This window comes from Psychrobacter celer (assembly GCF_016107555.1).
In the GTDB taxonomy this organism is placed as follows: Bacteria; Pseudomonadota; Gammaproteobacteria; order Pseudomonadales; family Moraxellaceae; genus Psychrobacter; species Psychrobacter celer.
Genome location: NZ_JABASU010000003.1, coordinates 57,672 through 115,342 on the forward strand (window position 1 = coordinate 57,672; position 57,671 = coordinate 115,342).

The 57,671-nt window shown below is 48.5% G+C and carries 46 protein-coding genes and 2 tRNA genes (1 of these 48 only partly in view); 21 read left to right on the forward strand and 27 right to left on the reverse strand.

Annotated elements, in window-relative coordinates; genetic code table 11:
• From JFC05_RS02730 to JFC05_RS02760, 7 genes are all read right to left on the reverse strand, one after another.
• Positions 1–523, reverse strand: the 5' portion of a protein-coding gene (locus JFC05_RS02730; protein ID WP_198335669.1) for a 50S ribosomal protein L25/general stress protein Ctc. 152 nt of this gene lie to the left of the window's left edge; 523 of the gene's 675 nt are visible here — the first part of the coding sequence; it begins with the start codon at positions 521–523; its stop codon lies beyond the left edge, outside the window.
• A gap of 395 nt (positions 524–918) precedes the next feature.
• On the reverse strand, positions 919–1,866 hold the full coding sequence (locus JFC05_RS02735) for a ribose-phosphate pyrophosphokinase (protein ID WP_058367921.1): 948 nt from the start codon (positions 1,864–1,866) through the stop codon (positions 919–921).
• 110 nt (positions 1,867–1,976) lie between these two features.
• Positions 1,977–2,052, reverse strand: a tRNA-Gln gene (locus JFC05_RS02740).
• A gap of 163 nt (positions 2,053–2,215) precedes the next feature.
• Positions 2,216–2,291, reverse strand: a tRNA-Gln gene (locus tag JFC05_RS02745).
• Positions 2,292–2,592: 301 nt separating this feature from the next.
• Entirely contained in the window at positions 2,593–3,555 is a 963-nt protein-coding gene (gene ispE / locus JFC05_RS02750; RefSeq protein WP_198335670.1) for a 4-(cytidine 5'-diphospho)-2-C-methyl-D-erythritol kinase, read from the reverse strand.
• 104 nt (positions 3,556–3,659) lie between these two features.
• Entirely contained in the window at positions 3,660–4,358 is a 699-nt protein-coding gene (lolB, locus tag JFC05_RS02755; RefSeq protein ID WP_198335671.1) for a lipoprotein insertase outer membrane protein LolB, read from the reverse strand.
• A 149-nt stretch (positions 4,359–4,507) separates the two neighbouring features.
• Entirely contained in the window at positions 4,508–6,406 is a 1,899-nt protein-coding gene (locus JFC05_RS02760; RefSeq protein ID WP_198335672.1) for a tetratricopeptide repeat protein, read from the reverse strand.
• Positions 6,407–6,970: 564 nt separating this feature from the next.
• Here JFC05_RS02760 and hemA point away from each other — a divergent pair.
• The 4 genes from hemA (at position 6,971) to JFC05_RS02780 (ending at position 10,679) form a co-directional block, all read left to right on the forward strand.
• A complete protein-coding gene (hemA, locus tag JFC05_RS02765; protein WP_198335673.1) occupies positions 6,971–8,326 on the forward strand; it encodes a glutamyl-tRNA reductase in 1,356 nt (451 codons plus the stop codon).
• A 124-nt stretch (positions 8,327–8,450) separates the two neighbouring features.
• Positions 8,451–9,593 (forward strand): aminotransferase class V-fold PLP-dependent enzyme, encoded by a 1,143-nt coding sequence (locus tag JFC05_RS02770; RefSeq protein ID WP_198335674.1) that lies wholly within the window; start codon positions 8,451–8,453, stop codon positions 9,591–9,593.
• A 172-nt stretch (positions 9,594–9,765) separates the two neighbouring features.
• Complete coding sequence (locus JFC05_RS02775) at positions 9,766–10,203, forward strand: YeeE/YedE family protein (RefSeq protein ID WP_198335675.1); 438 nt, start codon at positions 9,766–9,768, stop codon at positions 10,201–10,203.
• Between the two features lie 56 nt (positions 10,204–10,259).
• The gene (locus JFC05_RS02780; protein WP_192995828.1) at positions 10,260–10,679 is read left to right on the forward strand and encodes a DUF6691 family protein; all 420 of its coding nucleotides are present in this window, start codon (positions 10,260–10,262) and stop codon (positions 10,677–10,679) included.
• 293 nt (positions 10,680–10,972) lie between these two features.
• Here JFC05_RS02780 and JFC05_RS02785 read toward each other — a convergent pair whose 3' ends face one another.
• Positions 10,973–12,637: an AMP-binding protein gene (locus JFC05_RS02785; protein WP_198335676.1), complete on the reverse strand. Its 1,665-nt coding sequence runs from the start codon at positions 12,635–12,637 to the stop codon at positions 10,973–10,975.
• Positions 12,638–12,961: 324 nt separating this feature from the next.
• Between JFC05_RS02785 and JFC05_RS02790 the strand changes: the two genes are divergently transcribed.
• Both JFC05_RS02790 and JFC05_RS02795 read left to right on the forward strand, forming a co-directional pair.
• Positions 12,962–15,118 (forward strand): NADPH-dependent 2,4-dienoyl-CoA reductase, encoded by a 2,157-nt coding sequence (locus JFC05_RS02790; protein WP_227697377.1) that lies wholly within the window; start codon positions 12,962–12,964, stop codon positions 15,116–15,118.
• A gap of 513 nt (positions 15,119–15,631) precedes the next feature.
• The gene (locus JFC05_RS02795) at positions 15,632–15,778 is read left to right on the forward strand and encodes a hypothetical protein (protein ID WP_227697378.1); all 147 of its coding nucleotides are present in this window, start codon (positions 15,632–15,634) and stop codon (positions 15,776–15,778) included.
• A 47-nt stretch (positions 15,779–15,825) separates the two neighbouring features.
• Here the strand turns inward: JFC05_RS02795 and JFC05_RS02800 are convergent, their stop codons facing one another.
• Complete coding sequence (locus tag JFC05_RS02800) at positions 15,826–16,845, reverse strand: lipoate--protein ligase (protein WP_198335677.1); 1,020 nt, start codon at positions 16,843–16,845, stop codon at positions 15,826–15,828.
• Between the two features lie 189 nt (positions 16,846–17,034).
• Here JFC05_RS02800 and JFC05_RS02805 point away from each other — a divergent pair, with 189 nt between their 5' ends.
• On the forward strand, positions 17,035–17,616 hold the full coding sequence (locus tag JFC05_RS02805) for a hypothetical protein (protein ID WP_198335678.1): 582 nt from the start codon (positions 17,035–17,037) through the stop codon (positions 17,614–17,616).
• Between the two features lie 72 nt (positions 17,617–17,688).
• Here JFC05_RS02805 and JFC05_RS02810 read toward each other — a convergent pair whose 3' ends face one another.
• Together JFC05_RS02810 and JFC05_RS02815 are read right to left on the reverse strand one after the other, a co-directional pair.
• Positions 17,689–18,102, reverse strand: coding sequence for a hypothetical protein (locus JFC05_RS02810; RefSeq protein ID WP_198335679.1), 414 nt, complete (start codon positions 18,100–18,102; stop codon positions 17,689–17,691).
• Positions 18,103–18,452: 350 nt separating this feature from the next.
• Positions 18,453–18,764 carry a Trp family transcriptional regulator gene (locus JFC05_RS02815; RefSeq protein WP_198335680.1) on the reverse strand — a complete coding sequence of 104 codons (312 nt, stop codon included), beginning with the start codon at positions 18,762–18,764 and terminating at the stop codon, positions 18,453–18,455.
• Between the two features lie 229 nt (positions 18,765–18,993).
• Here JFC05_RS02815 and trpB point away from each other — a divergent pair, with 229 nt between their 5' ends.
• Positions 18,994–20,232 (forward strand): tryptophan synthase subunit beta, encoded by a 1,239-nt coding sequence (trpB, locus tag JFC05_RS02820; RefSeq protein ID WP_198335681.1) that lies wholly within the window; start codon positions 18,994–18,996, stop codon positions 20,230–20,232.
• A gap of 133 nt (positions 20,233–20,365) precedes the next feature.
• On the forward strand, positions 20,366–21,268 hold the full coding sequence (locus JFC05_RS02825; protein ID WP_198335682.1) for a DMT family transporter: 903 nt from the start codon (positions 20,366–20,368) through the stop codon (positions 21,266–21,268).
• Positions 21,269–21,406: 138 nt separating this feature from the next.
• Here JFC05_RS02825 and JFC05_RS02830 read toward each other — a convergent pair whose 3' ends face one another.
• Positions 21,407–21,907, reverse strand: coding sequence for a hypothetical protein (locus JFC05_RS02830; protein WP_198335683.1), 501 nt, complete (start codon positions 21,905–21,907; stop codon positions 21,407–21,409).
• Between the two features lie 559 nt (positions 21,908–22,466).
• On the opposite strand from JFC05_RS02830, the gene nemA reads away from it, so the two are divergent.
• Positions 22,467–23,576 carry an alkene reductase gene (nemA, locus tag JFC05_RS02835; protein WP_198335684.1) on the forward strand — a complete coding sequence of 370 codons (1,110 nt, stop codon included), beginning with the start codon at positions 22,467–22,469 and terminating at the stop codon, positions 23,574–23,576.
• Between the two features lie 87 nt (positions 23,577–23,663).
• Here the strand turns inward: nemA and JFC05_RS02840 are convergent, their stop codons facing one another.
• The 3 genes from JFC05_RS02840 to JFC05_RS02850 form a co-directional block, all read right to left on the reverse strand.
• Entirely contained in the window at positions 23,664–25,286 is a 1,623-nt protein-coding gene (locus JFC05_RS02840; RefSeq protein WP_198335685.1) for a carboxypeptidase regulatory-like domain-containing protein, read from the reverse strand.
• Between the two features lie 371 nt (positions 25,287–25,657).
• Positions 25,658–26,665 (reverse strand): pirin family protein, encoded by a 1,008-nt coding sequence (locus JFC05_RS02845; protein ID WP_198335686.1) that lies wholly within the window; start codon positions 26,663–26,665, stop codon positions 25,658–25,660.
• A 203-nt stretch (positions 26,666–26,868) separates the two neighbouring features.
• Positions 26,869–28,170, reverse strand: a complete 1,302-nt coding sequence (locus JFC05_RS02850; protein WP_198335687.1) for a BaiN/RdsA family NAD(P)/FAD-dependent oxidoreductase — start codon at positions 28,168–28,170, stop codon at positions 26,869–26,871.
• Between the two features lie 407 nt (positions 28,171–28,577).
• On the opposite strand from JFC05_RS02850, the gene acs reads away from it, so the two are divergent.
• The 4 genes from acs to pgsA all read left to right on the forward strand — a co-directional run bounded on the left by acs (position 28,578) and on the right by pgsA (position 33,654).
• Positions 28,578–30,539, forward strand: coding sequence for an acetate--CoA ligase (acs, locus tag JFC05_RS02855; RefSeq protein ID WP_198335688.1), 1,962 nt, complete (start codon positions 28,578–28,580; stop codon positions 30,537–30,539).
• Positions 30,540–30,751: 212 nt separating this feature from the next.
• The gene (locus JFC05_RS02860; protein ID WP_198335689.1) at positions 30,752–31,936 is read left to right on the forward strand and encodes an NAD(P)/FAD-dependent oxidoreductase; all 1,185 of its coding nucleotides are present in this window, start codon (positions 30,752–30,754) and stop codon (positions 31,934–31,936) included.
• A 91-nt stretch (positions 31,937–32,027) separates the two neighbouring features.
• Complete coding sequence (locus JFC05_RS02865; RefSeq protein WP_105244671.1) at positions 32,028–32,468, forward strand: MgtC/SapB family protein; 441 nt, start codon at positions 32,028–32,030, stop codon at positions 32,466–32,468.
• A 505-nt stretch (positions 32,469–32,973) separates the two neighbouring features.
• Positions 32,974–33,654: a CDP-diacylglycerol--glycerol-3-phosphate 3-phosphatidyltransferase gene (gene pgsA, locus JFC05_RS02870; RefSeq protein ID WP_105246491.1), complete on the forward strand. Its 681-nt coding sequence runs from the start codon at positions 32,974–32,976 to the stop codon at positions 33,652–33,654.
• Positions 33,655–33,847: 193 nt separating this feature from the next.
• On the opposite strand, the gene JFC05_RS02875 is transcribed toward pgsA, so the two are convergent.
• Complete coding sequence (locus tag JFC05_RS02875; protein WP_075101845.1) at positions 33,848–34,342, reverse strand: pyridoxamine 5'-phosphate oxidase family protein; 495 nt, start codon at positions 34,340–34,342, stop codon at positions 33,848–33,850.
• Between the two features lie 682 nt (positions 34,343–35,024).
• Between JFC05_RS02875 and purL the strand changes: the two genes are divergently transcribed.
• The gene (gene purL, locus JFC05_RS02880; RefSeq protein WP_198335690.1) at positions 35,025–39,032 is read left to right on the forward strand and encodes a phosphoribosylformylglycinamidine synthase; all 4,008 of its coding nucleotides are present in this window, start codon (positions 35,025–35,027) and stop codon (positions 39,030–39,032) included.
• Between the two features lie 136 nt (positions 39,033–39,168).
• Here the strand turns inward: purL and JFC05_RS02885 are convergent, their stop codons facing one another.
• The 7 genes from JFC05_RS02885 to JFC05_RS02915 form a co-directional block, all read right to left on the reverse strand.
• Complete coding sequence (locus tag JFC05_RS02885; protein WP_198335691.1) at positions 39,169–39,378, reverse strand: hypothetical protein; 210 nt, start codon at positions 39,376–39,378, stop codon at positions 39,169–39,171.
• A 28-nt stretch (positions 39,379–39,406) separates the two neighbouring features.
• Positions 39,407–40,282 (reverse strand): N-acetylmuramoyl-L-alanine amidase, encoded by an 876-nt coding sequence (locus JFC05_RS02890; RefSeq protein WP_198335692.1) that lies wholly within the window; start codon positions 40,280–40,282, stop codon positions 39,407–39,409.
• A gap of 98 nt (positions 40,283–40,380) precedes the next feature.
• Complete coding sequence (locus JFC05_RS02895) at positions 40,381–41,136, reverse strand: MOSC domain-containing protein (protein WP_198335693.1); 756 nt, start codon at positions 41,134–41,136, stop codon at positions 40,381–40,383.
• Positions 41,137–41,319: 183 nt separating this feature from the next.
• Positions 41,320–41,721 (reverse strand): ribosome silencing factor, encoded by a 402-nt coding sequence (rsfS, locus tag JFC05_RS02900; RefSeq protein ID WP_198335694.1) that lies wholly within the window; start codon positions 41,719–41,721, stop codon positions 41,320–41,322.
• A gap of 201 nt (positions 41,722–41,922) precedes the next feature.
• The gene (locus JFC05_RS02905; RefSeq protein ID WP_198335695.1) at positions 41,923–42,831 is read right to left on the reverse strand and encodes a nicotinate-nicotinamide nucleotide adenylyltransferase; all 909 of its coding nucleotides are present in this window, start codon (positions 42,829–42,831) and stop codon (positions 41,923–41,925) included.
• 205 nt (positions 42,832–43,036) lie between these two features.
• Positions 43,037–45,184 (reverse strand): phosphate acetyltransferase, encoded by a 2,148-nt coding sequence (gene pta, locus JFC05_RS02910; protein WP_198335696.1) that lies wholly within the window; start codon positions 45,182–45,184, stop codon positions 43,037–43,039.
• Between the two features lie 153 nt (positions 45,185–45,337).
• Positions 45,338–46,570 carry an acetate/propionate family kinase gene (locus JFC05_RS02915; protein WP_198335697.1) on the reverse strand — a complete coding sequence of 411 codons (1,233 nt, stop codon included), beginning with the start codon at positions 46,568–46,570 and terminating at the stop codon, positions 45,338–45,340.
• 722 nt (positions 46,571–47,292) lie between these two features.
• Here JFC05_RS02915 and lptM point away from each other — a divergent pair.
• From lptM to JFC05_RS02935, 4 genes are all read left to right on the forward strand, one after another.
• Complete coding sequence (lptM, locus tag JFC05_RS02920; protein WP_227697379.1) at positions 47,293–47,607, forward strand: LPS translocon maturation chaperone LptM; 315 nt, start codon at positions 47,293–47,295, stop codon at positions 47,605–47,607.
• 274 nt (positions 47,608–47,881) lie between these two features.
• Positions 47,882–49,240, forward strand: coding sequence for a diaminopimelate decarboxylase (gene lysA / locus JFC05_RS02925; protein ID WP_198335698.1), 1,359 nt, complete (start codon positions 47,882–47,884; stop codon positions 49,238–49,240).
• A gap of 115 nt (positions 49,241–49,355) precedes the next feature.
• On the forward strand, positions 49,356–50,243 hold the full coding sequence (dapF, locus tag JFC05_RS02930; protein ID WP_198335699.1) for a diaminopimelate epimerase: 888 nt from the start codon (positions 49,356–49,358) through the stop codon (positions 50,241–50,243).
• 49 nt (positions 50,244–50,292) lie between these two features.
• Positions 50,293–51,387 carry a tyrosine recombinase XerC gene (locus tag JFC05_RS02935; RefSeq protein ID WP_198335700.1) on the forward strand — a complete coding sequence of 365 codons (1,095 nt, stop codon included), beginning with the start codon at positions 50,293–50,295 and terminating at the stop codon, positions 51,385–51,387.
• A 93-nt stretch (positions 51,388–51,480) separates the two neighbouring features.
• Here JFC05_RS02935 and JFC05_RS02940 read toward each other — a convergent pair whose 3' ends face one another.
• The gene (locus JFC05_RS02940; RefSeq protein ID WP_198335701.1) at positions 51,481–52,380 is read right to left on the reverse strand and encodes a nitrilase-related carbon-nitrogen hydrolase; all 900 of its coding nucleotides are present in this window, start codon (positions 52,378–52,380) and stop codon (positions 51,481–51,483) included.
• A 448-nt stretch (positions 52,381–52,828) separates the two neighbouring features.
• Here JFC05_RS02940 and rpoN point away from each other — a divergent pair, with 448 nt between their 5' ends.
• A complete protein-coding gene (rpoN, locus tag JFC05_RS02945) occupies positions 52,829–54,550 on the forward strand; it encodes an RNA polymerase factor sigma-54 (RefSeq protein WP_198335702.1) in 1,722 nt (573 codons plus the stop codon).
• 607 nt (positions 54,551–55,157) lie between these two features.
• Complete coding sequence (gene hpf, locus JFC05_RS02950) at positions 55,158–55,538, forward strand: ribosome hibernation-promoting factor, HPF/YfiA family (RefSeq protein ID WP_105244686.1); 381 nt, start codon at positions 55,158–55,160, stop codon at positions 55,536–55,538.
• 273 nt (positions 55,539–55,811) lie between these two features.
• Here the strand turns inward: hpf and thiS are convergent, their stop codons facing one another.
• The 3 genes from thiS to rpoH form a co-directional block, all read right to left on the reverse strand.
• The gene (gene thiS / locus JFC05_RS02955; protein WP_105244687.1) at positions 55,812–56,012 is read right to left on the reverse strand and encodes a sulfur carrier protein ThiS; all 201 of its coding nucleotides are present in this window, start codon (positions 56,010–56,012) and stop codon (positions 55,812–55,814) included.
• A 114-nt stretch (positions 56,013–56,126) separates the two neighbouring features.
• On the reverse strand, positions 56,127–56,504 hold the full coding sequence (locus JFC05_RS02960; protein ID WP_198335703.1) for a DUF423 domain-containing protein: 378 nt from the start codon (positions 56,502–56,504) through the stop codon (positions 56,127–56,129).
• An 82-nt stretch (positions 56,505–56,586) separates the two neighbouring features.
• The gene (rpoH, locus tag JFC05_RS02965; RefSeq protein WP_198335748.1) at positions 56,587–57,450 is read right to left on the reverse strand and encodes an RNA polymerase sigma factor RpoH; all 864 of its coding nucleotides are present in this window, start codon (positions 57,448–57,450) and stop codon (positions 56,587–56,589) included.
• Positions 57,451–57,671 lie beyond the last annotated feature (221 nt).

Consider the following 57,671-nt stretch of genomic DNA (forward strand, 5'->3'; position numbering starts at 1 on the left):
TGATAACGCCTTCTGGTAGTTTGATGTCTGATAGACGGAATAGATCGCCGATTTCCATGCCTGATACGTCAACTTCTAGGTATTCAGGTAGTTGTGATGGTAGGCAAACGATTTCGATGTCAGAGACTAGGGTAGACAAGATACCGCCAGCTTTTGTACCTGGTGCTTCTTCACGGCCAGTGAAATGCACAGGAACATTCATGTTGATCTTATGACCTTTTACAATGCGCTGGAAATCAGCATGCATTGGGAAGCCTTTCGCTGGATGGCGTTGTAGGTCTTTGATAACGACTTGATGCGCTTCGCCATCGACATTTAGCGTCAAGATGTGTGAGAAAAACGCTTCAAATTCAAGAGACTTAACCAGCTCATTGATTTTGATAGAAACCGCAGTTGGCTCTTCGTCACCACCATAGATGATAGCAGGTACTAGGTTCTGCTTACGTAGGCGGCGGCTCGCACCTTTACCTTGCTGTTCTGCAGAACGGGCAACTGCACTTAGTTCGAAATGATTAATACTCATGGATACAATCCTATAAAAAGATAAATGAAGTGTCTGGTCATAAAAAAGTGGATTTGCGACCAACCCACTAATACGTGATGAAAGCTCGATGACCGGTCATCAGTGACGCTGACAACCAAAAAACCGAGCAATATGTTTGCCGTCATCGTTTACTGATAAATATCAGCAAAAACCTATCTGGCAAACGTGATCAGCACTTTTAAAGATGCCAACCATCAAAGATCATACAAACGGTCGGCACAGGCGCGCATTATACGTGGTTTTGTAGCAATAATAAAGACCTACGCAAAATGCGAACATAAAAAACAGCGCCATATCATCAAATATGGCGCTGTTTTTTTTATATCAGGTGTCCGTGTAGCTGTATGTGCAAACCGCCACTGACACAGAAGTCGTTAGGCGTCAAACATGGCGCTGATAGACTCTTCGTTGTTGATGCGGCGTAAGCTCTCAGCGAGCATCGGTGCGATACTGACTTGGCGGATTTTGCTACAAGATTGAGCAGCAGGAGACAATGGAATGGTATCAGTCACGACCACTTCATCTAGGGCTGACTCAGAGATGTTTTTTAGCGCATTACCCGATAGTACAGGGTGGGTGATGTAAGCCAATACGCGGCGCGCGCCGTTTTCTTTTAATGCTTCAGCGGCTTTGCATAGGGTGCCTGCGGTATCGACCATATCATCAACGATGACGCAGTCACGATCACGCACATCACCGATGATGTGCATCACTTGCGACTCATTGGCGCGGGCACGGCGTTTATCGATAATCGCCATGTCGGTGTCGCCCAATTGTTTGGCCATCGCACGAGCACGTACCACACCACCAACGTCAGGAGATACCACCATGATGTTGTCGTAGTCTTGTTTTTGTAGGTCATTTAACAGGACAGGGGTGCCGTAGATGTTGTCGACAGGGATGTCAAAGAAACCCTGAATCTGATCTGAGTGCAAATCTACGGTCATGACGCGGTCGATACTGACGATATTTAGCATATCGGCGACGACTTTGGCTGAAATAGGGACGCGAGCTGAGCGTGGACGACGGTCTTGACGGGCATAACCAAAGTACGGCATCACTGCTGTGATACGGCCTGCACTAGAGCGACGGAGCGCATCCGCCATCATCATAATTTCCATCAAATTGTCGTTGGTCGGTGCACAAGTCGGCTGCATGATAAATACGTCTTTACCGCGCACGTGCTCTTTGATTTCCACGGCAATTTCGCCATCAGAAAAACGCGTGATGTCAGCTTTACCAAGAGGAATGTGTAGGTGGTCGGCGACGGTTTTCGCAAGTTCTGGATGGGCGTTGCCCGTAAAAATTGCCAAATAAGGCATGACTGAAGTCCTATTTATTGACTCAAGCAGCGACCACTAAGCAGTGTCTAACTGCCCAAATAAAGAAAAGAGTGGTGAAAGTAATTATAGACTACTAAGATAGTAAAAAATGGCAGGGGTAGCTGGACTCGAACCAACGGATGTCAGGATCAAAACCTGATGCCTTACCAACTTGGCTATACCCCTGTAATGTCTAGGCAGGACGAGCGCTGAATGCTAACAAAGTATTAGCTAGGCTTCGCTACCTATCAACCGTCTAAGACGGTGTTCCCTAGCGGTGCTCATTGCGAACTATACCGAAATTGGGAAGGTGTTGTCAATTGCTATCACTAGCAATCCAAACTAAAAATGGCAGGGGTAGCTGGACTCGAACCAACGGATGTCAGGATCAAAACCTGATGCCTTACCAACTTGGCTATACCCCTATTGTGGCGACCTATTATAAGTAAATTTTTAGACTTTGCAAGTCATTTGCGCTTTTTTATGGTATTTATTCAAAATTTTTGCATTCAATTTTTTATATAGTCGATTCCAAATAACACAGATACATTATATTTCAACGTGGAGCGGGTATAAATTTTTCTGACGTGCTGTTGTGATACTTTTTTTAAATACAGTTACGTAGTCTCCATCGGCGTAGCGCGCAAGGAGTATTTATATCAGCCGCCCTAGTGTGTATAGGAAAGCCGCCGCTTTTGGGACGTAGCCTGTACTCTGATAGCGCAATCATAAGTTATCCACCAAGTAAGCAGGACAAGGCGCATTTGCCAGCCATTTTTTTATCAATGCCTTATCAGAGGCAATACTTGCATCCAATGGCAAAAACACCGCACTACCAGAGCCGGTCATTCGTGCTATGCCCAGTGCTTGCGATTCTAACCCTTTTAAGTAATCTAAAGCCTCTGCAATAGCAGGAGCGAGGCTGGTGACGACAGGCGTAAAGACATTGTGATAAGGCGTATTCAAATTTTGAACATAATCATTGGATTGATTTTTAATCGTATCAATCGATAGAGGAGCGATATCTCGCTGTAGTTTGGGGTGAGCGAATAGTTTGGCAGTATTGACATGCGCTTCAGGCGTTAAGACTAAATACTGCTGGTCAGGCAAATTGATGGCAGTTAATTTTTCACCAATACCCATCGCAATCGCATCTTGCCCAAAGATAAAGATTGGCACGTCTGCACCTACTTTTGTACCAATTTCTATAAGCTCATCACGAGTAACGTTGAGCTGCCAAAGCTCATTGAGCGCCAGCATAGTCGTTGCGGCATTGGATGAGCCACCACCCAATCCTGCGCCCATTGGCAAATGCTTGTCTAACGTGACAGTGACTTGTGCCAATTGCCTAGGTAGAGTCTCTGACTGTATGGCAAAAGCGAGCAATGCGCGCGCCGCTTTAAAGATTAAATTGTCTTCTATATTGGCAGTTATCGCCTCTGCACCAGCTGATACTAATAGCTGATGACAGAGGGTATTGGCATCTGCTTTATTGTCAGCCGTTTGTATCACAGCATCATCCATGAGTGAGAAATGCAAATAATCGCCCCAATCAAGCAGGCGAAAAACCGTTTGCAGATCATGATAGCCATCAGCGCGCTTGCCAGTGATGTGCAAAAACAAATTGAGCTTGGCAGGTGAGAGACGAGTCATCGTAGAAGCAGATGATGCTGCTATATTTTCAATCATATATTTTCAGTCATGTTTTTTCATCATAAGGTACAGTCATAAAAAGCTATCTTAATGAGCCATGATAGCTTTTGAAAGGCGATCCGTTGTTGATACCTGATGGATTAATGATTAATAGTCATGACAACCTTGTTACCTTGTGGCTGCACTGCGCTGATTTTGGAAGGTCGTTTGTCTGAGCCTTTATAAGTAAAGCTGGCTGTCCACTCACCATTGACCGAGCTTATCAGGCGGTTTTGTGCATCGAGCTTGGGCGCGCTGTCTGAGGGCGCTGGGCGACCAGAGATCCAATAAGGCATTTGCGAGATAGGCGCTTGCCAGCCAGTGGCTTTTTTTAGCAGGGTTTCAGGATCATCAGCGGTCAAAGTACCGGTTTTTTCGCTGACCAAGGTGGCCGTCTGACCATCGTATTCGATATTGGTTTTGCCAATACCGAGTGCGCCAATCAGCTCGATGGCAAATCGATCGTCTTGTTGGCCCCATGCATAAAACGCACTGCCACCTTGCGCGCCGCTGCTGTCGCTGGCAGGCGTGGTCACGCCAATCTTGCCGGTAATATTAAAACGCTCAAGCTTGTTTGGCTGATCTGCGTTTTGAGCTTGCATCATGGTGCCTGATTGATGGCTAGTATTGGCAGTCTTTATAGACTGACAGCCAGAGGTGATGGCAAGGGTAGCCGCCATCGCTGTCAGCAGGGTTAGCTTTTGCGATTTAGCTTTAGACTGAAACTTAGATTCGCACTTGGATTTAGATTTAGATTTGAACTCGGCAGAGAGCTGAAAAAAAAGGGAGGCAACTGGCATAAAATATCCTCAAAACAAACAAATTTGCAAAAATAATAATTTTGATTAAAGGCTAGCTTAAGCGCTATTTGTTACTCGCTTATACGCGGCTGTTAGCTTCTTATAAGTGCCTTGTAACCGGTACTCCGCACCCCGATTTTGCACAGACCCTAATACAGTTGTATGCGGTCGCTGATATTATGCTGACCAAATGAAAAGCGCTTCTGCAAGTCGGCAAGCAAAGCCTCGACTTTGGCGTTATCGCCCAGACCTTGATAGGCACGTAGCAACAACGTGCCTGAGCGTAAGGTCGGAAAGACATCATAAGGCGTCTGTAGATAGTCGATGACTTGCTTATAGCGTTGGTTGGTCAAGGCGTTACTTGCCAATATGTTGAGCGCTTGCAAGTGCAGCTCGTTGTCGTAGCGCGGATCATCATAACGAATTCGGATGATGTCGGTCGCCAAGGCCAAGCCTTGCTCAGAGTTTGGCTCATTGGCCAAGAGCAGCTGGGCGTAACTTAGCCGATAGGCCAGATTGCTCGGATCGAGCGCGCGCAGATGATTGAGCAAGGTGCGTTTGACGATATAGTCGTTTTTATCATCGAGGAGCTGAGCGCGAGCAAACAATAGCCTCTCATTGTCAGGGTATTTACGCGCTGCCCGAGTCAACAGCCGCAGCGCTTCATCCGGCTCGTTTTGTTGCCATAAAATATCGGCCTGCATGACATAAGTGTCAGGGGCAAAGACGCTAAATTGTTTGCGTAGTTTTTCTAAAGTAGCAATGGCGGCGTCGACGTCGTCATTGAGCAATTCAAATGCGACCACTTTTCGACGTGCTTCTAATACTAAGTCTTCTTGCATCACGGCATTGAGATAGTATTTGGCTTTATCAAACTGCTGCTGGCGCTCAGCACTGATACCGAGATAGTAATAAGCTTGGTCAAGGTAAGCGGGGTTTTTGGCAAGCATATTGAGTAGATCATCCGCACTCGCATATTCTTCGATATCCAAGCTCACTAGCGCTGCTAGCAAGGTAATCTCCGCATCCTCACGAAAACGCTCGTGCGCTTGTAGTAATAATTGCCACGCCTCTTGGCTTTGTTTCAAGTCCAGTAAATAGCGAATCTCGTACAGGTATAGACTCTTGCTATCAGGGTTGCGCAGGCGCGCTTGGCTAAGGTAATTGGCCACGGTTTCGGCGGTGACGATTTTGCGCAAGATGTCAGCCTTTAGGGTGATAAAAGGCACATAATCAGGCTGGCGCTCTAGCGCGCGGTTAATATGCACGATAGCGATTTCGGGCTCATTAAATTGATAGAGCAGGCCTGCCTTTAGTACCGATAATGACGCATTTTGCGTGCTATCGAGCGGCTGAAGCGCAGCGAGTAGATCGCGTTTGTCAGCATCGGTATTGGGATAGATACCGATTAATATCTCGCTTAAGTCGGCGCGTGGATCGTAGCGTAAGATGCGGTTTAGTGTCTCGCCTGCCAAGACGTAATCGTGTGCGCGCAGTGCCAAATGCGCGACATAAAACCAAGCAGGCACGTGATCGGGGTTTTGCTCTTGCCACGTTTTGGCAAACTGTAACGAGTCGCCCACACTCTCGTTTTGTAAAGACAAACTCAGCGCCCGCTCAAAGACAGCGGTGGCATCTTTTTTGAATGACTGCTGTTTATAGATGGCGACGGCGCGTTGTTTGTCATCGCGATCAGCGGCAAACTCCGCTGCCAAAAGCGCGTACAAACTTGGCTCGTTTAGCTCAGGCTGCCAGATACTAGCAGGAGCCAAGCGCTGCACATCGACAGTCTCAGGCAGTCTTTCGCCGGCGCTGGATGTCGCTGCGCTCGTAAGCGAGCTGGCGCTGTTTTGCTGGTTTTCTGCCTTTGCTGGGATATCGATAGCACTGGCGTGCACAGGGGCAGATAGGCACAGACAAACAGCCAACGGTAGCGTTAGCCGATAGCGTTGGTACAAGCGCTCTATAATGAGGTTTAATAAAGCGCGTAGGCTCAATCGCTCATCAAGTGCTGGCGGTGACCGAAATAATGACCCAAAAAAAATCATAAATAGCTGTGTTCGCCCGATAGTGACTGCCTAATCCATAGGTAGCGTTTAATAAGGGGTGGTTCGTCAGGTTAAGGTGCGTTTTCAATGGTAATGGCTGAGATAAAAACTTAGGGTAACACTCAGATGAAAGCGCCTGTCAAACATTATAAGAGTAGAATGACAAGATAAACAATAGCAGCCGTGTTACTCAACTAGCGCACAAGCACAGATGCAGGGCGTCATGTAATAATACCAGTCATAAAAGTCGCCTAGGTAGTTGATTTGTTGGGCAAGTGCCCAGATACAAGCAAATACTCATCCGCAGTGGGTGAGTGTTAATTAACGCTGGTAATAATGATATAATGGGCGATTTTAAGCTCTTCCTTTTAGCGCTGTCGTCGCAAACGGTATTTTTTGTTTATATATTACATATAGTAAGTTTAGGATAAAACTGAGACAGTTCCGTGTTGAAATACAATGTATCTGTTTTATTTAGAGTCGACTATATAAGAATTGGTTTATATAAACAATCAAAACACCGTATGGCTGACAGGTGAGCGTCATGTTTATGGTCTATCAATAATGAGATTAGTGGTCATTGGGGTCAATCACAAAACCGCACCAGTCGCTCTACGAGAGCGCTTGGCGCTTGTTGGTGACGATGTGAATGTCGCACTCGAGCAGTTAGAGGTCTTTACCGATGGCAGCGTGATCGTCTCGACCTGTAACCGTACCGAGATTTATGCATTGGTACCGCAGCCTGTAGAAAGCGAGCCTGCCCAGTCTGCAACCAACGCCGCCACGACCACCAGCACCACTCTATCGGCCGCCGCCATCAGCGCTCATATTATCAAGATAAAAACGTGGCTGGCTGAGTTTAAGCAGCTGCCACTGGCCGAGATTGAGCCTCATCTATACGTGCACCGTGATACCCATGCTCTGACGCATTGGCTGCGAGTGGCCGCAGGTTTGGACTCGATGATCTTGGGTGAGCCGCAAATTCTTGGTCAAATCAAGCGCGCCGTTCATTTGGCACAAGACCAAAAAGCCTTGAGTAATCAGCTCGGCTGGATTGTCGATCAAGTCTTTGCCGCGGCCAAACGCGTGCGAAATGAGACCAAAGTAGGCGCGCAAGCGGTATCGCTTAGCTTTGCTGCGGCCAAACTGGTCACGCAGATATTTGATGATTTGCCCAGTCGGACGCTATTGGTCGTTGCCGCAGGAGAGATGAACCGCTTGGTGGCGACGCATATCGCAGGGCTGGGTGTGGGGCGAGTGATTATCTGTAATCGCAATCCTGAGCGCGCCGAAGCCTTGGCGGCCGAATTGCGTCATCCCAATCGCCGCGTCGAGGTCAGAGCACTCGCGGAGCTGTCGCAAGTGCTGGGCGAGGCCGATATTGTCAGTAGCTGTAGTGGCAGTATGGATGTTCTCATTGATAAAACCATGACGCTACAGGCACTCAAGCGCCGTCGTTATCAGCCGATGCTGATGATCGACTTGGCAGTACCGCGCGACATCGACTCGACCATTAGCCGTATCGATGATGTATATCTGTACTCGGTCGATGATTTGCAGCATGTGATCGCAGGCAATATCGAGCAGCGCAGGCAGGCGGCTGTCGATGCCGAGTTGCTGGTCAGTCAGCTGGTCGTTGAGATAGATCGCCGTTTTCAGGTCCGTCAAGTTGGCAAAGACATCCAGCAGTATCGTACCCGTACTCATGATCAGGTGGACAAGCTGCTACAGGCTTCTATTGCAAAGCTACAGCAAGACAATGCCGATCCCGAAGATATCCTCACCGAGCTGTCACGTCGCCTTACCCAAACGCTGACCCACGCACCATCCAAGCTCATGCGCAAAGCCGCCCGCCAAGGCGACAGTGAGCTGCTAGATTTTGTGGTCTCTGGACTCCAAGACGCCCACCGCCGCCGCTAAATGTCTTACTCGCCCGTTCACTAAACACGGGTTGGTTTTTTGGTAGATTACCCCCTATAATCAATGGGGCGAAAAACACAGGTTATACCCATCCAAAAATCCGACAACGAGCAAGGAGCATCCCATGACTGCCTTACGTCAAGATATTGATCCAAACGGCTTACTAGAATACTCCGTGGTTTATACTGACCGCGCCCTAAACCATATGTCAGAAGTCTTTCAGCAAGTGATGAATGACTTATCGAGCGACCTAAAATCTGTCTATAACGCTAACGCCGTCGCTATTGTTCCGGGATCGGGTAGTTATGGCATGGAAGCGGTAGCCAATCAGCTGGCCAAAGATCAAGACTGCTTGATCATTCGTAACGGTATGTTTAGTTATCGCTGGACGCAAATTTTAGACAAAGGTAATCTTGCCAAATCCTCTACGGTATTAAACGCCCAGCGCGAAGACGGCGATACGCCAAAGCCGTTTGCTCCTGTCGCGATCGAAGATGCAGTCGCTAAAATTAAAGAGACCAAGCCTGCCATGGTGTTTGCCCCGCATGTTGAAACCTCAGCCGGTATGATTTTGCCTAATGACTATATCAAAGCTTTGAGCGAGGCCACTCATAGCGTTGGCGGCTTATTGGTCATTGACTGTATCGCCTCAGGTTGTGTCTGGCTCGATATGAAAGCGCTTGGTATCGACGTGTTGATCAGTGCGCCGCAAAAAGGCTGGAGTAGTACGCCTTGCGCCGGGCTTGTGATGATGAGCGATGCGGCCGTCCAGCGCGTAGAAAACACAGAATCTAATAGCTTTAGTCTGGACTTAAAGAAGTGGTTAGAGATTATGCGCGCTTATGAGAATGGTGGTCACGCTTATCATGCGACAATGCCAACCGATAGCTTGCGCCAGTTCCGCGATACCATTACAGAGTCTAAAAAGATCGGTTTTGATAAACTATGTGATGCGCAGTGGCAGCTAGGTAACCGTGTCCGCGAAGTACTACAAGCTAAAGGCATCGAGAGTGTCGCAGCAGAAGGCTTCAAAGCACCAGGCGTGGTGGTATGCTACACCGACCGTGATGATATGCATAAAGGTGGCGCTTTCGCCGAAGCTGGCGTACAGATTGCCGCTGGCGTGCCTTTGAAGGTAGGCGAGCCTGATAGCTTCAAAACGTTCCGCGTAGGACTATTTGGTCTCGATAAGTTAACCGATATCGACGGTGCGGTTCAGCGTTTTGAAAGCGCTCTTGAGCAAGTATTAGCAGAGCAGTCTGCTTAATAGCTACTTTGGCGCTTACAGGCTTCATATTGGAGAATATAACCGTCAATAACCCAAGCATTTAAAAGTACTGAGCCTGTTAATGCAGTCGCTCAGTATTTTTTTAGCTATTTATTATATTTTAATATATAATGTTTTTATATAAAACAACTTAGCTTTTGGATCTCTCATTATGGGTATACAAATAGATTGGCAAGTTTTTACGCCTATTTCATTGGTAGGCGGCCTCATATTAGGCGTAGCGACGGTTATCTTACTCTTAGGTATTGGCCGTATAGCCGGTATCAGCGGTATTACTTCAAGCCTGCTACAGCCAAAGCGAGTCGAGATGTGGCAAGTACTGTTTATTGTAGGCTTAATCCTCTCGCCTTTACTCTATAGTGTGTTCAGACCGCTACCTGATATAGAGGTTACGACCTCTTTACCGCTGCTGATTGCAGCAGGGTTGTTAGTCGGCTTTGGTACGCGCTTAGGCTCAGGTTGCACGAGTGGTCACGGCATCTGCGGTAATGCGCGCTTGTCGCCGCGCTCAATGGTAGCCACAGCGACTTTTATGGCGTTTGGCATCATCACCGTGTTTATCGGCCGGCAAGTATTGGGCTTGATTTAAATGGTTGTTATGGCTAGAGGTTTTGAGAAAAAGAAAATAAATAGTGAGAATGAACTATGCTAAAAAATATCATCGGCTTACTAACAGGACTGCTGTTTGGCTTAGGACTGTTGATATCGGGTATGACCGATCCGGTTAAGGTGCAAGGGTTTTTGGACGTCTTTGGCGCGTGGGATATCTCACTGGCCTTAGTGATGGGCGGCGGCCTTGCTGTCGCTATCGTTGGGGTGCAATGGGCTCGGCGGCAGCGAAAGAGCTGGGTAGGCGATGAGATTGAGATGCCGACCAAAACGAAGGTTACTAGCAAGCTTGTCATCGGCGCGATGCTGTTTGGTATCGGTTGGGGCCTTGTCGGTATCTGCCCTGGGCCCGGTGTCGTACTATTAGGCACGGGCCAATGGCAGGCTTATGTGTTTGTTCCTGCGATGCTAGTTGGGATGCTGGTATTTCAGTGGCTTGAGCCAAAGATGAATTGATAGTTGCGCTTGGTAATATCGCAATCTGTTGATAGTAAAAAGCTCAGCCTAAGACAATTAGGGCGTGTCCCTAATTCAAGCGTTTATGACTAAATGGGTTAAAAATGGCTAAATCTTTGGCAAACGGTGTCAAATAGCTTGTCAATATCTTGATATTACCTGCGCTATTCTCCTTGTTTGCCTTCGATTTATCTCATTTTTATCACCATTTTTAAAATAGGGACACGCCCTGGGCTGAGCTTTATTATTTAGTGTTAATAAATACTTAGCATCAATAAGTATTCTGCATAGCGCTACTCGGAGCTAGCGGTGACTTTTGGTGTCTCATGGGCTAATGACTTGGCCGCTTGACGTAGCTCAAACTTTTGTATTTTACCGGTACTGGTCTTCGGAACTTCGGCAAAGATAATGTACTTGGGCACTTTAAAGCCTGCTAAATGCTGCTTGCAGTGTGCCATGACAGTGTCGCGCTGTAAGGTGCTACCCTCGTGAATCTCAATAAAGGCAACAGGTACTTCGCCCCACTTGTCGTGAGGGGCGGCAACGATAGCGCAGCTTTGCACGGCAGGTAGTTTGTATAAGACGTTTTCGACCTCGATACTTGAGATATTCTCGCCGCCTGAGATGATGATGTCTTTTAGCCTATCCATAATTTTGATATAGCCGTCAGGGTATTTGACCCCCAAGTCACCGGTGCGAAACCAGCCATCTTTTAGCGCTTCATCAGTGGCTTTACGGCTTTTTAGATAGCCTTTCATTACCATGTTACCGCGCAGCGCCAGCTCGCCCATCTCCTCGCCATTGGCTTCAACCGGATCCGTCGTGCCTTGTTTAAAGACCTCAAAGCCTGTCATTAAGTGTGAAACCACGCCTTGACGTGACTTTTTTTGCGCGCGTTCAGCGACGTCCATGTCTTGCCATTCGGGCTGCTCAGCGCAGACGGTGACGGGTCCATAGACTTCGGTCAAGCCATAAACATGGGTGATATCAAAATCCATCGCCTCCATTGCTGTCAGCATCGTCTCTGATGGCGGCGCGCCAGCGACCCAGCCTTTTACCTTATGATCAATCGCGTCTTTGTACTCTTGTTTACCGCCCGCTATCATATTATGCACCACAGGCGCCGCGCAGTAATGAGTGACCTTGTGCTTAGCGATTAATTGTAAAATCAGCTCGGCATCAATCTGGCGTAAGCAGACATTGACGCCTGCGCGCTCGGCGATCGTCCACGGGAAGCACCAGCCATTACAATGAAATAGTGGCAGCGTCCACAAGTAGGTCGGATGCTTAGGCATATCCCAATCTAAGATATTAGATAGTGCGTTTAGCGTCGCGCCGCGATGATGGTAGACCACGCCCTTTGGCTTACCAGTCGTGCCAGAAGTATAGTTGAGCGCGATAGCTTCCCATTCATCCTCAGGTTTTTCCCAATTATCCAAATCATCTGAGCTGGCAATCAATTCCTCGTAAGTCATTTTACCAAAATCTTCTACCTCAATGGCTGCATCTGTCGCATGAATGACGATCAGATTAGGAAAAGTCTCGTCGATAATCTCCGCCAAATCCGCAAACTCGCTATCCATAATCAGCACTTTGGCCTCAGAATGCTGCACGCAAAAGGTTAAGGCATTGATATCGAGCCGAGTATTCAACGTACAAAGCACACCGCCCGACATCGGTACCCCAAAAGCGGCCTCAACCATAGCAGGGGTATTAGGCAGCATGACGGCTACGGTGTCGTTTTTATCGATACCCAGTTTGCGCAGGCCATCTGATAACTGACGGCAACGTTCAAAAGTTTTGCTCCAACTCTGGATGAGATTATTATGCTGAAGATCATCGTAGATAATGGCGGCTTTGTCAGGGTAGACCTGCGCGCTACGAATAATAAAGTCGATAGGGGTAAGTGGTTGATAGTTAGCAGGATTCTTACCAAGGCCAGTATGGAAATCAGTCATAGCGATAGTCCTTTATCTTATTTCGGGTTTTACTATAATTTAAATACACTGTGATGATGGTTTTGCTTTACCAATTCAGCAAATATTTCAATTAAAAGCGTATTCATTATAGCCAAAGACAGCGCAGAAGTCGGTTAGATTTGTAAGAGTCGTTTAAAACACTGAATAGAGTTGAATATAAATGATAAATAGCTTGTGTTCACTCATCAGTCGTTTGTCTGCATAGCTGACAACAAAGCGGTTGTGTTACGATAGCAGTCATATAAGGTTTAGCTCTTTTGCACTATGAACCCCTCATCAACCTGAATTTACAAGGATCGTCACATGAGCGCTAGCAGCACTGAGAATCGCAAAGCCAGCAGCAATAACACCATCAATACTGCTCAAAGCAATGAGCACTACCCGCATCTTTTTGAGCCGCTAGACTTAGGCTTTACCACGCTCAAAAACCGCTTAGTCATGGGCTCTATGCATACCGGTTTAGAAGATCGCTTTTACAATTATGGCAAGCTTGCTGCTTATTTTGAAGAGCGTGCCAAAGGCGGCGTGGCGATGATGATCACCGGCGGTATCTCGCCCAATCGTGAAGGCTGGCTGCTCCCTGCTGGCGGTACCATGAATACTAAAATGGACGTTATCAACCATCAACGCGTCACCCGCGCCGTACACAAACACGATAGCAAAATCATCATGCAAATCTTGCATAGTGGTCGCTATGGCTACCATCCGTTTATCGTCTCCTCCAGCCCAATCAAATCACCCATCACGCCATTTAAACCGCGCAAAATGACTATCAAAAACATTGAGCAGACGGTCGAGGACTACGCACGCTCTGCCAAACTGGCCAAGCAAGCGGGTTATGATGGCGTTGAGATCATGGGCTCTGAGGGCTACTTACTCAACCAGTTTTTATCGCGCCATGTCAATCAGCGCAGCGATCAATACGGCGGTGATATCAATAGCCGTATGAAGTTTGCCGTCGATGTGGTCAAAGCCGTACGTAAAGCGGTGGGCGAAGACTTTATCATTCTGTTCCGTTTGTCAGTGATTGACTTGGTCAAAGACGGCAACGTCATGGACGAGGTCATCACTGTCGCCAAAGCGCTAGAAGAAGCGGGCGTGACCATTATGAATACCGGTATCGGCTGGCATGAAGCACGCGTCCCGACGATTGTCACTAGCGTACCACGCGCCGCTTTTGTCGACTTCACCGCTGAGATCAAAAAACATATCAGTATCCCGATGATGGCAGCCAACCGTATCAACATGCCAGAGACGGCAGAGGATATCGTCGCCAGAGGTCAGGCGGATATGGTTCAGATGGCGCGTCCGTTCTTAGCCGATGCGCACTGGGTTAATAAAGCCAAAAACGGTCAAGCCGATCGCATCAATACCTGTATCGCCTGTAACCAAGCCTGTCTTGATCATACTTTTGAGAATAAACGCTCAACTTGCCTTGTTAATCCACAAGCTTGCTACGAGACTGAGCTGGTCTACAAAAAGACCAAAAACCCACAAAAAGTCGCGGTCGTCGGTGGCGGCGTCGCTGGTATGTCAGCGGCTCATGTCGCAGCCTTACGTGGTCATGAGGTCACGCTATTTGAAGCGCGCGATATCTTAGGCGGTCAGTTCAACTATGCCAAAGTCATCCCAGGTAAAGAAGAGTTCTTTGAGACCATTCGCTACTATATCAATGAGCTTGAGCACTTAGGCGTTGAGATTAAACTCAATACCAAAGTCGATAAAGCGATGCTTGAAGATGGTAAATTCCAGCATGTGGTTGTCGCCACGGGTGTCGTACCAAGAAGCCTTGAAGGCAAGCTAGAAGGCGCGGATCTACCGCAAGTGATCAGCTACGCAGAATTACTCTCTGGTGAAAAATCAGTCGGCGATACGGTGGCAGTCATCGGCGCTGGCGGTATTGGCTTCGATGTCAGCGAATATCTAACCGCGCGTCATGGTCAGCCTTTAGATGAGCTCGGCCCTGAGACCTTAAAAGACCCAAGCTACCGCCCTGAGCCGCAGTCTGTTAGCGAGTGGCGCGAGGAGTGGGGCGTCACTAACGATACTAACTATCAAAGCGATGGCGGTTTAATCCGTCCTGAGGGCATCAAGCCGATTCGCCAAGTGTATCTGATGCAGCGCACCAAAGGCCGTCTGGGTAGCGGACTCAATAAAACCTCTGGCTGGGTGCATCGCGCCCATATCAAGTCGCACGGCGTCATCCAAGTCGCAGGCGTTCAGTACGAGAAAATCACTAACGAGGGCATTTGGGTCACCAATCCGCAAGGCCAAAGCCAGCTGCTCCGTGTCGATAGCGTGGTCGTCTGTGCCGGTCAAGAGTCGGTGGTTGAGCTGATGCCAAACGTTGGTGATGCGCCAGACGCACAGTATCATCTGATTGGCGGTGCAAAGCTCGCTGCTGAGCTGGATGCCAAACGCGCCATTCGTGATGGGGCTGAGGTTGCGGCGAGTATTTAAAAGTTTAATTTTTGAATTAAAGTTTTAAATTGAAAGGACGGTAGGGGAGCAATTTCCTGCCGTCTGCTTATATCTGCCTTGCTGATGGCGTGCGGACTACTCTGTCTAGTGACGCTCCTGTTACCTCGATAGCGCCCCTAGCCAGAGTCCGCAGCACCATCATCTACGACAGGATACCGCGTCTGTCAGGGCTAGCGGTAAGATCTGTTTTCTTGCAAGTATTGGTCGTAGTTAATATTGTTTTCAAATGTCATAAGTAGCCTACACTCTAAACTCACCACTCAAAAATCCACCTCCCAAAATTTCACACCCATGCTAAATTAAACCCTATCAACGTTACGCAATCGCCCTCATCAACCACGCCATAAAAAAGGATTTTATAATGGTAGTGTTAAAGACTCTATTTAAATGGATTGTTTTACCTATTGTAGCGCTACTGATTATTGTCAGTTTAGGCTTGGTTGTGACCGGCAATGCCTATATTACGCGATGCTTGGACACTTAGGTCAGCGTGTGCTCGTGCTACCCGAGGAGGACGTGATTATCATACGACTTGGCAAGCAAAAAGGCTTACCTACGCCAATTAAAGGGTTCAATTTGGATCCTGATTTGGGTCAGTATGTGACGGAGGTGAAGGCTGTTTTGGATGGTTTAGAATAAAGTAGCAGCGGTTGCAAGCCTATGTTTTGCTTACAGCCGAAGCACCTTTAGCCTTCCATCTCACTAGTCAGCCACTCAGACACATCACCAACTTGCGCGGCTAATTCATCATGTGCTTGGGCTAGCTCAGCAAGCTTAGCTTTTACCTCACTACGATTGTATTTAGTGCCCGTTAAAGTCTGCTTCAACAAGTCGATCAGCTCCACATTTAGCGCATCAGAGAAGATGACGACATCGGTAATGACAGCTTGCTGGACATCCATATGCAAATCAATAATACCCCAGTCAAAACGGGTCTCAACGTGATGGCTAAACTGCGGCGTCTTACCAAAGCGCCAGTTCCAGTCCGCCATCTGCTCGTAATAGGCGTTTAACGAAGGTTCTTTTGCTAGGGTGTCTCTGTCTAGTTCCTCTACGGGCGTAGTATCGTCATAATCAGTGTCTTGATAGTATTCACAAAACGCTTCGATAATGGCATCGGATAAAGCTTCGTGATTGATATCTTCATTAAACTCAACCAGATTGGCCACGCGAGAGCGCACCGATTTGATGCCTTTGGCTTGCAATTTGAGCGGATGCGGGTTGAGATAATCGCCAAGCTTTTGCATATTGGCATTGACGAGTAACGTACCATGATGAAAGCTACGGTCAGACGCATGCTTAAAGGCGCTGCCTGATATTTTCTTATCGCCGACTTGCATGTCATTACGTCCGGACTGCTCAGCATCGATACCGAGTTTTTTTAGCGCATTGACGATAATAGTGAAGTTAGCATCTTGGTCGTAGTCGGCCTTGGGTGACAAAAAGGTAAAGTTGGTATTGCCCAAGTCATGAAACACCGCGCCGCCGCCGCTTTGCCGCCGTGCCAAAAACACCTCGTCGGCTTCCATCTTATCGATTTTGCATTCTACCCACGGATTTTGCGAGCGTCCGATGACCACGGTCTCGCTATTGCGCCATAGGAAAAGCGTGTGCGAGTCGGGGTTGAGGGTATTAAATATCCAGTCTTCGGTGGCGAGGTTAAACCAAGGGTTGGTAACGCTAGATTTTAGGATGCGTAGTTTCATGATGGATCCTTTTTTAACAATTTTTATAGATTGAAGATTATAAACAGATGCTGACATTCTTATCGATGATAAGAACGTTGCTAAAGTTTAAGTATGTTCTTAAAAAACGAGGTGTAAAGCTTAACAAGCTGATAAAGTAGTTAAAAGTTGAGTTTTCCTATTGACATTAGCTTCACGGAGATTGTATTCATGCAAACAGAATGGGTGAATTGGGTATCTTTATTTATGGCTTTAATAGCGACGGCGTCGGCTATGATTACCTATGCTGTCTATCGGTCCTCAACTGATCCAGAAGTTATCGTATATGCTGATACAGATAAGAAGCGCCCTTCAGTTATAATTCTAATTATTGAGAATATAGGTAAAGGCCCAGCGGAGAACATTAGTTTTAAAACATCAAGAAGCTTACCTGAGAAAGCCTTTAGTATAGAAGAACCTAGAAATATGCCAAACACGATGTCATCCGGACCCATTGTAAGTGGAATACCTTTTTTAGCTCCTAATCAGAAAATAGTTCTTACTTGGGGACAATATGGAGGGTTAAAAAAATATATTGGTGGAGAAAGCATTGTGGTCACAGCTTATTATGGAAGAGCTAATGCTAAGGTCTGGCTTAACAAACTGTCTAGCTCATCTAAGCTTTCTGTTGAAGCCTTTTATCAGACAGATATTTCTGACTCAAACTGGGATAAGAAAATTTCAGAAACTTTAATAAAGACTAATGAACAATTAAAAAGTATTGATAAAGCAATTAAAAGCTTAGGTCCATAGAACGTCTAACCATCATAAAGCTGAGTATAATACTTAGCTTTATGATCTTTTAAGTATCAATACTATCTCACTCTATTCAGCACAAATCTCCCACTGCGAGGTTGTGCTCAAATAACATTCTAGAACCTCTTTACCCGACTCTGCATATGTTTGACTGACTACTTTTTTGCTAGATGGTGCGCGATATCTGATGATAGCAGGTTCATCATTGACGGTGGTCGTCCATCCGGTATGATTGCCATTGTCATCATAATCTGCACTGTTCGAGGTCGCCATTTTACCGAATCCTGGTAAATTGTAGTCAACTTGCCTAAAGGCGTAGCTCATCGCTGCGCCTTCGGCACCCTCATATTGACAGGTGAGCTTTTTTTGTAACTCATCTTGTTTATAGACATAGCAAGTGGTGTCACCCGAAAACTGTCCAACGCCGCAAAAACCTGCTGTTGCTACTGACATAGCACCGATAAACAAAGCTATTTTTCTCATTAATGTGCTCCTCAAATAGTGATAATAAGATTAAAAATGAATGTCTTTTAGCTGTCCTTTAAATAGCAAAAATAAATTCGTTTACCAATGAAATACTAGGGCGTGTCCCTAATTCAAGCGTTTATGACTAAATGGGCTAAAAATGGCTAAATCTTTGGCAAACGGTGTCAAATAGCTGGTCAATATCTTGATATTACCTGCGCTATTTTCCTTGTTTGCCTGCGATTTATCTCATTTTTATCACCATTTTTGAAATAGGGACACGCCCTAATTTAGTAAACAAATTTCTATAAATATAGCATTTAAAAGTCTTTTATAGGTAATTTTCTTGCGCTAAATGTTGATAGCTATCAGATATTAATTTTATCGCCAATATCCGGTAGCAATTCATCGATTTGATGTTGATGAAATACTTTGGCGCCGCGCGACACTGTGGCGATACCGACGCCAAGTTGCGCGCTAATCTCTCGTTGCGTCACTTCTTGCTGTAGTAGTGCAAAGATAGTTAAGCGATTGCCAAGCTCAGCTTGCTCTTTTTCGGTCAACAGCGCTTTAAGTATCTCTGATAAATGGGCTTTATCATTGGTCTGAGCCAGTAGCGCTAACAAGTAGTCATAAGCTTTATTAGAGTGACTGTTAGAATGACTGTCTTGTTTGGCCATTTTATTCTCCTTTTGCCTCAATCAATAAAGGCGAAATACGTTCATTATTCTACTTGTGAGCACTGCTTTATTAGCAGAGCAGTAATGCTTGACCTGCCATAAAACTTAGCCTAAAATCTGTTTCAATGCACTAGAACATAATAACAAATTTCTATTATAATTTAGATCGTTTTCTATATTTAATTCAGCTTCAAATAGACAATAGTGAATCAGACAACAGGAATGAGCCATGACAGCATTAGCCAATGACAGCAGTAACACTTACGGTTTGCACGACTCTATTTTGCCAAGCCTTGATGGTCTATACGGCGAGTATGGCGGCAAGATTGAGCATCCTGAGCTGGCAAAAGCGATGGAGGAGATCGAGACAGGCTTTCGTGCGATCATTAAAGACGATGATTTTGTTAATGAGATGAGCCGCTTGCGTCAGACTTACATCGGTCGGCCTAGTCCGATATTTCATGCCAGACGCTTAAGCGAGCATTGCGGCGGCGCGCAGATTTATTTTAAACGTGAAGACCTCAACCATACGGGCGCGCACAAGATTAATCACTGTATAGGGGAAGTGTTACTCGCCAAAAAGCTCGGCAAAACCAAAGTCATCGCCGAGACGGGTGCAGGGCAACATGGCGTAGCACTAGCTACGGCAGCGGCGCTGATGGGCGTGGAGTGTGAGATCCACATGGGCGTCGTCGATATCGAAAAAGAGCATCCCAATGTCAGCCGTATGCGAATCTTGGGTGCCAATATCGTGCCGGTATCGCGCGGCGCAGGCACGCTAAAAGAGGCGGTCGATAGTGCGTTTGAGACTTATCTTAGTGATTTGGACAACAGTATGTTTGCCATTGGCTCAGCACTCGGGCCTGCGCCTTATCCTGAGATAGTCAGCTACTTCCAGTCGGTCGTCGGCCGTGAAGCGCGGACGCAGTTCTTAGAAACTACTGGCACACTGCCTAATAAAGTGGTCGCTTGTGTTGGCGGCGGCTCTAATGCTATTGGCATCTTTAGCGGCTTTTTGGGTGATACAGAGGTAGAAAAAGTCGGCGTCGAGCCTGCAGGCGAAGGTCTTGATACGCCCAATCATGCGGCGACGATGACGCTTGGGACGAAAGGCGCGATTCATGGTTTTAAATGCTATGTGTTACTCGACGACAAGGGTGAGCCTGCGCCTGTGCATTCGATCGCCTCTGGTCTGGACTACCCAGGTGTCGGCCCGCAGCACTCACTCTTGAAGGACAACAATCTGGCCACTTATGAGTCAGCGACAGATGCAGAGTGCTTAGAGGCATTTATGGCGCTATCGCGGCTTGAAGGCATCATACCTGCTCTAGAGACGGCGCACGCCATCGCCTATGCGATGCGTGCGGCCAAAGACATGTCGCCTGATGAGACGATTTTGGTCAATTTATCAGGCCGCGGTGACAAAGATATCGATTTTGTCTTAGACAAAGTGGATTTGTCAAAATAGCAATCAGATGTCGATATTTAATCGCTACTTACGCTATGTTCAATACGTCCTAAGCTGTTATCATTGCCATGTTTTATCACATGGCATTTTTTATGACTGCTAAGACGGTCTCAGCGCTAATTAGGACGAACCCATGAGCAAACGCGATCTCATTATTTTTATCACGCTGTCGTTTATGTGGTCGCTGTCGTTTGTGTTTTATCGCATTGGCGTGCCTGAGTTTGGCTCATTAGCGTTTGCCAGTCTGCGGGTGATATTTGCTGGGCTGGTGATGCTGGCGTTTGTCATGGTCAATAAGAAAAACCGTGACGGTCTGCGCGATCATTGGCAGCTGCTGGCACTGGTTGGTATTTTTTCTGCGGCTCTGCCGTTTGTGTTGTTTTCTTTTTCTGCTCAGTCAGTCAACGCAGGAGTGTTGGCGGTGCTCAATGCCTCTGTGCCGATGATGAGCGGCTTTATCGCCAGTACTTTTTTTAAAGACCGGCTGTCCAAAAGACAAGTGCTGGGCTTGGTCATCGGTGTGATCGGAGTCGCTATTTTGATGAGCGAAAGCTTGCTTGCTGGCGGTGCCTCAGAGGCCGGATTGGCTAACGGTTTGTTGCCAATGGGCTATGCGCTACTTGCCTGCGTCGGCTATGCAGTTGGGGCCAATATCACCCGTCATTATTTATATAATGTCTCACCCGTGGCCATCACTGCAGGCTCGCTGATCATCGCCAGTATTTTGATGCTGCCTGTGGCTTTTTATGCGTTTCCTTATGATCAGAGCATCAGCGCCAAGGCGTGGGTGTCGGTGGTTTGTATAGGTGTCTTTTCTACAGCGATTGCCCTCATCTTTATGAACCAATTGATTAAAAACATCGGACCGACGCGGGCGACGAGCATCACTTTGGTGATTCCTATTTTTGCCATTATCTTGGGCTATGTGCTGCTGGGTGAGGCGCTAGATACCCGCGCCATCATTGGCTCGGTGGTGATATTAATCGGCACTTATCTGTCGCTTGAGTTGTCGGTTAAAAAACTGCTGAAACCCTAAACTCGCGCAGGCCATCTCATCGCTGAAAGGTAAGGACTTGCAGTCAAATACTAGCAGCTAAATACCATGTCAAGCCCGCGGCGGTGTGGTTAATTTACGCCTCCGACCATGATCAACTGAATAGGGAAGGTAGTGATGTCAAAGGCTTTGGCAAGAGGCATCAGCGCCTTTAGCCTTTTTTCTTCTGCCAACGTGGTGTCTGTCTGATAATGATAAAACGTCAGGGCGAGAGGGGCAGCCGCTTTCACCAATTCTTATCGCAAAGTGCGGCGTGTCTTTTGTTGGCATGGGTTTAAAGGAAAAATACGCCAGATTGACGTGATTTAGTATAGCTGTCAGCTCAGGGTCTTGGTTTGTGCTCTGTACCAGATAGCTGCGCTTTTCCCCTGCAAGCACAATCGCATTATCCACTCCTCCAATAGGCGCGCTAGGCTTACCAACGGCGATGAGTCTATCGGTCAGTTGATCGACCGCGACCCATTTTGCATCTTCTTGTCGCATTAGCTGATAGTCGAGCTTTTCTGTCGCAAGACAGCCGCTCAAGGCCAACATAAGCCCCACACTGCAAGCCGCTGGCAAGTATTTTTTTGCAAGGTGTTTTCGATGCTTTGTTTGGGGCGCTGCGGTTGGCGTTTGCATATTTTTCTCTATTTGACCGATGTTTTTGATACGTTAAATACGCGATATTGCTACTATTTAATACGAATAAAACACCGTCTATTATTGGATGACGGCGTTGCTTTTATATTGATAAATGTTAGCTTTCGCTATTTAATCGAGAGACACACAAGCTAGAGATAAGATATAGGGCGCAGGGCAGTATGGTACGCGTCATTGTGATATATTTAGCCGAGGTTTTATCGTCATATCATTGTGCATGATTGGCTGCGTTGATTTGCTGCATGGATGGCAGGACAAGGGGCAGGATAGATAAAGACCAGAGGTGTTTTTGTTTGTAACGCTTGCTTGAATAAATCCATCCGCTCCCTATAAAGGTAACGGTCGTTCAATATGACTTTTTATGCCTTTATTCGGTCGCAGCGCATATAGATACGCAGCGCACCGATATTATAATAAGTATGTATGACAAAGCATTGAGCGGCTTGATAGCGATGTATCTGATTTATTTAGCGTCGACTATAGGCAGCAGTATAATAACGAACATTCACCAATCACGACAAACACCATAGGACACAATATGGCACACGATAATTTATTTGAACCTGTCAAAATGGGCAGCCAAACACTCAAAAACCGTATCATTATGGCACCTCTGACCCGTCTGCGCGCAGTCGAGCCAGGCGATGTGCCGACCGCAATGGCAGGCGAGTATTATTCGCAGCGCGCAGGAGCAGGGCTGGTCATCACCGAAGCGACGCAGGTATCCTTTCAGGCCAAAGGCTATGCTGGCGCGCCTGGTATTCATACTAAGGATCAAGTCACCGCATGGAAAGCTGTGGTCGATAATGTCCATGCCAAAGGCGGCAAAATCGTCGTGCAGATGTGGCACACAGGACTGGTCGCGCACAAAAGCGTGCAGCCAGATGGGCAAGCGCCGATCTCCGCCTCTGATGTCGAAGTCGGCGCTCGTACCTCACTGCGTGATAGCGATAATCAAGCGATTCGCGTCGAAGCCACACCGCCGCGTCCGGCGACTTTGGACGACATTAAGCAAGTGGTCAAAGACTTCGCTCATGCAACAACCATGGCTCGCGAAGCTGGGTTTGATGGGGTAGAAGTCCACGGCGCTCATGGTTATCTGCTGCATCAGTTTTGGGCCGAGCACACCAATAAGCGCGATGATGAATACGGTGGTAGTAAAGAAAACCGTGCCCGTCTAACGCTCGAGGTCGTTGACGCTTGTATTGCGGCTTGGGATAACGATCACGTTGGTATTCGTATTTCTCCGCAAGGCTCGTTTAATGGCGTAGATGCTGGCTATGATGAAGACGATAATATCTGGCTGATTGAGCAGCTCAATAAACGCAATCTGATGTATCTGCATATCTCTGAGCCTGATTGGGCGGGTGGCACGCCTTATACCGAAGGCTTCCGTCAGCGCATCCGCCAAGCGTTCGACAACATGATTATCGCAGCTGGCGGCTATACTGCCGAAAAAGCATCGCAAAATATCCAAGCCGGCTATATCGACGCGGTTGCCTTTGGTCGTGACTTTATTGCCAATCCTGATTTGCCGGAGCGTATTCGTCAAGATGCACCGTTAAATGAGCAGCATCCGCAGAGCTTTTATGGTGGCGGTAGCGAGGGCTACACCGATTATCCTTATTTGGAGCAAAAGCAGGCTTAGTTTTGAAAAACTAAGACAATAAAAAGCCATCTTACTGTAGTAGTAAGGTGGCTTTTTCAATGAGAGAGACGAGCAACTTAAAATAACTTAAGGAGCAACACAGTAACGAGGAGTAGAGGCTACAACCTCAAACGTATTGACTGCTTCTTCATCTGTTAACCAACGATCTACAGACTCGTAAGTGATGTTACAGCTCTCATCTACAACTAAATCAAACGAATGCCAGAAGGTACTGTTAAGGTTATCATCGTTTACTGTTGGTGTTAGTGTACGGCTACGAATAGTTGGCCCAGCTAGAAATACATTAACAGGAGAGTTTTTAAGACTCGGATTTTTAGTCTCGCTAAAATTATCTAAGCCGTAACGATAGCGTCCTATCATCAGATTGCGTACTGTAATAAATTCAGGACCGAAACTATCGGTATCATCAACATCCAAATTAGCAAACGGCGCTGCACTCAATCTTCCCTCATTTGCGAAAAAAATATGATCACCTGAAGGGGTTAGAAGATGCGAGTCGACATCTTCTGGCTGCTCGCCCCAAGTGAGACGAATAGACAGACTATCGTTCTCTGTACTAACGGTTAAGCATCCTTCGGTAATACGATAGTTGCCGCTTGCAGTAATAATAGATTGAGCGTTAGAAGTGCGATTACCGTTTTGAGCAAAAACGAGCATTTTGCTATCACGGCGCACCGGTAACGAGAAGTCGCCATTGCTATCTGTAATAGCAGTAGTAATAGCAGAGTAATTGATGCCATCGCCTTTAACCAATGCATTGTCAATCCGAACGCCATCAGTATCTGCAACGCAGCCAATGACATTGACAGTCTCCATAGCGACATCGACGTTCCATGATCCTATCTCATTCACATCAGCAGCATAAACCTGTGTGCCATTGACTAAGGTTTGTAAGGTAGCAGTACTGGTTTGAACCCAGCCTTGCTGTACGATGTCATAAAAGAATAAAGGCAATTGCTCTTGTAGTGGTGCTAAACTTCTAGTGGATACTGGGATAACCAATGAGGCCATGTTGCCTTCTACTAATACCAACTCATTGTCGTCATCATCTTGAGCGGTAATAATTAAAGCGCCCCAGCTCTCCATAAAACCGCCACCTACGATACCATAGCCGCCTGGCATCTCTTCTGGATCAACACTTGGGGTCACAACATCCATACTGACAGTGACGTTACCGACGATAGGTTGTCCATCAGCGCGTTGTAAGGCATTGGCAGGAATACGTACTTGTGCACCCAAATCTTCAATAACTAGATTGAAGGCTTTTGAGGCAACTTGAGTAACTGACACGACAGTATTATCGTTATTGAGCTGATATTCCACCTCTGTGGCAGTACCATTAGATACTGATGTTGTAAAGCTGCGCTCTGGATAACCTTCAGCATTGATTATTAACGTTACCGTTTCGCCAACCTTTAAATTAGTCAACTGAAACTTACCATCAGCGTCGCTAGTATACTGCTGTCCTGCTACTGTAATAGTGGCATTAGCTATTGGCTCTAGACTTATTTGATCGACTATTGACCCTGAGATACTTCCCAAATTTTCGCTAGGATTTGTAGGATTTTCGACGTTGGGGGTAGTATTTGAATTATTGTTTGAGTCATCGTCACAGCCTACAAGCAGTAGAGTTGCAGTTAACCCTAGCGTCAATAATTGATAAGGTTTAGTGAGTTTTTTCTTAATCATAAAAATCCCTTTTTAACAATTACAATAAAAATAATGGTGTTAAAAGTCAGAGTTGGACCAAACAAATTTTTTCGTCATACTAACATAGTAGAAACAATTAAGAAACAAAAATTTGTTTAGGATTAGCAAATATTTTTTGGTCATCAAGATACAATAAAAGCCGCTTTACATCTTTGTAAAGCGGCTTTTTTATGAGAAATTCGATGTTAGGGCTTCGATATTTGTTAATTTTGACAGACCTTTTAGTAGGCCAGCTCCTCATTTTTAGCTCATTTAGACGGCTATTGATTGAATTGAGATACGCCTTAGTATCGACGATATAGCGGTCATTGATATAGCGGTTATTAATATAGCGGCGATTGATACAGGGGTCATTGACCAAAACGACCCGCTTGATAATCACGCAAGGTTTGATGTAGCTCTTCTTTGGTATTCATGACAAAGGGTCCGTGGGCTGCTACAGGCTCGCCGATAGGTTCACCGCTAAGTAACAGCAGTTTGGCAGAAGTTTCGACAGGCGTTTTTTTGACAGGCGCTTTGACAGGAGTAGCGGCCAGCTCGTCAGTGTGAGCGGCGAGAAGGCACAGCTCAATACGGTCATGAGTTGCCACTTGCTCCGCCGCCATCTCAGCGCGGTGCTGGGTTGGCGCGGCAAATTGTATCAAATGACCCGCACTGATGGCGGTGCCATTCACCAGCACCTCACCTTCTTGTACCAGCAGGAGCACATTGTGAGTATCAGGGAGCTGTAGTGTCGTTGCGCCTGCACGATGTAGCGCGATGTCCCAGAGGTTAATGGGTGTAAAGGTGCTGGCCGCCCCTTTGATACCTTGCCAATCACCAGCGATAATCGCCGCTGTGCCAATCGCTGTTTGATAGTTACTATCTGCTGTTAGCGTCACCATCGGCATGTCGGCGCGCTTGATGCTCTGATATCTTGGCGCTGTTAGTTTATGAGCGCTCGGCAGATTGACCCACAGCTGTACCATGCTAAATAGCCCGCCGCGCGCACCAAACGCCTCAGAGTGAAACTCCTCATGCGTGATTCCGCGCCCTGTGGTCATCCACTGGGCATCACCTGCCAAAATATCGCCGCGACCGCCGGCCGAGTCAGCGTGACTGATCTCACCTGCATACGCGACAGTCACTGCCTCAAAGCCTTTGTGCGGATGTTGTCCGATGCCGTGCGGCTTGGTCTGATAATGAGGGTTTGGGGCAAAGGTGGTCGGCTGGCCATAGTCAAATAACAAAAACGGGTCAGTATGGCGATAGTTAATGTCGGGGTCATCATCCAAATGGTTGATTAAGGTTTTTACATAAAAACCATCACCTATCCATTGTGGCGCTTTGTCACCATGAATATGTTTGATCGGACGCATGTATCACCTCATAAAAATAGTATATGGCTTATGTAGCATAACGGGAGCCAAGCGTCAGATGCCTCAATATAGTATTATCTCAGTATATATTCAAAATAACATATATTATGCTTGTTTGAGTCATTATTTCACTGACGCAAGATTGGTTGGGTTTTTTACATAGAGCAGGAGCAGCGGAGGCATGATAATGCGGCTTATACCACTTATACTATCTCGCCGCATACATGGCCACTGGCCCACGCCCACTGAAAATTATAGCCGCCCAACCAGCCGGTGACGTCTAGCACCTCACCGATAAAATATAAGCCCTCTTGCAAATTGCTTTGCATGGTCTTTGATGATACCTCGTCGGTGGTCACCCCGCCGCGCGTGACCTCGGCGGTGCGGTAGCCCTCGGTGCCAGAGGGTTTGAGCTGCCAGCCGTTGAGCGCCGCGCCCAGCTCCAGTAGCCGCTCGTCTTTGATATTGGCAAGCTCGGTTTCTTTGATGTCATTCCACAGATGCGCTTGTAGGGCGGAGAGCAGTTTTTTGGGTAGCGGGCTGGTGGTATGGTCAGCCAAAACGGTACGAACCAGCTGGCGTGGATGGGATTTTTTGTGAGCAAGCAGGAGTGCAGTCATATCAGTATCTGGCAGCAGGTTGATACGGATGGTTTCTCCAGTATGCCAATAGTTTGAAAGCTGAAGCATGGCAGGGCCTGAGAGCCCACGATGAGTAAATAGCAGCGGTAGTCTAAAGGAGATGCGCTCATTGCTGGCAATCACCGGTAGGCTGATGCCTGCCAGTGAGCGGATAAGCTCGCCAGTCTGATCGGTAAAGGTAAAAGGCACGAGGCTGGCATCGGTTGCCACCAGAGTATGACCAAACTGCTGCGCCAGCTCATAGCCAAGACCGCTGGCACCCATCGTCGGAATCGACAAGCCGCCCGTTGCCACCACCAGCGACTCACAGCGGTAAATGGTTTGTGGCAACGTGGGCGAGCTTGTGACCTCTTTTCTTGCTTGCTTTTCTTTTTTACTAAGCGATTTGCTGGTGCTCAACTCAAAGCGCGCATGGTTGGCACTATCGATCGGTTTTACGCCATCAATCTGTGTACTAAGCTTGATATGCACACCGACTGCCGCGCACTCATCTAGCAGCATGGTCACGATGTCTTGGGCTGAGTCGTCACAAAACAGCTGACCGTGCTCGCGCTCATGATAGGGAATATGGTGCGCCGCTACCATACCGATAAACTCCCAATTAGAATAACGGCTCAAGGCCGACTTACAAAAGTGCGGATTGGCGCCGATAAAATGGCTCGGCTCGACGACATAGTTGGTAAAATTGCAGCGTCCGCCCCCCGACATGAGGATTTTCTTGCCTGCTTTATTGGCATGGTCGAGCACCAGCACGCGGCGACCACGGCGACCAGCGGTAAGCGCACAGTATAGACCGGATGCGCCCGCACCGATGATGATGACGTCGTAATGGGTAGAGTGGGAAGCGGGACGATGGTGACTCATGGGGATCTCATAAATAAAAAGGGGTGGGGGATGCGCGTGACGTCTAGATTAGCCCATATAAAGGGAAGCTAAACAGGTTAAGTGCTTAACAACAGTCAAAAACCCTCATCGGCGAAAAAAAGCTAATATAGGCGCGTGTCATCGCCGCTGGCGTGTAGCTATTGTCCATATTTCATATCAGGTTACAAGGATTAAATGTAATGGTGCAGTCGCGCGCCAGCAATAAGCAAGTATACGGCTGTATAGTGAAATTGTTATGAATGGGCATTGATGCCTTGCAACCGTCCCGCTTATTTGTCAAACTAACACAGAGTGTCACACATTATGGAAGATGACTCTTATTGCTTGTACAGGCAGTCGCGCGCGGCGGTTTGTGCGAGTCATAATAATGAAAAAGGATGAATACTATGACGCAAAAATCATTTCCTGTTGCAGACGACTTTCTTGCCGCCGCCAATACCAGCGCGGAGCAATACCAAACAGACTATCAGCAATCTATCGAATCTCCTGAGAGCAATGATGCCTTTTGGGCACAGCGTGCTGAGCTGGTCGATTGGATAAAAAAACCCACCAAAATCAGCGACGTCAGCTATGATTTGGACGATTTTCGCATCAAATGGTTTGAAGACGGTCAGCTCAATGTCTCTGTCAACTGTCTCGATCGTCATCTAAAGACCCATCCTTACAAGCCTGCCATCATTTGGGAAGGCGATCACCCGTCGCAGCATAAAATAATCTCATTTAAAGAGCTGCACGAAGAAGTCTGCCGGTTGGGCAATGCACTGCGCAAGCTGGGTGTCGAAAAAGGCGATCGAGTGACCCTATATATGCCAATGATACCAGAGGCGATGATCGGTATGCTGGCCTGTACCCGCATCGGCGCAGTACACTCTGTGGTATTTGGCGGTTTTTCTGCTGAGAGCTTGGGCAATCGCTTGGTCGATAGTCGCTCCAAAGTCATCATTACCGCAGACGAGGGCGTGCGCGGTAATAAACATACCCCGTTAAAAGCCAACGTTGATCGGGCGTTGGACATGGATGGCACCGACACGGTCACCAACGTCGTCGTCGTGCACCGTACTGGTAACTCAGTACCGATGAGTGGCCGCCGCGACATTTGGTACCATACCTTAATCGATGGCGAGTCTGAGCATTGCGAGCCTGAGGTGATGAATGCCGAAGACCCGTTGTTTTTATTATACACCTCAGGCTCTACGGGTAAGCCCAAAGGCGTGCTGCACACCACAGGCGGCTATCTGACGTATGCCATCTCAACTTTCCGTGACGTGTTTGATATCAAAGACGATGACGTCTATTGGTGTACGGCGGATGTCGGCTGGGTGACGGGGCATACTTATACCACTTATGCACCCCTTGCCAATGGTACGACGACCGTGATGTTTGAGGGGGTGCCTGAGTATCCAACGTGGGCGCGCATTGGTCATATCATTGATAAGCATGACGTGACGATTTTGTACACGGCGCCGACAGCGGTTCGGGCGATGATGAAAGAGGGCGATGCCTTTGTCCGTGAGTCGGATCGCTCCAGCCTACGCTTGCTGGGTACGGTCGGCGAGCCAATCAACCCAGAGGCTTGGGACTGGTATTATCATATCGTTGGTAGTGGCAAATGCCCCATCGTCGATACATGGTGGCAGACTGAGACAGGCGGTATTCTCATGGCTCCCATACCAGGCACGGTGGCGCCAAAACCAGGGGCGGCGATGAACCCGCTATACGGTATCAAGCCAGAGATTGTCAATACGGATGGCGAGGTTTTAGAAGGCGCTGCCGAAGGCAATCTGGTAATTAAGAGCAGCTGGCCGGGGCAGATGCGTACGATTTATAACGACCATGAGCGCTTTTTAAAGACATACTTTAGTGAGTACCCAGGTTATTACTTTACAGGGGACGGCGCGCAGCGCGACGAAGATGGACACTACTGGATCACCGGCCGTGTCGATGATGTGCTCAATGTCTCAGGCCATCGCTTAGGCACAGCGGAGATCGAAAGCGCGGTGGTGGCGCATCCGGCGACCGCTGAGGCGGCTATCGTCGGTATGCCGCATGAGATACGCGGCATGGGGGTTTGTGCTTTTATTATCTTAAAATCTGGCGAGACGGCCACAGAGTCGCTAAAAGCCGAGCTAAATCGCCATGTGCGTACAGAGATCGGCCCGATTGCCAATCTTGATGCTATCTATATCGTCGATGCACTGCCCAAAACCCGCTCAGGCAAGATCATGCGCCGTATCTTGCGTAATTTGGCTGCAGGGCAGTATGTGGGCTTGGGCGACTTATCCACGCTAGCCGATAGCTCAGTGATCAATCAGCTGGTTGAGGTGGTCAAGGCAGAACGCGGTGAGTAAGCAGGTAAGTAAATAGTAATAGTAGTATCAACAATAAAAAAAGCCATGTTATCGACGGTAGCATGGCTTTTTTACGTAGATGATATTGATATCAGCAGGTTTTAAGGGTTCAATAGCTTTTATGAGCCTCGCTATCTGCACAAGACTGCCTGCACATGCTGGCTTACACACATTATTTTTTTGATCAAAACACCACAAGGCCGACTGTTGTTATGTCTGAGCACACACTCCACTCTTGTCATCCTGCTGATACCGCTGCACCGACCATTGCCATCATCGGTGGCGGGTTGACGGGACTGTTTACCGCCACTTTGTTGGAGCGTGCGTTTGGTCATACGCCTGCCGCCCAGCCGATGCCGCAGCTGACGATTTTTGAAAAATCACGCAGCGTGGGGCGTTTGGCCACCCGATATCGCCACGATAGCCAAACGCATAAAAACTGGCAATGGGCGTTTGGGGCGCAGTTTTTTACCGCAAAGACCGCCAGCTTTCAGCAGTTTATAGCGCCATGGCTCGACATGGGTACGATACAGCCGTGGTGTGCCAATGTGGTTGAGATGACCGCTACCCATACGGCGGGTCAGCGGCCCTCTACCATAAAAAAAGAGCGCTGGAATACCGAGCAAGCTCGCTATATCAGTACCCCAAAGATGACCAGTTGGGGGCGCGCCCTGGCAGGCGAGCTACAGCACACCACCATGCGTTTTCAAACCCGTGTGGCACCACTGGCGCAGTACACTGAGCCAGCAGCTGGCGAAAATAAGCAAAAAACTGAGCTGTTTGATGAAGCAGGCCATAGTCTTGGGCTATTTGACTGGGTGATCTGTACCGCGCCAAACGTGCAAGCAGGCGAGCTGATGGCTGGCAGTGACTTTGACAAACAAGAGAGCATCAGCACCATCAAGATGCAAGCTTGCTACACGCTGATGCTCGGCTGGAATGAGGGGCAGGCACTTCCTGCGGCGCTGACGGATGCAGAAGACGGTGGCAGATGGGACGTCGCTTATGTCAATGATTCGATCATCGATAGGATATTTATAGAGCAGCGAAAACCTGCCCATGAAACGCTGCTACCGAGTATCACCATCCATGCCCGCAACGACTGGTCCGAGCAGCAGGTCGATGAAGAGATAGGGCCGGTACAAGCTGCGCTATTGACAGCAGCGCAGCATGCTTTGGGCTGGGATGATACCTGTGTTCCCACACAGATCGACTGTCATCGCTGGCGCTATGCCGCGACGCGCTCGGATGCGCAAATCCCCGCCCAAGGCGTACTCACTGATGCGTCTCGGCAATGGATCGTCAGTGGCGACTGGTGCGGGCAAGGCAATATTGAGAGCTGCTATCACATGGCGCAGCAGACAGCTGAGGTGATCTGCGCCGCGCTTTCAGGGTGATGCGTTGCTACCCCTTGATAATGACAGAGGGCGTTTATAATAATCGGCGCTGGGCGGGAGGCCCGTTGATAATATCCATGGAGGAGATGCTATGTTTGGATTCGATATAGACTTAGACCTCATGCAGTACCACTTTTTCCAATTGGGTGTTGCCTTTATTTTATCGTTGCCCATCGCGCTCAACCGCGAGATGAAAGACAACGGCGCGGGGCTGAGGACGTTTCCGCTAGTGACGATTGCCTCTTGTGCATTTATGCTGGTGGGTATGGATATCTATGAATCAGCAGGTGAGGCGAGGATTATGTATGCCATCATCACGGGTATGGGCTTTATCGGCGGCGGGGCGATTTTTAAAAACGAGATGGGTTCAAAAGGCACTGCCACGGCGGCCAGCTTATGGAACACGGGCGCAATCGGTATTTCGGTGGCCTATGGTCGCTACGAGATTGCCATTATTCTGTCAGCGGTTGGTTTTTTGATTTTACAGTTTTCTGAGCCCTTTAAGAGCAAAAAAGAAAAAGACACGCCCTAATCTACTGTAGAAAATTTACCAGACAAAAAAAAGCCCACAGAGGAGGTGCTGTGGGCTGAGGAAAACTGGACAGGTAGCAAAATCGTGCTACAAGGCAGTGGTGGTATCTTGTTGTTGTTATGCGGTTATTACGTGTTTTCATCGACACTGCATGGCACTAGACACATAAGTAGTATGCTTAAAAGTACTGTACATGGCCGTTTTGGTTCTTGTCTACAAAGACATCTAAAAAGATATCTTCGGTACTGACTATACTTACTAAGATTAGGGCAATTATAATCCGTTCAATAGGCAGATATATTTACTTACATATTTAAGTGTACAAGTGTTTTCGTTTGCATGGCTATCATAACGCAACTGATGGTGATTTGGCTACGATTCGGCGATTTTGGTTACATGACATTACGTTTTATCTTTGGGGGCAGTATAAGAGATGGCATGACGGCTTGCCCGAAAAGTGCTAAGCTATCTGCCATTATTATGTCTATATAAAACTGGGTTTGCCATGACTGAGAGTACGCATTTGCATACGCAGGAACCACCAAGTAAGCAAAACACCAAAAGTATTTTTAACTTGCCAAACAATCTGACCATTGCTCGTATCTTGATGATTCCGCTGTTTGTAGCGATTGCTTACTGGCCGCCAGCGATGGGAATTGGCATGCCTGCCATCTCAGATAATGTCATCGCGCGGGTAGGAATGAGTGAGTTTAGCGATAGCTTATTGCGCCATTTATTATTGACGGGTGTGTTTATCTTAGCGGCGATTACCGATTGGCTAGACGGTTATCTTGCTCGTAAGCTCAATGTCACCTCAGCCTTTGGCCGCTTTTTGGACCCTGTCGCTGACAAGCTGATGGTGGCGGCAGCTTTGATTATCCTCGTGCAGTGGCACCCAAATATCATCATGGCCATCGCAGCGATTGTGATTATCTCGCGTGAAATCGCGGTATCGGCGCTACGTGAGTGGATGGCTGAGCTGGGCAAAGGCACCAGTGTGGCGGTATCCTATGTCGGCAAGCTCAAGACCACCTTTCAGATGGTGGCGATTACCGTATTGCTGCTAAACTGGGAGTCGCTTGAAACCATCGGCTATGCGCTTATGGTGGCCGCCGTGGTTTTGACGCTATGGTCGATGATGATTTATCTAAAAGCGGCTTGGCCGTACCTCAAACAAAACGGCTGATATTCAAATCTGTCTATAAAGGCATCTATCGATTAAAGACCCTAGTTTTTAATACTCGATATGGGCACCTAATATTTAACACCTAATTCCCAGCAAAAAACGCCAGTCGCATCAGCCACTGGCGTTTTTTGCTATGGTTATCGCTTATATTTATACTTCTTGTTATGTAATACTTCTTATAGCGCGATTGACTCTATAGCGTTACGGAGTTGTTTTCCCCCAGATTAGTCGCTTTTTTGCCATCCATGACCGCAGCGGTGGTCATCTTAAACATATTGACCACTGAGCTACCACTGAGCCAATATTCAGCGCCATGTGGCACGACTTTGATGAGCTGGACATTTGGGTCTTCTTTGCCTTGCTCGTAGAACGCATTATAAATCGGCGACCATAGCTCATCGAGCTTTTCTTGGTCTTCAACCAGTTCGGCTTTACCATTGATCGAGACGTAATTTTTGGCGTCTTGGCTGACATAAGCCAAGTTTACTTGTGGGTTTCTTTCGATGTCTTTGACGGTTTCGGTGGTTTTATCACCGATAAACCAAATCTCTTTGGCGCCGATACTGGTTTCGCTGGTGGTCATCGGGCAGGCGTGCAGGTGGTCTTCATGCGTACGGGTGGTCATCATGGCAAATTTAACGTCTTTTACCAATTCTTGCACTTTATCGATATGGTCTTGTCTACTCATAGGGATTTCCTTTTCTTTATAGTTTGTTAGGGTTATAGATTGTTGATATTTGATAGTGTGTTATTTGATGGTGACGTCGATTGGCTTTGAGCAGAGACTTTGAATAAAAATATAAAAAACCTCCGCTATCCCGCAACTGCCATCTAGCATAACGACTACTGGCAAAGCATTTATATAGGCTGCCAGTAATGCGATGTGACGGTTTGTAAGGACTATAAGTATTAGGTAAAAATTGTGACGGCATCCATCAAAGCTTGCTGCTTTGCAAATCCTCAATGCTAAGCAGATAAGCCAAGTAAGACTATATGAGTAAGGCTATATAGTTAGCTGAATGTAAAACTGTTATGGATTTAAACGCGCTACTGGTATAAATTTTACTTGCGTGCTGCGTTCCCAGAGGCTGCGCAACCTACGTTTAAAAATAGCATCCCAGTAGCGCTATGACATTTTTAGAGTGTATCGACTTATGCATACAGCACCAGTGAGCGACAATGCGCCATGTGGCTCTAACGGGCAAAAGGGCAGCCATTAGCACAGTAGATTGCTGCTGCATCAAGTAAAGAAAGCTGTCACTTTGGCAATTTATCGTGGTTTTGGCCTGCTTATTATGGGGCTTCTTGTTATAATACGCAGACCATTTACTTTGCATGGCAGAGATGCCTTTCTTACGGATTATGCCTTTATGATGACCATCGCCGGACAACCGTTTCTTACCGATTTTCAGACGCAGCAACTCATCAGTCAGTTTCAGCAAAAGACCGAACTAAATGTCAGCCAGATCCATACTCAGCAAGTATATGTGCTATCACGAAAGCTTGTTGATGAAGAGGCGCAAAAAGCGCGGGACTTGCTGGGCGTCACAGCGGGCACTGAGCTTGTTGCTCCAGAGGACAATCAGATACAAGTGATCGTCGGGCCGCGTTTTGGGACGATCTCGCCATGGGCAAGTAAAGCGACCGATATTTTTAATAACTGCGACATCGCGCTCAATCGCGCTGAGCGTGTCGTGGTATATACCCTCACCGTTGCAGGCGGCACTACGGGCACTGATGGCAAGCTGCCTGCTGCCGCTGAGCAGTTGTTATTTGACCGTATGACCCAGAGCTTGGTTTATGACTTAAACGACGTGAGCAAGTTGTTTGATGACGAACCACCAGCGGCGCTCAACCGTATCGATGTGATGGGTGAAGGACGCAGTGCGCTTGAGTCGGCCAATACAGAGTTTGGTTTTGCGCTATCGAGCGAAGACATCGACTATTTGATGAATGCCTATGTCAATGAGCTGCAGCGTAATCCGACCGACGTTGAACTGATGATGTTTGCGCAGGCCAACTCTGAGCATTGCCGTCACAAGATATTCAACGCTGAGTGGACAATCGATGGCGAAGTGCAGCCAAAGTCACTGTTTCAGATGATCAAAAACACCTATCAATCAAACCCGCAAGGCATCTTGTCTGCTTATAAGGACAACGCGGCGGTGATGGCAGGGGCAGAGGGGCTGCGTTATTATCCTATTCCAACCGACGCGATGGATGCCAACTCAATCCATCCGTATGCCTTCCATCAAGAGGCCATCGATATCTTAATGAAAGTCGAAACCCATAACCACCCAACCGCGATTGCTCCTTATGCTGGCGCGGCAACGGGCGCAGGCGGTGAGATTCGTGATGAAGGCGCAACGGGCCGCGGCGGTAAGCCAAAAGCCGGTCTAACAGGCTTTCATGTGTCACATTTGCATATTCCTGAGATGCCTGAGAAGTGGGAGCAGTCTGGTCAGTTAAGCACGAAAGACTACGGTACGCCAGATCGTATGGCGACTAGCCTTGAGATTATGACCGAAGCGCCATTAGGCTCGGCCAATTTCTCAAACGAGTTTGGTCGCCCTAACCTATGCGGCTACTTCCGCAGTTTTCAGCTTGATACCTCAGCGGCAAAAGACGGCAGTGAGATGCGCGGCTATCATAAGCCCATCATGCTGGCGGGCGGTTATGGCAATATCAAACGCAACCTTATTGAAAAAAACGCCATTCGCGAAGGGGATTTGCTTATCGTCCTTGGTGGCCCGGCGATGCAAATCGGTTTGGGCGGTGGCGCGGCATCGTCAGTCGATAGCGGTGAGTTGGATGAAGGTTTAGACTTTGCTTCGGTGCAGCGTGATAACGCCGAGATGGAGCGCCGTTGTCAAGAAGTTATCGATCGCTGCTGGGCCTTAGCGGGTAACGATATTGACGCTAGTAATGCCAGTAAAGACGGCAACCCAATCGTCTCTATCCATGATGTTGGTGCAGGCGGCCTGTCAAACGCCATGCCAGAGCTGGTCGATGACCATGACATGGGCGCGCATTTAAACCTACGTAAAATCCCGTCGCTAGAAGCGGGCATGTCGCCAATGGCGATTTGGTCAAACGAAGCACAAGAGCGTTATGTCCTCGCGATTCGCCCAGAGAGCAGAGCGCAATTCGATGCGATCTGTGCTCGTGAGCGCTGCCCGTATGCCATCTTGGGGGAAGCCACAGAAGTACGTCAACTTGTCGTTAATGACGAATTACTGCCTGAGCAGCCAGTCGATATGCCGATGCAGGTATTGCTCGGTGGTACGCCAAAGATGCAGCGCAGCTTTGAGCGTCAAGAGACTGAGTTGCCTGCGCTGGACTTGGCTGATATCAATCTAACCGAATCCATCAAAGACGTGCTACGTCATCCAACTGTCGCGAGCAAGTCTTTCCTTATCAGCATTGGTGACCGCTCGATCACTGGTATGGTGGTACGTGATCAGTATGTGGGCCGCTATCAAGTGCCCGTCGCTGACTGTGCGGTGACAGCATCAGGTCTGGTGGCGCTAGATGGTCAGCTGATGACTGGTGAGGCGATGAGTGTCGGCGAGCGTACGCCTGTCGCCCTTATCAATCCAAAAGCCTCGGCGCGTCTGGCGGTTGGTGAAGCCATTACCAATATCGCCGGTGCCCGTATCGCTCAGCTATCCGATATCACCATGTCGGCGAACTGGATGGCGGCATGTGGCGACGACGCGGAAGACGCGGCATTGTTTGACGCCGTCCACGCAGTCGGCGAAGAGCTATGCCCAGCACTGGGTATTGCGATTCCAGTCGGTAAAGATTCGCTATCGATGCGTGCCAACTGGACGGATAACGATGAAGGTGAAAACCAAGACAAATCAGTGGTCTCGCCTATGAGTTTGGTCGTGACGGCCTTTGCACCGGTCGCTGACGTGGCAAAAACCCTCACCCCTGAGCTGATCAACGGCGATAGTGCGTTTTACCGTATTGACTTATCTAAAGGTAAGCTGCGTCTTGGCGGCTCAATCCTCGCGCAAACGGCAAGCCAATTGGGCAACGAATGTCCTGACCTTGAAAAGCCAAGCGACTTGATCGACTTCTTTAACTTTATCCAAGCGGGTAACGCGCAAGGCGTTATCAGCGCCTATCATGATATCGGTGATGGGGGTTTGCTGGCGACGATTGCAGAGATGCAGTTCACCAGCCGTCAAGGTATCAAGCTGTCATTGGCTGATGACAATCTACTCGGTCAGCTGTTCAGTGAAGAGCTGGGCGCGGTCATTCAAGTATTACCAGAAAACGTCGCTGATCTCATGCAATTAGCAGAAGAATTTAACGTCAGCGATATGCTTAGCCTCGTCGGTCAAAGCACTGAAGAAGACAGCCTTATCATTCAAACCCCTGCTCTTATGGGTGACGATACCCTACGCTTTAGCCGTTCTGAGCTGCAGCAAGAGTGGAGCCAAGTTAGCTACCAAATCGCGCGCCGCCGTGACAACCCAGCGTGCGTGCAGCAAGAGTATGACTTGATCGCTGATGCCAGCCATCAAGGTCTGATCGCAGCGCCAAACTTTGATCTGAACCAAAAAGTTGAAGAGCCATATTTAGCTAGCCGTGAAAGCAAACCAAGAGTCGCTATCCTACGCGAGCAAGGGGTCAATGGTCAGACCGAGATGGCAGCTGGCTTTACCCAAGCGGGCTTTGAAGCGGTCGACGTGCACATGAGCGACTTGCTAGAAGGCCGTATCAATCTACGTGACTTCGACGGCTTAGTCGCTTGTGGCGGCTTTAGTTATGGTGACGTACTCGGCGCAGGCTCAGGCTGGGCGAACTCTATATTGTTTCATGACGAGCTGCGTATGCAGTTCGTGCGCTTTTTTGCCCGTCCGGATACCTTTAGCTTAGGTGTCTGTAACGGTTGTCAGATGATGGCGCAATTGAAAGATTTGATCCCAGGCGCAGAAAACTTCCCACGCTTTATCGCTAATAAATCAGCGCGATTTGAAGCGCGTACGGTCAACGTCAAAGTCGAGCGTACCAAGTCCATCCTGTTCAAAGGCATGCAAGACAGCATCTTGCCAATCGCTGTGGCGCATGGTGAAGGCTACGCCACCCTGGATAACACCGAGATCGACGGTATGGCGAAACATGGTCAGCTCGCCATGCGTTATGTCGATAGTCAAGGTCATCCAACCGAGACGTATCCGCTCAATCCAAACGGCTCGCTCGGCGGGGTCACCGGGCTATGTAGCACTGACGGCCGCGTCACCATCATGATGCCGCACCCTGAGCGTAATCTAAAAGCCTATAACCACAGCTGGAAACCAGAAGCGTGGGATGAGGACGGCGCGTGGATGCGTATGTTCCGTAACGCCCGTGCTTGGTTGCGTTAAGATAGTTTGAGTTAGTTTAGAATATTGTTTGAGGTAATAAAAAAAGGTGGGCGTAATGCTCACCTTTTTTGTGTTTGGGTTTATGATTTGGTTCTATATGAGAGAAAAATTACCGTATAGAAGGTTTTTCGATCGATTACTCATCCTCTGAATGTTCATTAATATTCTTCCGAGCCTCAGCAATCAACTCATGAATTCTAGCGCTTTCTCTTAGCACGCAAGCCTCATAAGCCGACAGCTGCTCAGGCTCTTGTTCTTTTTGCTTTTCTTGCTCCTGCTCTTGTTTGGCTTTTTCTTCAAGATATTTTTGCAGCTCGTCTTGCTCCTGTTTTTGAGCATTATTCATGGTTTATGTCTCCTGATGTGTTGCACCCTTAATAAAAATCATCCCGACCAGCATACTTCTTATTGAGCGCTTGCAATATCGCGTAGGTTTCTCTATCCATATTCCCTGTTGGCTGCTCGGGGCGAAAATGTAGCTGAAAGGCGTAGATGACATCTCGGCTGGCTTTGTCCCACGCGTCTGTGTCATTGATTTGATAACCGTAATCACGAAACGCTTGCTTAATCTCGGGTATCGTCGCTGCGGCAAAGGCGCCTGGATGCATAAAGAACTGCTTATCAAATTCATCATACCAAGCGCCGATACCATACTCATTGTACAGTCGCTGCCAAGGGAACTTGGCACCGGGGTCGATTTTACGTGATGGCGCTATATCAGCATGGCCGACGATGTTTTTCGGCGGGATGTCATAGCGCTTGGCGATATCTTGCACCAGCTCGGCGACTTTTTTAATCTGTAATTCATCAAATGCGACATAGTGCTCGTACGGATGATAGTCGAGCGCGCCATTGTTTAGAGCGTTGCGATATTCAGGTTTGATACCTGCATTTACAATCTCGATGCCGATGGAGGTATCGTTAAGTATCGTCCTACCGGCAAACCCGCTGTCGCCTGCATGCCAAGCGCGCTCGCTCTCATCTACCAAGCTATAAATCTTATCATCGTGTCTATCCAAAATCAGATAGTGGGCGCTGACTTGACCGGTGGTCAGGGTTTTTATCGAGCGTTCATTGTCTGAGACGGTGTAGTGCAGGACGATGGTTTTGATGCGCTGGCTTTTGCCAGTCGATTGATAAGTGTCGCTATCGACGCTATAGCTTTTGGTGGTGGCGACTGGTGAAGTGGTCGTGACGCAGCCAACCAAAGGTAGGGCTAAGCCAAGTGCTAAGAAGATGTCTTTTACCATGAAATGCTCTGTTTAGATAAAGGGTATATGTCGCTGTCCACTTATATTTTAACCACCTATTATTATCAGATGATGTCTAAAGATTTTGCTGATTGTATTCAGCCCCTTTTGACCTTCTTCGCCAATACCTTTTTCCAACTCTCTTCCAAGCACTCAATCGCCAACCACGGCTCAATCACCTTGGCATCAAACTTTTCTTTTGAATTGGACAACTGCCATAGCGTCTGGAGCGTCGCAAAGGGATAAGGACGCTCGACCAGATAGACAGGCAAACCTGCATCGACCATCCCATCGCGCACCACCTGAAAGTACCAGCCAGCGATGCCTTGTTTGCTTACCCATGCCGCGATATTGGGCACTTTGGTAAACTGGCCGATTTGGTCGTTTATTTTGTAGCAAGGCCGGCGCGGCTGGACGATACGCAGCTGGAGGCTGGCAGCATTTTCTATTTCACCATACTGAAAAACATCACCGATACAGACGCTAGACTCTTCCATCTCAGGCAGGTCATTTACTGCTTCAGTGATGAGGTTTTCGCCGAGTGTGCCGACCCGTACGTTAAGATCAAACGCTGCATTGATCTTGGTATAAGTGGTGCGCGGTAGCTGGTGCACCGCTTTTAGCGGGCCGCCATGATGCTTACGATCGGCTTGTTCGTCTGTGGTCAAGCCCATAAAGTCAACGGCGACAGGGGCGCTAATCGGTGCTTTGTCAATCGCGCTCATGGCTTCGCGGGCGAATGGCATGGCTTTTCCTGCGCGCACCTCTATCAAGGTCGCGATATGCAGCGGTAACGGGTGATTAAAATCTGTATGAGCGTTTGGGGTAGCGGTGTTGGCAATGGCAGTACTCATGGCGTGTCCTAGCGGATGATTATCTGGAGATAAAATGGTTTTATCATGACATTATAGTAGCGCAAACGCGGCACAGTTGCAGTCTTGTTGATCAAAATCCAAAAAAAAGACCAGACGGGTTCGCTGATCTTTTTTGTATCACCTGTATATGCGTCTGTAGAAAAGACAGCTGGTGGCCGTAGATTAATTGCGGCGACCGGCTTTCTTTTCGCGCGGGGTAGCGACCAGCTCAGCTAGGCTCTCAGGCGATGACCACAGACCCTCTAGGTCATAAAACTCGCGGGCTTGCGGGGTCATCATATGCACAACGACAGCCCCTAAGTCGATCAAGGTCCAATCCGAGTCGTTACCGCCTTCACGGCCAAGTGGCATAAAGCCTGCTTGCTTGACTTCGGCTCCGACGCTGTCAGCCATCGCGCGGACATGGCGCTTTGAGGTACCGTTTGCGATGACGATACGCTCCATGACATCGGTTAGGCTCTCTACATTCATCACGGTGATGTTTTTTGCCTTCATGTCATCGAGGGTGCTTTCTACAACGGCTAAGCATTCTTTTAAACGGTCGTCAGTCATGGTATTGGTCATAAATTTTCATCTCTTAAATCGTAAATATATAAAGTAAAATGTTAAAGCATCCGTCTGCCTAGGACGACATTGTTAAAGTGACCATTATGTCAAAGTGGCTATTAAGCAAGTAGTCCAACCATTAGCCAGAACATCAGTCAGTGTATCAGCGGTCAAGTCCTAGAGGGGCGAGCATGGCGAAATAACAAAGATAAGGCGATTTTAACGGAATTGCGCCGCAGAATATAGCTGATGGGCGATAATATAATGATAAACAGCAGGATTTAGCCATTTAGCGAGTGGATCGGGCGGGTTCATAATAGCATTGATAGCGGATGCTGCGGTCATTTGCTCGTCTCTGACTGGCTTGGTATGGTTGCCAGCCGCGCTATCAGGCACCGCTTCGCTATCACTACGGGGCTGCTGCTGTAGCGTTTGCCGTATCTGCGTGCTGGAGATGGCTGCTACTTGCCGCATATCTATATAAATGCGGCCAGACGCTGGGTTTTTCAAGACCGTCTGCTCTATCGTAGGGTCTGTAGGCGTTTGAATAAAAGAAGGCTGAGAGATAGGCTGGGTCAATGCCGCTGGCGAGTCGGTGACTGCCGTCTGCAAAGGTGTGGGCAGCCAATCTTGCAGCGCTTGTCTGGCGTTATCCGTATCAGGGACTGGCATAGTATCGCGATAAAAGACCCACAGATGTACATAATCGGTCAGCTGTAGACCATCTTGCCATTTATCCAAACTGCGGGCGCTGTCCATACCCATGATAAATATCAAGCTGTCGGCAGGATAACGCTGGCGCAGGGTGCGCACGCTATCGATGGTATAGACAGGCGGCGGCTGCCAAATCTCAAGCTCATCTATGTATAGTGGTGTGTCTTGTATCGCCAGCTTTAGCATGGCCAAACGATGCTTAGGGTCGCTGCTTTGGCGCTTGAAGGGTGAGCGCGAATTGGGCAACAACGACACATAAAGCGCGCGCTGCTGCGCTTGGGCGAGTGGTAGCAGGCTTTGATAGACTGCCATCGCCATCTGTATATGCCCGCGATGGACAGGGTCAAATGAGCCGCCAAGATAGGCGCGAATGGCAGGTGCAGGTTGCGTAGGTTGCAGGGCGGTGTTTGACATAGATAAACGAATAAAAAGCGGATAAAAATATAGTGGCTCAAAGACGTGAGATGAACTATAGCATCATTGTAAGCGTGTGGCAGTAGATGTCATGAAAAGCGCGTTATATTTGCTTAAATCTCACTAATAAAAAACCGACCATCAGTATGACAGTCGGTTAAATAACAGAAAGATAAAAGACAGTACGACGCGAGGCAAGCGGTGATTAAATCAAGTCGCTATAGGCTTGGATTGCGGTCAGGGCGATGGTATAGATGATATCATCGACCAGTGCGCCGCGAGATAAGTCATTTACCGGCTTGTTGAGACCTTGTAGCATGGGGCCGACGCTGACCACATTGGCACTACGCTGTACGGCCTTATAAGTGGTGTTGCCCGTGTTTAGGTCTGGGAAGATAAAGACATTGGCTTGACCTGCGACTGGTGAGTCGGGCGCTTTTTGTTTGCCGACACTCATCACAGAGGCGGCATCATACTGTAGTGGGCCATCGACTTTTAGCTCAGGTGCTCGCTCGCGGACGATTTGGGTGGCACGCGTGACTTTTTCCACATCCGCGCCGCTCCCTGATGAGCCAGTAGAGTAGCTGATCATGGCAACTTTTGGATCGATACCAAAGGCGGCGGCCGACTGCGCTGACTGAATAGCAATCTCGGCGAGCTCTTCGGCATTTGGATCTGGGTTGATGGCGCAGTCACCATAGACCACCACTTGCTCAGGCAACAGCATAAAGAACACTGACGATACTAAGGAGTATTGCGGTGCGGTTTTGATGAGCTGAAAGGCAGGACGCACGGTATTTGCCGTGGTATGAATAGCACCAGATACCAAGCCGTCGACTTCGTCTAGCTGTAGCATGACCGTTCCTAAATAGACCGTGTCTTTTAGGTATTCGGCGGCCACTTCTGCACTGGTCTTGCCTTTGCGGCGCTCGACGACAGCAGCGATATATTTGCTCATATCAAGGCTATCGGGATCGATGATTTCAAGGTCATCAGGAATGGTCAGATCGCGGTTTTTGGCCACTTGCTCGACATCGGCGCGCTTGGCGAGCAGCACACAGTTGGCGATACCGCGGCTTTGACAGATGCAGGCCGCTTCGACTGTACGTGGTTCCGCGCCTTCTGGTAGGACGATGCGTTTTTTGGCATGTTGGGCTTTTTTGACCACTTGATGACGAAACGCAGAAGGCGACAGGCGCGGCTCATGGTTTTGGCTAAAGTAAGTCTTAATCCAACTCAAGTCTAGGTGCGCGGCCACATAACGCGCCACTTCATCAGCGCGCTCGGTGTCGTCACTTGGAATCTCAGAGCTCATATGCACAAGGCTCTGTACCGTCTCGTAGCTGTCGGATTCGACACTCATGACCGGAATGCCCGTTTTGAGCGCTGACTGCCATAGCTCAGCGACGGTGGCACTTGGCTCGACGCCGCCTGTCAATACCAGCCCTGCCAGCGGGATACCATTGATACAGGCCAAGCCTGCGGCCAATAGCAAATCATCGCGATCGCCTGGTACGACGATCAGGGTGCCGCGTTTAAACACCTCGTCGACACGTGACACCGAGCGCGCGGTGAGGCTAATGCGGGTGATGCGGCGCGATTTGGCTTCGCCGACGTTGAGCCACTTGGCATCAAGCTCGGTGGCGATATCCCACGTGCGAGGCACAGACAGCGAGTCACTAAACGGCACCACCCCGATTAGGCGAAATGCATCGGTATTAAAAGTAGGGGAGAGGCGCTGCACCTCTTGTATAAAGGTGTCATCTAAGCTGACGATGGCCTCGCCTGGTGCGACGGGCTGCGTCTCAAAGGTATTTGGCACGTCGTGTACGCGCATCAAAATCACCCCAAGGGTGCGGGCGCTGACGATACCGCCGAACTCGCGCGCGTGCACATCGATTTTATCTGCCAAATGCGCCGGATTTTTGGTGTCGGCGGTGCTGACAAAGATGATTTTGGCATCGAGTGCGTGTGCGATGGCGCGGTTGATTTGTGAGGCATAAGAGGTTTCTGTGGTCGGCACCAGACCTTCACAGATGACCACGTCATGATTGTCGCCAATCGTATGATAATTGACCACCACTTCTTCCATCAAGTCGTCTAGGTTGTCATCGCCCAGCATACGCTCAACGCGTTGACGGCTGATCGATTTTGGTGGGTTGAGACCAAAAGCATGCATGGTCAAAGCGCTGGTACTGTCCAAGCTATGCTGCTTATCAAAGGTATCATCTTGCAAAAACGGCTTCATAAAGCCGGCTTTGATACCGTTATAATCAAAAGCGCGAATCAGACCGAGCGCCGCTGATGTCACACCGATACCGCGACTAATGGGAACAAGTAAAATGGTTTGCATAGTGTATCCTACGGTTTATTGTATTTTTAAAGCGTGTTCATCCTTGCCAGAATGAGTCAGATAGATGCCGCGCTTTTTGATAGCCCTTATCAAAGGCACGGACAAAAACGCTGACAAACCCATCCTAACGATGGATCTGTCAGCAGACAGAACCTAGGTGAGGCTCAAGGCTTCACGGGTTTCTTGAGCGATGCGGCATTCTTCGTCCGTTGGGACGACCCAAAGCTCCAGATGGCTGTCCTCTGCGTGGAAACTGCCTTCGCTACCGCCAAACAGCCCTGCGTTTTTGTTGGCATCGACCTTGATACCAAAATGACGCATCACCTCTAAGATACGAGTACGCGTGGTGACCGAGTTTTCACCGATACCACCGGTAAAGACGATACCCGTCAGCTCAGGCAGCGCACAGCTTAAGCTGGCCAGATATTTACCCACGCGGTAGCAGAACATCTCGATAGCCAGTTTGGCATCTTGGTGGCCTTCGTTGGCCGCTTCTTCGACTGTACGCAGGTCGTTCGATAGCCCTGAAATACCCAGTAGGCCACTTTCTTTATTGAGCATCGCATCGATGTCTTCTAAGCTCATATCGAGCTGGCGCTTTAGGTGCATGTGCAAACTTGGGTCGACATCGCCACTACGGGTGCCCATCATCAAGCCCTCAAGCGGGGTCAGCCCCATGCTGGTATCCAGACTCTTGCCATCATAGACGGCGGTCGCCGAGCAGCCGTTGCCCAGATGCGCGGTCAGCCAGCCATGTGGGCCCTTTGTTTGAGTGATTTCACTGGCGCGCTCTGAGACATAGGCATGAGAGGTGCCATGAAAGCCATAGCGGCGGATTTTATACTCTTCGTAGAGAGATTTGGGTATTGGGTAGCGAAATGCCACCGGCGGCATGGTTTGGTGAAAGGCGGTATCAAAAACCACCACCTGCGGAATCTCAGGGTAGATGGCTTGTACCGCTTCGATGCCCAAAGCGTGAGCTGGGTTGTGTAGCGGGGCCAATATTTTTAGGCGTTTGACTTCGTCTAAGACATGCTCGTCGACACGTACCGCTTCTGAGTACTCGCGACCACCATGGACCACGCGGTGTCCGACAGCGATAAAGTGATATTGCTCTAATAACTCAAGGATTTTTTGTAAGGCTAGTTTGTGTCGGCCGCCTGGGATAGAGATTTCTAGCTTATCGCCATTGATGGTGGTGTGTTTGATACGGGCGGTGTCAAGGCCTAAGTTTTCGGCCAGCCCAGTGATACGGATAGAGTTGTCTTCGCTGATGAGGGCGTATTTGATAGAAGAAGAACCGCAGTTGAGGACTAAGGTAGGGTTGGTTAGGGTGGATGTTTCTGCGTTTTGGTCGTAAAAATTGGGATTTAGGCTGTCGCTCATATTCTCTCTATCCTTAGATGATTTTTGTTAAATGGTGACTCAACAAACGAGTCGCGGGGTAATACACAAAAACCAGCGATATCCAAGCTGACATAGGTCAAGCAAGCATATGGCTGATTTGAGGTATCCTTGGCTGCCACGGTCGATCAGTGTGTGTTGAGTTGCCCGCTAGCACCCAAACACAGTCGCAAGGTCCGTCTATAATGTAACACATTTTTGTGGCTATACCATGATAACTATCGGGGTTAAATCCATAAATCGTTGCTTGGCAAATACAACTGTACACCGAGTGTAGTCAATGTCTATCGAGCGCTAACACAAAAAATAGCAGCCAATAAAAATTGTAAGAAAGTTTGTCTAAATCAGGATAATGCGCTTTTTTGTGCTCAAAAACTGTCCGTTTGTCCGCCAGTAAAACGATGAGGAATTTATTACCCTATTATATTCAGTATAGAGGACGCTTTATGTCATAATGCGATTACCCAATCCGCCCATGGACGCTTTTTTGGCGGACTCATTCGCTTATTTATAGTAGATTTTAAATAAAACAGATACACTATATTTCGACACGGAACTGGCACAAATGTTTTTGGCGTGCTGTGCCTGCGCAGACAGATGCGGCGCAAAATTCATCCCAGTCGCACTGTATCAGTTTTTATACTGAGCTCACTATATATTGTTATATACACCATTATCGGTCATTCACATAGGTCATCCACGCTATGCTTTTCACTCGCCGCTCGACTCATTTCCAGAACGCGACCAGCGCAGTCGCCCATCGCCGCGCCAGCCTTACTTCTATGAAGCCAGTACTTATCATGAGTGCTGTATCACTGCTGGTTTTGTCAGGCTGCGGGCAAAAGGGCGGCCTGTATCTGGTGGATGATAGTCGTCAAACGGTTCAGCAAAGCACAGAGACGCTCGGCAGTACCAACCATCCGCAAGATACCGCCTTTGCTGGTATTGATGATGATAAGCATCAGCCGCGCGATGATTGGCAGCTACCAGCGCCCAGTACCGATCCCAACGACTACTAAGGCAAATGACCAAACTAGTAAATTATGAATTTACTAATTCACTAAGCAACTAGCAACTAGCAACTAGCAACTAGCAACTAAGCATCGCAGGTAGCCGCTCTTAGTATAAGCCAGCTTGTGAGCTTGATTGTCTCAGTGTCCACACTGTTATGGCAGTGTTTGGGAGTCGTTTATATGCTAGCCATACCATCTTTGATAGGGCTGTTGCCGCGCTAGTCGTGCATTTTTGTCCTTGCCATCTTTTTAATACCTTGATCAATGTAGAGATATTTATATGAGTCATTCTGAGCAAAAAATCGGCGAATCCGTCACTACCCATACCGCACAAGGGCTGTATATCGACCCGCAGGCGCTCACCGCTCATCTGCCTGCGCTGGCTTATCGCGATGGCGCACTGCATATGGAGCAGGTCAATATCGATGAGGTGGTCAAGCACTACGGCACGCCATGCTATATATACTCCAAACAAGCAATATTGGACGTTTATCACGCCTATAGCAAAAGCTTTGCCAGCGTAGAGCATCAGATATGCTACGCCGTAAAAGCCAACTCAAACCTTGCGGTGCTAGGGGTGCTGGCACAGGCGGGCGCTGGGTTTGATATCGTCTCACGCGGCGAGCTAATGCGCGTGCTGGCGGCAGGCGGTAGGGCTGATCGCGTGGTATTCTCAGGCGTCGGCAAAACCTATGGCGATATTGAGTATGCCCTCACCCAAGGTATCGGCTGCTTTAACATCGAGTCTATCAGCGAGCTTGCGTTGATCAACGAGGTGGCAAAGACGCTGGATAAGCCTGCACCGATCTCGCTACGTGTCAATCCAGACGTCGATGCCAAGACACATCCGTATATCTCAACGGGCCTAAAAGACAATAAGTTTGGTGTCGCGCACCAAGAAGCGCTCGCGCTCTATCAGCAAGCCGCGACTTTGTCGCATATCGAGATTGTCGGTATTGATTGTCATATTGGCTCGCAGCTGACAGAAGTGGCGCCTTTTGTGGCGGCATTAGATAAAGTCATTGAGCTGATACAGGGCTTACGTGATAACGGTATTGAGCTGCGCCATATCGATTTGGGCGGCGGCCTCGGCGTCCGCTATATCGACGAGATGCCAGTACCTATCGAGGACTTTGCGCAAGCGTTACTGCCTAAGCTAAGCGAGCTGGGATTGACAGTGTTTTTTGAGCCGGGCCGTAGCATCGTGGCCAATGCAGGCGTGCTGTTGACCCGCGTCGATGTCCTCAAGCCGACGGCGCACAAAAACTTTGCCATTGTCGATGCGGCAATGAATGATTTGATCCGTCCAGCGCTCTATCAGGCTGAAATGGCAGTGATACCAACTGTGCTGCCAAGCGCTGGTATCGAGACGGCTGATACCCAAGCGTGGGATATCGTCGGCGCTATCTGTGAGACGGGCGACTTTTTGGCAAAAGATCGTCTGCTATCCTTACAGACAGGCGATACGTTAGCGATCACAGGAGCGGGGGCTTATGGCTTTACCATGAGTAGTAACTACAACTCGCGCCCGCGCGCCAGTGAAGTCATGGTAGCGGGCGAGCGTCATCAACTGATTCGCCAGCGTGAGACAGTCGAGGCGCTCTATGCAGATGAGCGGCTGTGGCAGGACGCGCCCTAGCCAGTATGGCCGAACGGATGACGATAATTGGGTATTTAACGGTGATAATTATCATTGTATCTGACAGCGTGCTAATATAACGCATACATAAAAATTAGGATAGGATATCAAGGGTATGCTAATAGAATTTACAAAAATGCATGGTCTGGGCAATGATTTTATGGTCATCGATTTGGTGACCCAGCGCTTAGATCTCACCAGAGAGTTAGTGCAATTGTTGGGCGATCGTCATCTCGGTATCGGCTTTGATCAGTTATTGGTCGTCGAGCCGCCGATGCGTCCTGACGTGGATTTTAGCTATCGTATTTTTAATACTGATGGTACAGAGGTAGAGCAGTGCGGCAACGGCGCGCGCTGCTTTGCTCGTTTTGTGCAGGCACGAAAGCTGTCATTTAAGCAGCGTCTGCGTGTCGAGACGGCCAGCGGCATCATCTCATTGACCACCGACCGTTACGGCTGGGTCGAGGTCGATATGGGCAAGCCCAAGTTTGAGCCAGACGAGATTCCCTTTACTCCAAAAGCCACTACCAAAATTCAAAACGCCTATCATCTCGATGTCGATGGCACGCCTGTGCAGCTTTATGTGGCCAATATGGGCAATCCCCATGCGGTAATCAAGGTCGATGACGTCCTAAGCGCCGATGTCGAGACATTAGGCAAAGCCATCGAGTCGCACCCTGCTTTTCCAGAGCGGGTCAATGTCGGCTTTATGCAAATCATGAATCAGCGGCACATTCGCTTGCGTGTCTATGAGCGCGGCGTGGGCGAGACCCAAGCGTGTGGTACAGGTGCCTGTGCGGCGGTGGCCGTCGGTATTCGTGAAGGCTGGCTCGACGAGGGCGAAGAGATACGCGCGCAGCTATATGGCGGTAGTATGATTATCAAGTGGCAGCCTGGTTATTCGGTGATGATGACCGGCCCGACGGCCTTTGTCTACGAAGGAGTGTTTAGTCCGGATGGGCTGATGGCGCAAGCGGGTATCAAACCAAGCCCTGAGGGTTAATAAAAAATGCCCAGCGTGTATGTTTGGCGAGTAGGTAACAGCAATGGTCATGTCCAGAAAAAGGGAGTCTCATAACAAAGTGCAGCGACGCACCAGTCAAAAACAAGACTTAGATAAAGAGGTAGAGCAAGAGGCGGCATTAGCAGCAGACGACGCCTCACAAGCGTGGCGCTCAGGCTCGCTGTCGACAAGCAGAGAGGCCGATGCGGCACTGCGTGAGCTGCTGTCTCCAGTGCATCGCTGGCTCAACACCTTGTCGGTACGCAATCACTCTGAGCACACCTTGACGGCTTATTTTGCTGGGTTAAATCAGTTGGCGCTGTTTTTGCGGGGCAAGCGTCTGACATGGACGCGCTGTGACAAGCGCCAGTTGGCTCAGCATATCAGCCAGCGCCTCGATGAAGACAAGCTTGCCCTGGCCAGTGTCCAACAGGAGCTGTCCGCCATTCGCCATTTTTATGGTTGGCTGATAGAGGAGGGTATAGCTCGTATCAACCCAACCACTGGCTATCAGCTCAAACGCAGTGCCAGACCTCTACCATCTATCACGGATGTCGATTTACTCACCCAATTGCTTGAGCAAGAAATGCCCGATACTCCAGAGCAGGCGCGCCTTTGGTTACGTGATAAGGCGATGTTTGAGCTGCTCTATAGCAGTGGTCTTCGTGTCGGCGAGCTGGTGGCACTTGATGTAAGCGATATCGATTTGTCTGACTTACGCGTGCGCGTCACAGGAAAAGGCAACAAAACGCGTTTGCTACCGCTAGGGCGCAAAGCCGCTGAAGCCATACGCCGCTATCTGCCACACCGTGAGCTATGGGTTGAGCAGATGGATGCCGCGCTGTTTATCAGTGAAAAGCTGGGCACCCGCCTATCAACCAGAGCGGTGCAGCAGCGTCTAAAAGTAGCCGCGGCCCGCGCTGGTATCGCCCAAAACATGTATCCACACTTGCTGCGTCACTGTTTTGCCTCACACATGCTCTCAGGCAGTGGTGACCTGCGTGCGGTACAAGAAATGCTCGGGCACAGTGATATCAGCACCACACAGATCTATACCCATGTTGATTTTGCCAAGCTCACGCAGGTTTATGACCGCGCTCATCCGCGTGCCACTCACACACAAGTTGATGGGGATACCGAGTAGGTTTGGCCTTACCTATAAGGTTCTATCGTCTTGTGCCATGTGACGGCATTGCCCTATTAACAATTTAATCATCAAATTATTTGTCAGACAGCTTTATGCCAAACGATGACAGTCAAAAATCGGCAGTTTTTGTCGTCCTTGCTGCTGTTGCGATTTGTCTAAAGACGCCATCACCATGGCATAGCGCTGGTTTTCTGTGGCGCTCGTTTTTTGTAGCTCACTGTCATTGTAGCTGCTGAGCACCGTGCCATCATAGGCGGTGATGGCAGCATGTCCCCATGTCTGCCGTGTGTGACCGTCCTGATAAGTGTGATCTCCTCCTTGCGCCGCCCCAATCACCATGCATTGACTGTCTAGTGCTCGTGCCCGTAGCAGCAGTGACCAATGCGCTTGCCCAGTCAGATAAGTAAAGGCTGAAGGAGCGCTCAGCATATCCGCTCCAGCTTGACGCAGGCGCTGAGCCAACGCTGGAAAACGCAAATCAAAGCAGACCATCATACCCAGCTGGTAGACTGTATCCTCAGTCTCTAGCGGCACTACGACGGTTTGGGTGCCAGGCTCAAAGGTCGCCGCTTCATTATAGCTGCCTGTTTTGTCAGCGACTGTCGCGGTAAACAGATGAATCTTGTCATAGCGGGCCACGCGCGTACCATCAGGGGCAAACACTTGGCTGACTTGACGCAGTCTACCATCAGGGACGACAATACCATCAGGGCGATAAGGACAAGGCAATGAGCCTGCCAGCACATAGATTCCATGAGTACTGGCATAGCCTGCTATCGTCGATGATAGCTCATCGAAGCGCTCGGCTGTGGCAGACTGTTGTCCCATGCTACAGCAGTTTTCTGGTAGCACCACCATGTGAGCGCCTTGCTGGGAAGCGGCGCTAATGGCCGTCTCGATGTCTGCTAGGTTTTGCTTGATGTCCTGCTGGCTATTCATTTGAATGGCAGCGACGGCAAATGATTGGTCGCTTGCTTGGTTGTGGTTCATAATATTCTCAATTGTATTTTAGTTGTCGTTTATTTTAGGGCGTATCCTCATTTTAAAAATGGCGATAAAAATGAGATAAATTGCCGCCAAACAAGGAAAATAGCGCAGATAATATCGAGATATTAGCCAGATATTTGACGATGGTTGGCAAAATTTGGCCATTTTTAGCCCATTTAGATGGCTATCGATTGAATTGAGGACACGCCCTAATATTGAGCTTTTGCAGGCTTTGCCAGTTGGCTGTGTCGGCATGCCAACAATGATAGCGAAAACATTGATTTTAGAAGGTTTTATAGTAATAGTAAAATAAGCGTATCTGGGCTAGGTATAAATTATCGTAGCAAAATTGCAACAAAAAATGCTATCGTCGTGTCCTGTTAGGGCTAAATCATGATCTTAGCCAGTTGTTTATTGACTATCACCATCGTCGGAGTGTAATAAGCCACCCATGAGTATGTCGTTCGGATTGGCAACCACGCTGAGCACCTCACAAAAGCTGACCCCGCAGATGCAGCAAGCCATTAAGTTGCTGCAGCTCTCTAGTCTTGAGCTGGCGCAAGAGGTTCAGGCCAAGCTCGATAGCAATCCTCTGCTCGAACGCATCGAGGACGATGAAGAATATGGCGACGGTGAGGGCTCTGACAGCAGCGTGAACGATAGTATGGAGACAGCTGAGCATAGCTTGACGCTTGATGACTGGAATCAGACGACGGCCACCGATGCGTTTAGTAGCACCACAAAAGAGACGGACGAGTATGGGGCAGATAGTGGCGTAGACATTGACCGTTTGGCGATAGCCGGTCTGGAGACAAACGGCGATCCTGCAAGTGATGATAATCTAACGGACTTCGGCGCAGCGACCTACAATGATGATGACAATGGCACTGACTATCGTACCGATAACTATAGTATCGATAATTATAGTGCCGATAACTATGCATCCGCCGCGAGCAGTCCGACTAGCAGCAGCGCGCCGCACGCGAATGAGGACTTTGATAGCTATCAAGGGGGTACCTCTGCCACCATTCAAGACCATGTGCGCTGGCAATTAAACTTTAAGCGTTTATCAGACACCGATACCTTGATCGCTGAGTATTTGATTGACTCGATGGATGAGATGGGGTTTGTTCGGCTCGATATCGATGAGCTGTTACAGAGCTTGGATACCATGGCCAGCTTTTATCAGTGGGAGGAGCGGGTCGAGCGCGATGAGATACTAGCCGTGCTTCGTATTGTCCAGTCTTGCGATCCACTTGGCGTTGGCGCTCGTGATTTGAGCGAATGCCTTGCCCTGCAGCTCGCAAAGCTCGATCCTAGTACCGCATATCTAAAAGAAGCTCACGCGCTTTTATCTGCCAGTGAGTATCTGGTCAGCAATAATATCAAGGCATTGACCGAGCACACAGGGCTGACTCCTGAGGACATTATGCCTGCCTTGACGTTACTGCGCACATTGACCCCGTTACCAGGCGTCGTCTTTCAAAAGAACCAGCCTGACCATGCTCAGTCGCCAGATAGCTACGACATACCCGATGTGCTGGTCACACCCATTCGTCGCCCTACGGGTTTGCCTGACGCGCAGGAGGCCGGCTGGCAAGTACGCCTAAACCCTGAGACGCTACCCAAGCTACGGGTCAATCAAGAGTACGCCAGTTTGGTCAAGCGCGGTGATGATAGCCCTGATAATCAGTACCTGCGTGACAACCTCACCGATGCCAGATTGTTTATCAGGAGTATCGAAGAGCGCAACCAAAACCTACTAAAAGTCGCGACCAGCATCGTGCATCATCAACAAGCCTTTTTGCAGCAGGGTGCCACCGCCATGCAGCCATTGGTTCTCAAAGTCATTGCCGATGAGGTCGGGCTGCACGAATCGACGGTCTCACGCTTGACCACCAGCAAAACCATTTTGACACCGCAGGGCTTATTTTCGCTTAAGCACTTTTTTTCTTCGCATGTCAGTAGCGCAGATGGTGATATCTCATCGACCGCTATCAGCGCCATGATAAAACAGCTGATTGCTGATGAAGACCCCAAAAAGCCCTTATCAGACAGCCGTATCAAAGAGACGCTATTGGCTGATGGTATCGATATCGCTCGGCGTACGGTGGCCAAATACCGTGAAGCGATGAATATTGGCTCTTCCACCCAGCGTAAACAAAAATACTAACGCATCTTTTTATCATCAAGCACTCATATTTAAGCGCTTATCTTCGAATAGATATGTCTTCAGCTCATTTTATTTTATATGCTCAAAAACTAAAATAGCGCCACTAGTATCACGATATGAGCGGCGTTATTTTTTTGCGTCAATATCAGCCATAGACCATACTACTGTGTTGCTGCACTCTATATCTAGTTATAAAAAATAAAATTTTTTGATTATATAGAAACTTGATAGAAACAACAGTTTTTATTACATTTAATTACAATTTAATGGCTTGCTACTACGCCGCTTTCATGACAAATTAGAGTCATACCAACAACGAAACCCAAGTACAAAATCTAAGTATCTAAAAATCTAAGTGTCTAACCTCAGTACGTATTTATAGAATGTATTTACCTTGACGGTATTTATATTCATTAGCAACCAAAGAGACGATATAAGGATACGTTGATTTTTTGCTAGAGATACTGGTGGCTAACGGTCTATCTATCAGAGACATAGCTAACAAGGGTCTTAGATTTAATTAATGAGTTGTTGGTAAGGCAGGGTGATACAGGCAGGACGGCTATGTCATCTGTTGATTGTGAGTTATAAACAAAAGGACAATAATATGAATGTTTCTATCAGTGGTCATCATATCAGTGTTACCGAAGCCATGGACAAGGCAGTTCGCGAAAAGCTAGAAAAAGTAGAGCGACATTTTGATCAGATACAGAGTATTAAAGTGATACTATCGCTCGATAATAGCGGCGCCAGTGACGGCGGCATGAAGAGCCATAAGGCCGAAGCCATTATGCGAGTGGCGGGTCAAGAGATGTTTGTCCAAGCGTGTGAAGATGATATGTACAAAGCCATCAACGACATGGCAGACAAGCTCGATAGACAAGTCCGTAAGTACAAAACCCGTCAAGAGCGTAAGAAAACGCAAGGGGCAGGGCGTGATGGACGTTATCAGGATGTGACGCCAGCCGAGATAGCGCCAGCGGTATGATCCTATTAAGGTCTAATAGGGCGTAGGACAACACAACTACTATTATAATGTCATTACCTTATTAGGCCTTAATTTCTTATAAACAAATAAACGGAATAAAAGAAAAGACCTTAGCACTTATGAGCTAAGGTCTTTTCTTTTATGCCATTTACTATATCAGAGCCGGTTGCTATATCAGAACTATTTAATCAGAGCCGTTTATTATCAGCATAGCGACTTTATGTCGAACTGACGATACGTAACGGCAGTATATGGCAATACGGTCGTTGAGACCTAGCCACCGCCGACGGCTTGTACCACTTCGATGCTCATGCCTTCTTTGACACGCATGCCAGCAAGCTCGCTTTTTGGTATCAGCTCGCCGTCGACTTCTACCGCATAGCGACCTTTACTCAAGCCAAGCTCATTGAGGACCAGCTGCACCGTCTGGTGTGTGGTTTGTAGATGTTTACCATTGACACTAATAGTACTCATAACAGATGCTCCCTAACGCAGTCTTGTTCCTTTTATCGGCGCTGACATATGGGTCATACTAGCAGCCGCCTTACTCTTTATCATTTTTTTATCATGGCTATCAGCCCTGACAAGCTATTTTGCGGCCGCCGGCTTGATGGCAAATGCGGATATCGCCAGCCATAGCCAGCCTACTATCATCAGCACGCCGCCGATAGGCGTGATAGCACCAAACCAGCGCGGCGCGCCCAGCGTCATCGCATAGAGGCTACCAGCAAATATGATAATACCGACTTGTAGCAGCCATGCGGGGGCTTGCGCGGCGTACCTTAGACGTATCAACACGCCGACGATCAGCAGGCCGAGCGCATGGACAAATAAATACAGCGTTGCGGTATGCCACCACTCTAACTGCTGCAGGCTGACGAGGTTTTTTAGACCATGCGCGCCAAATGCCCCTAGAGCCACGGCAATGGCCATATTAATCGCCGCAATTCCTATCCAATTTACCATAGTAAAACTCGTGTTATGTACTGCATCATGCTCTGCACTACCTACTGCTCTGTACTATTTGCTGCTATGTACTCTGTACTGTCTATTGAATGTCATCAGGTAAGATAACGCTATCGATGGTCATGGCATCGCGAATCTTGTCCATGGCGTTTTTTTCGATCTGGCGTACGCGCTCCGCTGAGATAGAGTAGACTGCTGCCAGCTCATGCAAGGTGGATTTTTGCTCAGAAAGCCAGCGCTGCTCGACAATGTCACGTGAGCGATCATCCAATGTGCCCATCGCGGCAAGCAGTGCTGAGGAGTTGTTTTCTTCCCAGTCTTCTTCTTCGAGCTGCTCGGCGGGATCGATGCCATCTTCTAAAAACAACTGCGGCGCATAGCGGCCATCGTCATCATCGCTAGATTGCGCTTCAAATGAGGCGTCGTAAGAGGTCAGACGCGATTCCATCTCTAGCACTTGCTTACGCGTGACGTTTAAGTCCTTGGCAATGGCATCCGCTTCTTCTAGCGTCAGCTGATTATTGGTTTTCTTTAAGCTGCGTAAATTAAAAAACAGCTTACGGTGCGCCTTGGTGGTGGCGACTTTGACGATACGCCAGTTACGAATCACAAACTCATGAATCTCCGCCTTGATCCAATGAACGGCAAAGGATACCAAACGTACGCCTTTATTGGGATCAAAGCGTTTGACCGCCTTCATCAGCCCCAAGTTGCCTTCTTGAATCAAGTCCGCCTGCGGCAATCCGTAGCCTGAATAGCTACGAGCGATATGAATGACAAAACGCAGATGTGACATGACCAATAAGCGCGCCGCTTCTACATCGCCTTCGTCATAGTAGCGATGAGCCAGCTCCTGCTCTTGGGTCGGTGTCAAAATAGGGATTTGGTGCACAGTATTGATATAGGCACCCAAGTTGACGCCTGGAGCGGACAAGTGGGTCGGCATCGCAGGCACCAAGTCACGAGTGCTGGTGTCGCCAAGGGTGCTGGCGTCGTAGGGTGGCCGCTCGGCAGCGGCTTTTAGCGCCGCATCGCGTGCTTCATTTTTTATCGGCGCTGCCTCGTCTTTTTTACTCGTTTTTGCAGCATTGTTAGAAGTATTAGCCATATTCTTGACCTTGGTTAAATAGTTAAGCAAATAGTCAGATAAAAATCTTTATAGTTGTA

Bases quoted from the DNA above. Each gene is read 5' to 3' on its own strand.
- JFC05_RS02940 (WP_198335701.1), bottom strand. From the start codon at position 52,380: ATGAACCACAACCAAGCAAGCGACCAATCATTTGCCGTCGCTGCCATT.
- JFC05_RS02770 (WP_198335674.1), top strand. From the start codon at position 8,451: ATGACTGCCTTACGTCAAGATATTGATCCAAACGGCTTACTAGAATAC.
- nemA (WP_198335684.1), top strand. From the start codon at position 22,467: ATGGCACACGATAATTTATTTGAACCTGTCAAAATGGGCAGCCAAACA.
- JFC05_RS02890 (WP_198335692.1), bottom strand. From the start codon at position 40,282: ATGGTAAAAGACATCTTCTTAGCACTTGGCTTAGCCCTACCTTTGGTT.
- lptM (WP_227697379.1), top strand. From the start codon at position 47,293: ATGCTTTTCACTCGCCGCTCGACTCATTTCCAGAACGCGACCAGCGCA.
- JFC05_RS02860 (WP_198335689.1), top strand. From the start codon at position 30,752: ATGTCTGAGCACACACTCCACTCTTGTCATCCTGCTGATACCGCTGCA.
- hemA (WP_198335673.1), top strand. From the start codon at position 6,971: ATGAGATTAGTGGTCATTGGGGTCAATCACAAAACCGCACCAGTCGCT.
- rpoN (WP_198335702.1), top strand. From the start codon at position 52,829: ATGAGTATGTCGTTCGGATTGGCAACCACGCTGAGCACCTCACAAAAG.
- JFC05_RS02850 (WP_198335687.1), bottom strand. From the start codon at position 28,170: ATGAGTCACCATCGTCCCGCTTCCCACTCTACCCATTACGACGTCATC.
- JFC05_RS02760 (WP_198335672.1), bottom strand. From the start codon at position 6,406: ATGATTTTTTTTGGGTCATTATTTCGGTCACCGCCAGCACTTGATGAG.
- hpf (WP_105244686.1), top strand. From the start codon at position 55,158: ATGAATGTTTCTATCAGTGGTCATCATATCAGTGTTACCGAAGCCATG.
- JFC05_RS02735 (WP_058367921.1), bottom strand. From the start codon at position 1,866: ATGCCTTATTTGGCAATTTTTACGGGCAACGCCCATCCAGAACTTGCG.
- lysA (WP_198335698.1), top strand. From the start codon at position 47,882: ATGAGTCATTCTGAGCAAAAAATCGGCGAATCCGTCACTACCCATACC.
- JFC05_RS02960 (WP_198335703.1), bottom strand. From the start codon at position 56,504: ATGGTAAATTGGATAGGAATTGCGGCGATTAATATGGCCATTGCCGTG.
- JFC05_RS02935 (WP_198335700.1), top strand. From the start codon at position 50,293: ATGTCCAGAAAAAGGGAGTCTCATAACAAAGTGCAGCGACGCACCAGT.
- JFC05_RS02790 (WP_227697377.1), top strand. From the start codon at position 12,962: ATGAGCGCTAGCAGCACTGAGAATCGCAAAGCCAGCAGCAATAACACC.
- JFC05_RS02775 (WP_198335675.1), top strand. From the start codon at position 9,766: ATGGGTATACAAATAGATTGGCAAGTTTTTACGCCTATTTCATTGGTA.
- JFC05_RS02805 (WP_198335678.1), top strand. From the start codon at position 17,035: ATGCAAACAGAATGGGTGAATTGGGTATCTTTATTTATGGCTTTAATA.
- JFC05_RS02830 (WP_198335683.1), bottom strand. From the start codon at position 21,907: ATGCAAACGCCAACCGCAGCGCCCCAAACAAAGCATCGAAAACACCTT.
- JFC05_RS02895 (WP_198335693.1), bottom strand. From the start codon at position 41,136: ATGAGTACTGCCATTGCCAACACCGCTACCCCAAACGCTCATACAGAT.
- JFC05_RS02810 (WP_198335679.1), bottom strand. From the start codon at position 18,102: ATGAGAAAAATAGCTTTGTTTATCGGTGCTATGTCAGTAGCAACAGCA.
- JFC05_RS02845 (WP_198335686.1), bottom strand. From the start codon at position 26,665: ATGCGTCCGATCAAACATATTCATGGTGACAAAGCGCCACAATGGATA.
- purL (WP_198335690.1), top strand. From the start codon at position 35,025: ATGATGACCATCGCCGGACAACCGTTTCTTACCGATTTTCAGACGCAG.
- lolB (WP_198335671.1), bottom strand. From the start codon at position 4,358: ATGCCAGTTGCCTCCCTTTTTTTTCAGCTCTCTGCCGAGTTCAAATCT.
- rsfS (WP_198335694.1), bottom strand. From the start codon at position 41,721: ATGACCAATACCATGACTGACGACCGTTTAAAAGAATGCTTAGCCGTT.
- pgsA (WP_105246491.1), top strand. From the start codon at position 32,974: ATGACTGAGAGTACGCATTTGCATACGCAGGAACCACCAAGTAAGCAA.
- trpB (WP_198335681.1), top strand. From the start codon at position 18,994: ATGACAGCATTAGCCAATGACAGCAGTAACACTTACGGTTTGCACGAC.
- JFC05_RS02780 (WP_192995828.1), top strand. From the start codon at position 10,260: ATGCTAAAAAATATCATCGGCTTACTAACAGGACTGCTGTTTGGCTTA.
- JFC05_RS02865 (WP_105244671.1), top strand. From the start codon at position 32,028: ATGTTTGGATTCGATATAGACTTAGACCTCATGCAGTACCACTTTTTC.
- JFC05_RS02915 (WP_198335697.1), bottom strand. From the start codon at position 46,570: ATGAGCGACAGCCTAAATCCCAATTTTTACGACCAAAACGCAGAAACA.
- ispE (WP_198335670.1), bottom strand. From the start codon at position 3,555: ATGATTGAAAATATAGCAGCATCATCTGCTTCTACGATGACTCGTCTC.
- pta (WP_198335696.1), bottom strand. From the start codon at position 45,184: ATGCAAACCATTTTACTTGTTCCCATTAGTCGCGGTATCGGTGTGACA.
- JFC05_RS02785 (WP_198335676.1), bottom strand. From the start codon at position 12,637: ATGACTGATTTCCATACTGGCCTTGGTAAGAATCCTGCTAACTATCAA.
- JFC05_RS02875 (WP_075101845.1), bottom strand. From the start codon at position 34,342: ATGAGTAGACAAGACCATATCGATAAAGTGCAAGAATTGGTAAAAGAC.
- dapF (WP_198335699.1), top strand. From the start codon at position 49,356: ATGCTAATAGAATTTACAAAAATGCATGGTCTGGGCAATGATTTTATG.
- JFC05_RS02885 (WP_198335691.1), bottom strand. From the start codon at position 39,378: ATGAATAATGCTCAAAAACAGGAGCAAGACGAGCTGCAAAAATATCTT.
- JFC05_RS02840 (WP_198335685.1), bottom strand. From the start codon at position 25,286: ATGATTAAGAAAAAACTCACTAAACCTTATCAATTATTGACGCTAGGG.
- rpoH (WP_198335748.1), bottom strand. From the start codon at position 57,450: ATGCCGACCCACTTGTCCGCTCCAGGCGTCAACTTGGGTGCCTATATC.
- JFC05_RS02825 (WP_198335682.1), top strand. From the start codon at position 20,366: ATGAGCAAACGCGATCTCATTATTTTTATCACGCTGTCGTTTATGTGG.
- JFC05_RS02800 (WP_198335677.1), bottom strand. From the start codon at position 16,845: ATGAAACTACGCATCCTAAAATCTAGCGTTACCAACCCTTGGTTTAAC.
- JFC05_RS02815 (WP_198335680.1), bottom strand. From the start codon at position 18,764: ATGGCCAAACAAGACAGTCATTCTAACAGTCACTCTAATAAAGCTTAT.
- thiS (WP_105244687.1), bottom strand. From the start codon at position 56,012: ATGAGTACTATTAGTGTCAATGGTAAACATCTACAAACCACACACCAG.
- acs (WP_198335688.1), top strand. From the start codon at position 28,578: ATGACGCAAAAATCATTTCCTGTTGCAGACGACTTTCTTGCCGCCGCC.
- JFC05_RS02905 (WP_198335695.1), bottom strand. From the start codon at position 42,831: ATGTCAAACACCGCCCTGCAACCTACGCAACCTGCACCTGCCATTCGC.